The sequence below is a fragment of the Brachybacterium sp. B718/18 genome (assembly GCF_055454375.1).
Map to the genome: position 1 here is coordinate 1 of NZ_JBVDDO010000006.1, position 51,952 is coordinate 51,952.

Genomic DNA, 51,952 nt, shown 5'->3' on the forward strand with positions numbered 1-51,952 from the left:
CGGCCCCCGCTCATGCGAGTGCCGTCGCGGCGGCCTGCTCGGTGAAGAATCGGCGCTGCTCGTGCTCGCCGCGCTTGCCGATGTTGAAGGAGGAGACGGGACGGAAGTAGCCCATCACCCGCGTCCACACCTCGCACTCCTGCCCGCACCGCTCGCACCGCGGATGCTCCCCGGAGAGGTAGCCGTGGACGGGGCAGATCGAGAAGGTGGGGGTGACCGTCAGGTACGGGACGCGGAAGCGGGTCAGCGCCCGCCGCACCAGCTCCCGGCACGCCTCCGGTGAACTCATCGCCTCCTGCAGGTACAGGTGCAGCACGGTGCCCCCGGTGTACTTGCCCTGCAGCTCCTCCTGCAGCTCGAGCGCCTCGAAGGGGTCCTCGGTGGTGTCGACGGGGATCTGCGAGGAGTTCGTGTAATAGGGGTTCTGCGCCGTACCGGCGGTGAGGATGCCGGGGTAGCGGGCCCGGTCCTCCTTCGCGAAGCGGTAGGTGGCGCCCTCGGCCGGCGAGGCCTCGAGGTTGTAGAGGTTCCCGGTCTCCTCCTGGAACTGCACCATGCGTGCGCGCACGTGGTCCAGGATCCGCAGGCACATCTCCTGGCCCGCCGCGTCGCGGAGGTCATGCCGGTCCCCGGAGAAGTTCCGCACCATCTCGTTCATGCCGTTCACCCCGAGAGTCGAGAAGTGGTTCCCGAGGTGGCCCATGTACTGCCTCGTGTAGGGGTAGAGCCCGCCGTCCATCAGCTCCTGCACCGTGGCGCGGCGCCGCTCGAGGGTGTCCTTCCCGAGCTCCAGCAGTCGGTCGAGCTCCACGATCAGGGCTGCCTCGTCGCCGGCGAAGCGGTGTCCGAGCCGCGCCATGTTCACGGTGACCACGCCGATCGATCCGGTCAGCTCCGCGGAGCCGAACAGGCCGTTGCCGCGCTTGAGCAGCTCTCGCAGGTCCAGCTGGAGCCGGCAGCACATCGAGCGGATCATCCCCGGGTCGAGGTCCGAGTTCAGGAAGTTCTGGAAGTAGGGCAGGCCGTACTTCGCGGTCATCGCGAACAGCGCCTCGACGTTCTCGCCCTCCCAGTCGAAGTCGGGGGTGATGTTGTAGGTGGGGATCGGGAAGGTGAAGGCGCGGCCGTCGGCGTCGCCCCCGTTCATCACCTCGAGGAAGGCGCGGTTGATCAGGTCCATCTCGGCCTGCAGGTCGCCGTAGGCGAACTCCTGCTCCTCCCCGCCGATGACCGGATGCAGAGCCCGGAGATCCTCCGGGCAGGTCCAGTCGAAGGTGAGGTTCGTGAACGGGCACTGGGATCCCCAGCGGCTCGGGACGTTGAGGTCGTGGATCAGCTGCTGCATCTCCTGGCGCACCTGCTCGTAGGTGAGGGCGTCGCGCCGCACGAACGGCGCGAGGTACGTGTCGAAGGAGGAGAACGCCTGCGCGCCCGCCCACTCGTTCTGCAGCGTGCCGAGGAAGTTCACGATCTGCCCGCACGCGGAGGACAGGTGCCGCGGCGGGCGCGAGCCGATCGCGCCGCTCACGCCGGTGAAGCCCTCCTCGAGCAGGGCCCGGAGCGACCAGCCGGCGCAGTAGCCGGTGAACATGTCGAGATCGTGCATGTGCAGGTCGCCCTCGCGGTGCGCGCGACCCGCCGCGGGGCTGAACACCTCGTCCAGCCAGTGGTTCGCGATCATCTTCCCGGCGGCGTTGAGGATCAGGCCGCCGACGGAGTAGCCCTGGTTGGCGTTCGCGTTGACGCGCCAGTCGGCGCGCTCGACGTATTCGGTGATCGTCGCGACGGGGTCGACGAGGGTACGCGCGGGGACGGGATCCGCCGTGGACGGGGCGGCGGGCGGGGCGGACTGCGGGGTGGTGGGCATGGGATCACTCCTGGGACGACGGGGTCGGAGTGGAGAGAGACGCGGGAGGGGTCCCGGGCGGCCGCCCTCGCGGGGCGGTGGCCTCACCGTAGGCGGGCGACCACCACATGTAGTGGTCGCGGCACGCCGACACCACGACATGATGTGGCGTCGTCGGCTCCGCGGTCCGCGAGATCGGGACCTCCGTCCCGCCGGGCGCCCGCTCCGCACGGGCCCCGGCAGCCGACGTTACCCCTCTTGTCGTACTACGCGTGCCGTAGTACGTTGGGCGAAACACAGAGAGGGGAGGAGCCCATGATCGGAGCGGATGCGATCCGCGGTCACATCGACCTGATCCTGCTCGCGGTCCTCGAGGAGGATTCCTCCTACGCCTACGAGATCTCCCAGATCCTCACCGAGCGGTCCCGCGGCGAGTACGCCATCAAGCAGACCACCCTGTACACCGCCCTGAAGCGCCTCGAGGGCCAGAGCCTGCTCACCTCCCGGGAGGACCTCTCTCCCTCCGGGAAGCCCCGCACCTACTACTCCCTGACCCCCGCGGGCCGCGAGCAGCTCGCGGCCAAGCGCTCCGAATGGCGCAGCACCCGAGCGCTCGTCGACCGCTTCACGGAAGGACCGGCCCCGTCATGACCGTCATCGACTCCTACCTCGACACCCTGTTCGCCCCCTATCCCGACACTCCTCGGATGCGCGAGGCGCGCTCCGAGCTGCGGGCGCTCATGGAGGACCAGCAGCAGGCGCTGATGGACGCCGGCCGAACCGAGTCCCAGGCCGTCGGCGCGGTCATCGCCGAGTTCGGCAGCCTCGAGGAGGTCGCCGCCGAGCTCGGGATCGGCGCCGAGCTCAGCGGCGGCTCCGGCGGCGCGCAGCCGGCCGCGGACCCCGTCCTCGATCGCGAGCAGGCCGAGCGGTACGTCGAGGCGATGCGCCGGGGCCGCTGGGTCCCGGCCGTCGCGATCCCGATGTTCGTGCTCGCCGCGCTGCCGCTGCTGTTCCTCATCGCCGTCAGCGGAGAGTCGCCGACGGGCTGGGCGCTCGGCGTCGGACTGACCACGCTGCTGGTGCTCGTCGCCGGCGGCGTGCTGCTCCTGGTGCTCCACGGCAGTCGGATGGAGGAGCACGCGGAGGTGACCGAGGGCCGCTTCACCCTCACCCCGGTTGTGCGGGAGCTCGCCTCCTCGCTGCGCCGGGAGCACCGCCGCGAGCGCGCCCTCGCCCTCGGCGCGGCGATCCTGCTGTGGATCCTCGCCGCGGTGCCGGTGATCCTCGCCGGGGTGCTGTCCGCCCCGGACTCGACGGCTCCGCTCTACGGCGTGTGCGGGACGCTCGCGATGGTCGCTCTCGGCCTGTTCGTCCTGCTCCGCTCGGGCTGGTCCGAGACCGCCGCCGTGGCCCTGCTGCAGGAGGCCGACGAGGACGATCTCGCCGCGACCAGCAGCTCCCCCGCGATCCGCGCGATCGCCGCACTGTACTGGCCCGTCGCCGCTGCGATCTTCCTGGGCTGGAGCTTCCTCACCGGGGACTGGGGCATCACCTGGGTGGTCTGGCCGGTTGCGGGCGTGCTCTACGGGGGCCTGTGGTCGCTGAGCGCCGCGATCGGCTCGTCCGACGACGCGCAGCGGTCCCCGGCCCGCCGCGCCTGAGACCCGGAACGCCGACGGGCGGGCCTCCCCGTGGGGAGACCCGCCCGTCGGCGTGAGCATCGGCCGTCGGCCGGGAGCTCGGGTCAGAGCATGCAGCTGACGCAGCCCTCGACCTCGGTGCCCTCGATCGCCATCTGGCGCAGGCGGATGTAGTAGAGCGACTTGATGCCCTTCCGCCAGGCGTAGATCTGCGCCTTGTTGACGTCGCGCGTGGTCGCGGTGTCCGGGAAGAACAGCGTCAGCGACAGGCCCTGGTCCACGTGCTTGGTGGCCTCGGCGTAGGTGTCGATGATCTTCTCGTAGCCGATCTCGTACGCGTCCTCGTAGTACTCGAGGTTGTCGTTGGTCATGAACGGCGCGGGGTAGTAGACCCGGCCGATCTTCCCCTCCTTGCGGATCTCGATCTTGGAGACGATCGGGTGGATCGACGAGGTCGAGTGGTTGATGTAGGAGATGGAGCCGGTGGGCGGCACCGCCTGCAGGTAGGCGTTGTACATGCCGTGGGCGCGGACGTCCTCGCGCAGCTGCTTCCAGTCGTCCTGGGTGGGCAGGTGCACGGAGGAGTTCTCGAACAGGCCGCGGACCTTCTCGGTGCGGGGCTCCCACACCTGGTCGATGTACTTGTCGAAGTACGCGCCGGTGCCGTAGGTCGACTTCTCGAAGTCGTAGAAGGTCTCCCCGCGCTCCTTCGCGATCCGGTTCGACGCCTTGATGGCGTGGTACGTGACCGCGTAGAAGTACATGTTCGTGAAGTCCAGGCCCTCGTCGGAGCCGTAGTGGATGGCCTCGCGGGCGAGATAGCCGTGCAGGTTCATCTGGCCCAGGCCGATCGCGTGCGAGCGGCGGTTGCCCTCGGCGATGGTCGGCACCGACTCGATGTCCGAGTGGTCCGACACCGAGGTCAGGCCGCGGATCGCGGTCTCGATGGTGCGCGCGAAGTCCGCCGAGTCCATGGTCTTGGCGATGTTCAGCGAGCCCAGGTTGCAGGAGATGTCCCGGCCCAGCTCGTGGTAGCTGAGGTCCACGTTCATGGTCGAGGGCGTGGAGATCTGCAGGATCTCGGAGCACAGGTTCGAGTGGGTGACCTTGCCGGCGATGGGGTTCGCGCGGTTCACGGTGTCCTCGAACATGATGTACGGGTAGCCGGACTCGAACTGGATCTCGGCGAGGACCTGGAAGAAGTCGCGGGCCTTGATCTTCTTCTTCGCGATCCGCGGATTGTCGACCATCTCGTGGTAGACCTCGGAGACGTTGACGTCCGCGAAGGGCTTGCCGTACTCGCGCTCCACGTCGTACGGGGAGAACAGGTACATCGGCTCGTTGTTCTTGGCGAGCTCGAAGGTGATGTCGGGGATCACGACGCCGAGCGAGAGGGTCTTGATGCGGATCTTCTCGTCCGCGTTCTCGCGCTTGGTGTCCAGGAACCGCAGGATGTCCGGATGGTGCGCGTGCAGGTACACGGCGCCGGCGCCCTGGCGGGCCCCGAGCTGGTTCGCGTAGGAGAAGGAGTCCTCGAGCAGCTTCATCACGGGGATGACGCCGCTGGACTGGTTCTCGATGTGCTTGATCGGAGCGCCGTACTCGCGGATGTTCGAGAGCAGCAGCGCCACGCCGCCACCGCGCTTGGACAGCTGCAGCGCGGAGTTGATCGAGCGGCCGATCGACTCCATGTTGTCCTCGATCCGCAGCAGGAAGCACGAGACGAGCTCGCCGCGCTGGGCCTTGCCGGCGTTGAGGAAGGTGGGGGTCGCCGGCTGGAAGCGACCGTCGAGGATCTCGTCGACCAGGTCGCGGGCCAGCTGCTCATCGCCCTCGGCGAGGGTCAGCGCCACCATGACCACGCGGTCCTCGAAGCGCTCGAGGTACCGCTTGCCGTCGAAAGTCTTCAGCGTGTACGAGGTGTAGTACTTGAACGCGCCGAGGAAGGTCGGGAAGCGGAACTTCTTCTCATAGGCCTGCTCGGAGAGCGACTTGATGAAGTCGAAGCTGTAGCGCTCGAGGACCTCGGGCTCGTAGTACTTGTTCTCGACGAGGTAGTCGAGCTTCTCGCGCAGCGAGTGGAAGAACACGGTGTTGGGGTTCACGTGCTGCAGGAAGTACTCGCGGGCGGCGAGGCGATCCTTCTCGAACTGGATCTTGCCGTCCGCTCCGTAGAGGTTCAGCATCGCGTTGAGCGCGTGGTAGTCGAGCTGCTTGTTGTGCTCGAGGGGGGGCATCTCGGTCAGTGTCGCCAAAACTCTTCCAATCCGTCGTGGACCCGCTGGACGTCGCGCGGGGTTCCGAACAGCTCGAATCTGTACATGTGGGGGACGCTGCACTTGGCGGAGATGATGTCCCCCGCCAGGCAGTACGCCTCGCCGAAGTTGGTGTTGCCCCCGCTGATGACGCCCCGGATCAGGGACCGGTTGCGTTCGTCGTTGAGGAACTTGATGACCTGCTTGGGCACGGCGCCGTGGCCGTTGCCCCCGCCATAGGTCGGGACCACCAGGACGAACTCCTCGTCGGCGACGAGGGGTTCGTCCTGGGCGTAGAGCGGGATGCGCGAGGCCGGCATCCCGAGCTTCTCGACGAAGCGGTGGGTGTTTCCCGAGACCGAGGAGAAGTAGACGAGCCGGGTCACGCCGACACCTCCCGCGGCCGGATCAGATCGCGGTGGCGCGACGCTGCTCGGCGCCCGCGCCCGCGAGCGCCTTGATCTTGTCCGGGCGGAAGCCGGACCAGTGGTCCTGCCCGGTGATGACCACGGGGGCCTGCACGTAGCCCATGGACTTGATGCGCGCGAGGGCCTCGGCGTCCTCGGTGATGTCGACGACGTCGTAGGCGACGCCGGCCTTGTTGAGGGCGCGCTTGGTGGCATCGCACTGCACGCAGAGGGGCTTGGAGTACACGGTGATGTCCACGGGAAGGTGGCCTTTCTCGAGCGCCGCGCCGACGGCGCGTGGAAGGGGAGGTTCTGAGACGTGCAGGGAGTTGTGAGCGGCTCGCGAGGAACCTGGTCGCCGCGCTCCGGGAGTGCCCGCCCACCTCCGCATCGATGGTTCCCGATGCGGTGGCGGTTCCCCGGACGGACCCGGTGAGGATCGGAGAAGATCGGTGAAGATCGGACCGCCGCGACCTCTCCAACACTACACCTAGTGGTGGGTCGATGCAGCGACCACAAGATGTACTGAGTTACAACACTGTCATCCACAACGCGCTGTTGACGGGCTGTGGACGGATCGGGACCGATGGGGACGGACGACGCCCTCCCCGCACGAACGCCGAGGCACCGTGCACAAACCAGTGTGGACGAGGGGTCCGACAACCCTCCGGCCCGGTGGACGACGGACCGCGCAGAGTGCCGATCCGGGCCTCCGGGAGGGCCGGATATGACTCCGATCTCGGGTCGATCCGGCGTGTCCCCCGGCGTGTCCCACAACCGTCCCCGGCGTGTCCCCAGAGCGCCCGGGCGTGTCGCGGCGCGGCGCTCCCGGACGGTCGGGGGACGGCGCTCCCGGACGGTCCGGGGACAGCGCGGACGATCCGGGGGACGACGCCCGGAGACGACGCGACCCCCGCGGCCCGAGGGCGGCGGGGGTCGAGCGGCATGGCGGCCAGCGGTCGCCGGGCTGTGCGGTCAGCGCGGTCAGCGTGTGGGGTCGCGCGGCTCCTCGACGGACCACACGTCGACGATCTCGCCGGTGTGCTCGGGCGGGAGCGGAGCGGCGGCGGGAGCGGCGGCGGGAGCGGCGGGTTCGGCGGGTTCTTCTGTGTCAGCCGGGGACGGCTCCGACGGGGCGGGCTCATCCGACGCGGGCGCCGCCTCGGCCCGAGGCGCGGGGTCGGACTCGCGCGCGGGGTCGGAGTCGGAGTCGGGCGCGGGGTCGGAGTCGGAGTCGGGCGCGGGGTCGGAGTCGGCCACGACGACCGGCGCCACCGCCGGGCGCTCCGCCAGGGACTCCTCCGCCATCGGCTCCTCCGCCGGCGGCGCCTCCGCCGTCGCCTCTTCCGGATCCGCCTCGAGGCTGCGACCGTCGGCCTCCACCACCGCGGCGAGGACCTCACGCAGCAGCGTCACCTGGGTGCGCGCCGAGCGGGTGCCGGCGATCGGGGCCTCCCCCTTCTCCACGAAACGGTGGAAGGCCTCCCACATCGCCTCGGCCGAGCCGAGCCCGGCGACGGTCTCGAGCTCCTGCACCACGCCGGACTTCTTCTCGCGCAGCGAGAGCGTCGAGCGGCGATCGCCGTGGGACGGGGCGTGCAGCTCGACGAGCAGGCGACGGCGCGCGGAGAGCACCGAGAAGCGCTCCGCGTACTCGGGCGCGAAGGGGAGGTAGTGCCACACGAGCCGCACATGGGCCCCGCCCTCGAGCTCGCCGAGGATCTCGAGCGAGCCGGGGATGACGCCCTTGGGCCACTGGCGCACCGCGGTCAGGCGGGCGATCGGCCCGTAGACCGCCTCGAGCACCGCCATCTGGTGGGCGACCCCGGTCAGCAGGCCCTTGACGTAGAGGTCCCGGTCGCGCTGGGTGGCGGCCTCCCCCGAGCCGGCCTTCACCGCGGCCTGCAGCGCGTTGCGCCGCTCGGCCCGCACCTCCGAGGGCAGGTCGTAGGCGGAGGTGGTCACGTGCGCGCCACCGAACAGCGGCTGGCTGGCGGGCATGAGCACCTCGTGGTCGACCATCCGCACGTCCTTGACCGCGATCTGCTCGGCGATGCGCGCCACCGACTCGTCGTACTGCTGCGGGTACGCCATCATCACGAGGCTGCGGCCGGTCAGCCGCTCGAACTCGAGAACCCGGTCGATCTCCTCGGCGGAGTAGCCCAGCGGCGGCTCGACCAGGACCGGGATGCCGCGGCGCAGGAGCGCGAGCAGGTCCTCGACATGGAGGCCGTCGGTCGAGAGCACCGCGGCGTCGATCGTGACGGTGCGGGCGCGGATCGCGGCGATCAGCGCCGCGACGTCCTCGTACCGCTTCTCCTCGGGGAGGCCCCAGGACTCGGCCGACTCACGCCGACGGCGCTCGGAGTGGTCGACCAGCGCGGCGATGGAGAAGCGGTCCCAGCGCCGACGCAGCACGGGCAGGTGCACCGCCTGCGCCATGGTTCCGGCGCCGATCACGGCGATGTTGACGATCTTCGGCATCGAGGGCTCCTCGGGATCCAGGACCGGGGCGCTGCGGCGGACCGTCCGGTCCGGCGCGCGCACCGCCGTCGGCGCGCCACGGATCGGCGGCCGACGCATGCCTGTTCTACCACACGGGCCCGGGTCCTTCCCGCCCCCACCTGCGGTGCCACGTGGGCGTCCGGACGACCGGCGGAAAGCGGCGGCTATCGTGGGGCGCAGCCTCGCCCCACCCAGGAGAACGTCAGTGTCCAACGCCTTCTACTTCGGTGCCCGCGGTCTCGTGCGGCCCTTCGTCCGTCTGGTCTGGAATCCCCGGGTCACCGGCCTCGAGAACGTGCCGCGCACCGGCGGCTTCCTCATCGCGTCGAACCACCTGGCCAACGTCGACAGCTTCCTGGTCCCCGTGGTCATGCCGCGCAAGGTGCGCTTCGTGGCCAAGGAGTCGCTGTGGACGCAGAAGGGTCCCCTCGGGGCGATCCTGCGCTTCTTCTTCACGCAGGTCGAGGCCGTGCCGGTGGACCGCGAGGCGCTCGCCTCCGGCAAGGGCGCGATGCAGGCGGCGCTCTCGATCCTGCAGGACGGCAACGGCTTCGGCATCTACCCCGAGGGCACGCGCTCCAAGGACGGCCTGCTTCACCCCGGCAAGCAGGGCGCGGCCTGGCTCGCCCTCGAGTCCGGCTGCCCCGTGATCCCCGTCGGGGTGAAGGGCACCCAGGAGCTCTTCGGGCCCGGCCGGGCCCGCCGCGGCTCCGTCAGCATCCGCGTGGGTGCCCCGATCGACTTCTCCGACCTCGACCCGGCCGCTTCCAAGGGACTGCGCCGCCGACTCATGACGGCACGCATCATGGACGAGATCCAGGCGCTCTCGGGCCAGCGCCGCTCCGACGAGCCCTCCCCCGACTCCCCCACCGGGATCTGAGGGCCGGGACCGGCGCGGCCCCGGCGACGGTCGGGTGCCCGTAGGATTCGAGGGGTCGGGTCCCGGCCGGAAGGAGTGCACATGGCGGTCGTCGTCGGATTCATCCCCACCGAGGTGGGCTTCGCCGCGCTCGCGGCGGCCCGCACCGAGGCCGAGCTGCGCGGCGGCCCCCTCGTGGTCGTCAACGTCGTGCGGGACGGGGTCGAGGACGACCCCCGCCATGCCGACGAGCAGCAGCTCGAGATCGCCCGCGACCAGCTGCGCAAGGCCCGTGTCCGGGTCGAGATCCGTCAGGAGCGCACCGACGAGGACATCGCCGACGTGCTGCTCCGCGTCGTCTCCGAGGAGCGGGCCGAGGTGCTCGTGCTCGGCATCCGTCGGCAGAACGACCTGGCCCGGCACCTGCTGGGCCTGACCGTGCAGCGACTCCTGCTCTCCTCCCCGAGCGACGTGCTGGTGGTCTGAGCGACGGGCCGCTGTCGTTCAGCCGAGGGCTCGGATCACTCGTCGACCGGATCGGCGCCGGGGACCTGCTCCTCGCGGCCGGCCGTCACCGCCGCCTCGATCGCCGCCCCGACCTCCTGGTCGATGTTCTTCCAGTACTGGAAGGCGTTCGAGAGCACGGGCTCGGCGACGGTGGAGAGGGCGCCGGAGACGGTCTCGATCAGACGCTGGCGAGCCGCCTCGTCCATGACCTCGCGGATCAGGGTGTGGGCCTGGCCGAAGTCGTCGTCCTCGGCGTGGAGGGTGTAGGCCGAGCGGACCATGGTGCCGTCCGCCTCCCAGCCGTTGTCCACCGGGCCCTGCTCGTCCTGGTACGCGCGACCGAAGGAGTTCGGCGCGTACACCGGCGCGTCGCCGCTGTGGAGGAACTGCATCGCACCCTCCTTGTCGTACGAGTTGGTCGCGATCACCGGGCGGTTCACGGGCAGCTGGTTGAAGTTGGTGCCCAGGCGGTTGCGCTGCGCATCCGGGTAGGAGAAGACGCGGCCCAGCAACATCTTGTCCGGGGAGACGCCCGTGCCCGGCACGGTGTTCGAGGGGCTGAAGGCGGCCTGCTCGATCTGCGCGTAGTGGTTGGTCGGGTTCTGGTTCAGGGTGAACCGGCCGACGGGGATGCGCGGGTAGTCCTTCTTCGACCAGGTCTTGGTGAGGTCGAAGGGGTTGAAGCGGTAGGTCTTCGCCTCCTCGTAGGGCATGACCTGCACCTCGAGCGTCCAGGAGGGGAAGTCGCCGCCCTGGATGGCCTCGAAGAGGTCGCGGCGGTGGTAGTCCGCGTCCGAGCCCGCGAGCTCGCCGGCCTCCTCGTTGGAGAGGAACTCGAGGCCCTGCTCGGTGAGGAAGTGGTACTTGACCCAGAACTTCTCGCCGGCCTCGTTGACCCACAGGTAGGTGTGCGAGGAGTAGCCGTTCATGTGACGCCAGGTCTTGGGCAGGCCGCGGTCGCCCATGAGGTAGGTGACCTGGTGGGCGCTCTCCGGGGAGAGGGTCCAGAAGTCCCACTGCATGGTGTTGTCGCGCAGGCCGGAGTCGGGCAGGCGCTTCTGGGAGTGGATGAAGTCGGGGAACTTCATCGGGTCGCGCAGGAAGAAGATCGGGGTGTTGTTCCCGACGATGTCGAAGTTGCCCTCCTGGGTGTAGAACTTCAGCGCGAAGCCGCGCACGTCCCGCCAGGTGTCGGGCGAGCCCAGCTCACCGGCGACGGTCGAGAAGCGGGCCAGCATCGGGGTCTTCGTCCCCTTCTGGAACAGGCCGGCCTTGGTGTACTGCGAGACGTCCTCGGTGATCTCGAGCTCGCCGAAGGCGCCCGAGCCCTTCGCGTGGGGGCTGCGCTCCGGGATGCGCTCGCGGTCGAAGCGGGCGAGCTTCTCGACCAGGGCGACGTCGTGGAGCAGGAGCGGGCCGTCGGCGCCGACGCTCAGCGAGTGCGCGTCGGACTCACGGGGTGCTCCGGACTCGGTCGTGGACGGGAGGGACGGGTCGAGCTCGGTCATCATCTTCTCCTGGTGTCGGCGGAGTTCCTGACTGGTGTCACGAACATCGGACGGACGGGTGACTGGGGCCCTGCGGCACCGACGGGCGGCGGCTCAGGGGGACTGGGGGTCAGGCGGTCCCGGGAACGTTCTCGGCCCGGTGGATGGCGAGGCAGTCGGAGCAGAGGCCCCGATAGACGACGTCGGCGACCTCGATCGCGAAGCCGTGGTCCTCGTGCGGGAGCAGGCAGGGCGCGGCGCCGACGGCGCAGGGCACGTCCTCGAGGCGGCCGCACTCGCGGCACACCAGGTGGTGGTGGTTGTCGTGCCGGTGCAGCTCGTACTGCATGCTGCGGCCGCCGACGGACACCCGCCGCAGCAGCTCCGCATCGGAGAGCGCGTTGAGCACGTCGTAGACGGCCTGCCGCGAGACGGTGCCGAGCCGCTCGCGGACGGCCTGGGCGATCGTGTCGGCATCGGCGTGCGGATGCTCGGTGACGGCGTCGAGCGTCGCGAGCCGCGGAGCGGTCACGCGCAGACCGGCGCCCCGGAGGGCGGCGGTGTGGTCGATGCTCGGCATGCCGCCACCCTATCCCTATTCTCTGGACAAGATCAAGAAAACGGGCGGGGCCAGTTCGCCCGGTGATGAGGACCCTGTCCGTCGGACCCCGCGGCGCTAGCCTGTACCGGTGACCGACCCCCGCGCCGCGCCGCCGCCCCCGGGCGCTCGCGGCCGCGCCTGGTTCATGGTCCCCCGCCTCGGCGGCTGGGCGGTCAGCGCCGCGATCTCCGGCCTCATGCTCGTGGCCGTGCTGCCGCTGGCCTCCTGGGCCAGTACGCGCGCGGTGGTCGTCGGCGTCCTGCTGAGCCTCGCTGCCGGCCTCTCCCTCCACCGGCCGCTGCTGGCGTCGGCGGGCATCGCCCTCGTCCTCACCGCCGGGATCGGCCACACGCCCGCCCCCGCGAGCACGGGCCTGATCGCCAGCTTCGTCGCGATCGTCTCGTGCGCCGCCCACGGGCGCCTGCTGTGCTCGATCCTGCTCTCCGTGTGGCTGGTCAGCCCGCCCGTCATCGGCGCCGCGCTGCGCGGCTCCTCCCCGGAGTACATCGTCTCGGAGACCATGCTGCGGGTGGTCGTGCTGACCGCCGCGGTGCTCGCCGGCACCTGGGGCCGGACGATGCTCGACCGCGCCCTCGCCGAGCGGGAGCGCCGCATCGCGGATCTCGCCGAGCAGCGTCGGGCGATCGCGCGCGAGCTCCACGACACCGGCGTGCGGGCCATGACCCAGGTGGTGATGCTCGCCGAGAACGCGAGCCGGCGCGAGGGGGTCGCGGCACCCGACGCCGCCGACTTCGCCCGCATCGCCACCACTTCCCGGGATGCCGCCGAGGAGCTGCGCGGGCTGCTGGACAGCCTGCGCGAGGAGGACGAGCGGCCGCTTCCCGCCCGACGGGACGCGGAGCCCTCGGTCACCGCCCTGCTCGAGGAGTTCCGCACGCAGCTCGCCGAGGAGGGCTTCGCCGCCCGGCTCGCGATCGACTCCGAGCAGCTCGAGCTGGTGGACCGCACGGGCGTGCTGCGCCGCTGCCTCGGCGAGATCCGCGCGAACCTCGTCCGTCACGCGAGCCGCAGCACCCCGGTCACGGTGATGGTCGAGCAACGTCCCGGCCCGCCCCGGCCCGAGGTCGACCTGGCCGTGTGGAACGGTGTGGAGGCCTCGGACCGGCGGGGCCCGCGCGGTGGAGCCGGACTCGACGGCATGCGCGAGCGCCTCACCGCGATCGGCGGCACCCTCGCCGCCCGCCAGGAGGGACGCAGTTTCCTCACCCGCCTGACCGTCCCCGCCTCCGACGAGAGGACCCCCTCCCGATGACCACCGTGATGCTCTGCGACGACGACCCGATCGTCCGCTCCGCCCTCGCTGCCTACCTGTCCCGCGAGGACGACCTCGAGCTGGTGGCGTCCGTCGGCACCGCCGACGAGGCGCTGCAGGTCCTGGCCGCGGACCCGCCGGAGCTGGTGCTGATGGATCTCGCCCTGCCGGGGATGGACGGCATCGACGCGACCCGTCTCGTGCGCGAGCGGCACCCGGGGACGACGGTGGTCATGCTGACCACCTTCGCGACCGACGAGCAGCTGCGCCGCGCCCTCGGCGCGGGCGCGGCCGGGTTCCTGCTGAAGTCCTCCTCCCCCGCGGCGCTCGCGGCCGCGATCCGCGCCGCCCGCTCCGAGGCCGGCACCGTCATCACCCCCGAGCTCGCCGCGCGCCTCGCGGCGTCACCCGGCGCCTACCGGCCGCGCGGAGTGCGGACGGCACCGTCGGCGGAGGACCTCATCGCCGAGCTGTGCCTCACCGCGCGGGAGATGCAGGTGCTCACGTTGCTGTGCGGGGCGGAGTCCAATGCGGGGATCGCCCGCGTCCTGTCGCTCTCGGAGTCGACGGTGAAGTCGCACATCTCCTCGCTCATGGCGAAGCTCGACTGCGGCTCCCGCCTGCAGGTGGCGCTCACGGCCTTCGAGCGCGGACTCGTCGAGCCCCCGCAGCCGAGCGCCTGAGGCCCCACGGATGTTGAAGACCGAAGGATGTGGAAGGCCGGGGATGCGGACGGCCCGGTCTCCCCTGCGGGAGAACCGGGCCTGACCTGTGGAGCCGCCTGCGGGAATCGAACCCGCGACCTATTCATTACGAGTGAATCGCTCTGCCGACTGAGCTAAGGCGGCGTCGCCTGCACGCAGGCGGACCGGATCACTGTACGGGAGGCCGGGCGACGGGCGCAAAGCGTCCCGCCGCGATCCGCGTCACCCTGCCCGCCCCCGCCCCGTTCGGCGTGGGAAGGAGCGCGGGCCCGGTCAGCAGACCGTGCCCTCCTCGGGCACCGCCTCGTCGAGCAGGTAGCGGTCCACGTGCTGCTCGATGCAGCCGCCGGAGCGCCCGTAGGCCGTGTGCCCGTTCGCCTCGAAGGTCAGCAGCACCCCGCCCTCGAGCTGCCCGGCGAGGGACTCGGACCAGGCGTAGGGGGTCGCGGGATCGCCCGTCGTGCCCAGGACCAGGATCGGCCCGGTGCCCGCGGCGCTGATCGGGACGCTCTCCCGCAGCGGCGGGACGGGCCACACCGAGCAGGCCGTCCCGGAGTGGGCGAAGCCGGGCCCGAACACCGGATCGGCGGCGGCGAGCTCGGCGGCCCGCTCGTCCTGCCAGGCGGGATCGGCGACCGCGGGGCGGTCCAGGCAGCTGATCGCGGGCATGACCTCGTTCGAGTTCGTGCGGTAGCTGCCGTCCGAGCGGCGCTGGGCCGATTGGTCCGCGAAGGTCAGCAGCTGCGTGCCGTCGCCGTCGGTCGCGTCGGCGAGCGCGGAGCGGCCGAACTCCCACAGCGAGTCCGAGTACATCAGGCTCATCAGGGCCGAGCGGGCGAGGGCGCCGGTCAGCGGGCGGTCGGGGTCGGAGGTCGGCAGGGGCTCGGCGTCGATGTCGGCGAGCAGGTCCGCGAGCTGCTGGAGGGCGGTGTCGGCGTCCCCCTCGAAGGGGCATTCCGTGCCGGCGGCGAGGCACGAGGCGAGGAAGGCGTCGAGGGCGCGGCGGAAGCCGTCGGCCTGCCCCGCGGCGTACTCGTCCAGGGTGAGGGTCGGGTCGACCGCCCCGTCGAGCACCATGTGGCCCACGCGCCCGGGCTGCTGCTCGGCGTAGAGCGCGCCGAGGAAGGTGCCGTAGGAGTACCCGAAGTAGTCCAGCTTCTCCTGGCCGAGCGCCGCGCGGAGCACGTCCATGTCGCGAGCGACGGAGGCGGTGTCGAGGGCGGGCAGGAGCTCGGCGTCGTCGGCTTCGCAGCCGGCGGCGAGCCGCTCCGCCCCCTCGAGCACCCCGGCCCGGATCTCCGCCGGGTCGGTCGCGGTGAGGGTGTCGGCGCGGTACGCATCGGTCTCCGCATCGCTCAGGCAGTCCAGGCCTTCGGAGCCGTTCACGCCGCGCGGATCGAAGCCGACCTGGTCGTAGGTCTCCATCACCTGCGGGGAGACGAGCGTGGCCATGGTGTCGACGTAGTCGGTGCCGGACGCCCCGGGCCCGCCGGGATTCATGACCAGGGCCTTCCCGCCGTCGCCGGTCGCCGGGATGCGCGCCACCGCGATCTCGAGGTCGCCGGCCGACGGGTCGTCCCACAGCCGCGGGACGGTGAGGGTGCCGCACTCCTTGCGGGGGTCGTTGGCCTGCTCGCACGCGCCCCACTCGATCTCCTGCGCGTAGTACGCGGCGTAGGCGGGATCGGTCGCGGGATCCGTGGGGAGGTCCGCGGCGTGGGAGGCGCCGACCTCGGTCAGCTCGGGCCCGCCGGACGCGGTGGCGGTCTCGCCGCCGGTCTCCTGTCCGCCTCCGTCGGAGGCTCCGGGGTCCGCCCCGCGGGTGCACCCCCCGAGCACGAGCGCTCCGGCGGCGGCGACGGCGAGCAGGGACGCGAGCCGACGACGGCGAGCGGCGGGACGGGGCATGCGTGGGTCTCCTGGGGAGGGGTGCGCGGGGCGAGCGCCATCCTAGAGGCCGACCCCGGCCCGCGCCGGGTCAGGGGATCTCGCGGAGGCACCAGCGTCGGGCGCCGACGGCGAGCGGCGCGACCGCCAGGAGCAGCGCGGCCACGATCTCCGGGGCGCCAGCCGTGCCGGAGACCGCGGCGAGCGCGGCACCGGGCAGGTCCAGCGCCCGCACCAGCGTCTGCAGCATGTCGCTGCCGGTGAGGGCGGCGAGGGGGTCGGCGAGGGCGGTCAAGATCGGCAGCGCGATCGCGACGACGAGGGCGGCGGGCACGGATTGCAGCAGCACCCCCGCGGTGAGGCCGAGCAGCAGCTGCGCCGCGAGCACCGCGCCGAGGTCCCGCAGCATCTCGCCGACCTGGGCGAAGTCGGCGCCGTCACCGAGCAGGGTTCCGCCCGCCCAGGTCATGAGCAGGGAGAGCAGCAGCGCGAGGAGGCTCACCGCCGCGCCGAGGCCCACCCCCACCAGGAGCCGCCCGCCGAGCAGCCCGAGGCGACCGGGGCGGTGCAGGACGGTCTGCTGGATCGATCCGTCGGACCAGCCGCCCGCGAGGACGGTCACCGCGAGCACAGGGAGCACCAGGCCGAGCGCCGGCTGGGCGGCGACGAGGGTGAGCGCCGCCGCGGAGACGCGGGTCGGCGAGAGGAACGGCTGGGCGAGGCCCGCGGAGGTGGCCACCAGCGCGATCAGGGCGCAGGAGAGGGCGAGCACGAGGCCGCCCGAGCGGGTGTCGAGGTGGGCGCGGAGGTCGAGATCGGGTCTCACCGCAGCGTCCCCGTCGGCGCGGTGAGGGAGAGGAGACCGTCCTCGAGCCCTGCATGGTCGGGGTCGCCGAGAGCGGTGAGGACGAGCTGCTCGCGCAGAGCGAGCCGGCCCATGTCCTCCGCGGCGAGGGACACCTCGAGCTGCCCGTCGGCGCGCGGCTCCGAGGCGATGCCGTGGCGGTCGAGCGCCGCGCGGAGCGCCGCCATGTCGGTCGCGGCGACGCGGGTCCCGCGTTCGAGGCTGATCTCATCGAGGGTCCCCTCGCGCACGAGCCGCCCGCGGGAGATCACCACCAGGCGGTCGACGACGGCCTGCACCTCCCGGAGCCGATGGCTCGTGACCAGGACGGTGCCGCCGGCGTCGGCGAAGGAGCGCAGCAGGCGGCGCAACCAGCGGATCCCGTCGGGGTCCAGGCCGTTCGCGGGCTCGTCGAGCACGAGGGCGGCGGGGTCGCCGATCAGCGCGACCCCGATCCCGAGCCGCCGGCGCAGGCCGGGCGAGCAGGCGGAGACCCGTCGGGTCGCGGCCTCCTCGAGCCCGACCTGCTCCAGGACGACCTCCGCCCGCTCGGCGGGGACGCCGACGCTGCGGGCAGCGAGGCGGAGGGTCTCGATCACGGTGCGGCCGCCGTGCAGGGAGCGGGCATCGAGCATCACGCCGAGGGTCCGCCCGGGTCGCGGCAGGTCCCGGTAGCGGCGGCCGCCGACGAGGGCCTCGCCGCGGTCGGCGGCGGTAAGTCCCGTGAGGATCCGCAGGGTCGTGGTCTTGCCCGCGCCGTCCGCGCCGAGGAGCCCGGTGACGGTCCCGGGTCGGCAGTGGACGTCGAGCTCGTCGACGGCGACGCGGCCGGCGTAGCTCTTCACGAGGCCCCGCACCTCGAGGGGCACGGCGGTACTGGAGGTCATGGCTCCACGATCGGCCCCGGCGCCGGGCGCGCCCAGGGCCCGAGGGCCAGCGGAGGAGTCGACCATCGTCGGTCCCCGCTGCGCCGATCGGCGCAGGTGAGCGCCGCTAGGCTGACGGACGTGGACGAACTCGGGGCGCCGGAGCGCAGACGCTGGCAGGAGGTGCTCCTGCTCGTCGCCGTGCTCGCCGAGACGGTGATCTCCGCGCTGCTCGCCGGCTCGTGGGTCGGGCTGCTGCAGTCCGCGGCGATCGGCGTGGGCGGGGTGGCCCTGCTGTGGCGGCACCGGCACTGGCAGTGGCTGCTCCCGCTCCTGCTGGTGCTCAACGCCTTTGCGTGGTCCTTCGTGCTGCTGGTGATCGTCACCTACGCCTACGCGACCCGCTCACCGCGCCGCCTGACCACCTTCCTCGTGGCCGTGCTCGCGGCCCTCTCCGGGCTCGCCCCGCTCTCCTGGACCGAGCTCGGCGACGACCGGCTCGTCGGCGCCACGGGGGCCGCGCTCACCGTGCTGATCGTCGCCGCCTCGGCCGCGACCGGCATGTACACCGCGACGCGGCGCATGCTCCTGGCCCAGCTGCGCCAGCGCGCAGAGCAGGCCGAGTCGGGGCAGGCCGTCGCCCAGGACCAGGCCCGCCGGGCCGAGCGCACGCGCATCGCCCGCGAGATGCACGACATCGTCGCGCACAAGATCTCCCTGGTCGCCCTGCAGGCGGGGGCGCTCGAGGTGAACCCCTCGCTCGACCGCGAGCAGGTCCAGCAGTCCGCAGCGCTCATCCGGGAGACGGCCACGACCGCCCTCTCCGAGCTGCGGGAGGTGCTGGGGGTGCTCCGCGGCGACGGCGAGGAGGCGCCGCTCGCCCCGCAGCCCACCTGGGAGGACGTGCGGCGCCTGGTCGTCACCTCGCAGGAGGCCGGGATCTCGGTGGACCTCTTCGACTTCATCGACGACCCGGTCCCCGATCCGCTCGCCCGCACGGTCTACCGGGTGGTGCAGGAGGGGCTGACCAACATCCATAAGCACGCCCTGCACACCCGGGCGCGGGTGGCGCTGATCGGCGAGCCCGGCACCGACCTGGTCGTCGAGATCAGTAATGTGCTCCCCAAGGGGTTCACCACGGATCTGCCGGGGGCGCGGATGGGGCTGTCGGGCATCGAGACCAGGGTGACCCATGCGGGCGGGACGTTCACGTCCGGCCCCACCGATGACGGACGATTCGAAGTGAAGGCGGTGATCCCATGGCCGACGGCACCGTGACCCGGGTGGGACTGATCGATGACGACTCCCTGGTGAGAGCGGGCCTCGCCATGATCCTCGGGGCCGATCCCGGCATCGAGGTGGTCGGGCAGGGGTCCGACGGCGCCGAGGCCGTGGAGCTCGTGCACAAGCACCGCCCCGACGTGCTGCTGATGGACGTGCGCATGCCCAAGCTCGACGGCATCGCCGCGACCCGGGCGGTGAGCGCCCTGACGAACCCACCGAAGATCATCATGCTGACCACCTTCGACATGGACGAGTACGTCTTCCAGGCGCTCGAGGCGGGGGCCAGCGGCTTCCTCCTCAAGGACACCCCGCCGCAGGACCTCGCCCGTGCCGTGCACGTGGTCGCCGGCGGGGACGCGATGCTCTCCCCCGCCGTGACGCGGCGGATGCTCACCCACTTCTCCGAGGCGAACCCCGGCAGCCGCCAGGATCGTCATCCCGGGCTGGAGCTGCTCACCGAGCGGGAGACCGAGGTGCTCGGCGCGGTCGGCGCAGGCCTGTCGAATGCGCAGATCGGCATGCGGCTGTTCATGAGCGAGGCGACCGTGAAGGCGCACGTCTCGAAGATCTTCGCGAAGCTCGATGCGACCAACCGGGTGCAGATCGCGATCATCGCCCACGAGGCCGGCCTCAGCGACCTCGACGCCGCCCCGGAGTGACCCGCAGGGGCGGGGGGCTGCCCCCGGGGCCTCCCGCGCCCGGGCCGCCCTCCATCCCCACCCCACCCGACATCACCTCGCGTTACCCGCCGGTCATGTGCGCCTGTGTTCCCTCCACGGAACACAGCTGCACATGACTCACCGGTAACGGCCGCGGGGGCTGCGCGGGGACGGCGCTCCCGCGCCCGGGAATGCGAGAAGCCCCGGAACGATGTTCCGGGGCTTCCTCTGGGGGCGACCCTGACCGGGCTTGAACCGGCGACCTCCGCCGTGACAGGGCGGCACTCTAACCAACTGAGCTACAGGGCCAATCTCGTCGATCTGCCTCTCGGCCTTTCGACTCGGATAACTCTACCGGAGCTTCCTGGCGGTCACGACCACTTTGGCTGTGAGCCGCCTCGCATCTCCGCAGAGCAGTACCCCCAACGGGATTCGAACCCGTGACAGTTTGGGGGTCTTTTCGTGGCCTGACCTGGGGCAACACTCGTTTTCGGGGTGATGTGGGGTTGCTGGTTGATGATGCGCTGACCTGCATCAACGCGGTTGATGGTGTTGCCTGGTCAACACGGTCAGTACGTGAGGCCGCGGCGACGGAACGCATCGGCGGCCGCCACCTGGTTCGCCCGCTCGATCGCCCCGCCGATCAGGAACCAGTCCACGATCCACCACAAGCCCGCTCCCCCACACGTGAGGAGCTTCGCGACGCCCAGACCCGGCTGACCGGCGTAGAACCGGTCAACGCCCAGGTAGCCGACGAAAACGCCCAGCAGCACGGCGGCGGTCACGGACTTCGCCCGAGCCTGAGCCTCGGACTGCGCCGAAGCGATCCGCACCGCCTCCGACGCCGGGGCGCTGAGTGCTGGAGGGGCGGGGATCAGGTCGACATGCCGGCGGCAGTACCCGTTCGTGACGGCGGTGTTCCAGCAGTCAGGTGCGGCGCACTTCTGGTCCATGGTCTAGCGGTCTCCTGGTAGGCGTGGATGATGTCGACCGTGACGCCGAGGTGGAGGGCGATCGCGCCCGGGGAGGGGTGGTGGGCCTCTGCGTCGGCGTACTCATCATCGGGGATGAGGAGGCGGGCCGCCCACCGCCACGCCCTCCGATTGGCGGAGGGCGTGCAGAGGGTGTCGCCGTAGTGCATGTGGGCCAGCTCGTGCCCGAGCGTGGACACGGTGCGCCGCTCGGTCATGCCGTGACGGATGACGATCACTCCGAGGTGGGGGTAGGTGCGGCCCCGTTCGGGGAGGTCGAGCGCCCAGACGACGCGGGCGCCCATGTCCTCGGCGTGGAGGATCAGGTCAGTCGTCGTCCTCGCCGGGGTCATCTCCTGGGTGCTCCTCGTCTGCTGCCCATGCGAGCCCGTGGAGGTCGGGCACGTCATCGGAGACGAGTTTCAGACGGGCGTCTGACAGGCGAGTTGTTGAGCCATCTCGCTGAGGGCGATCCGCCAGCGCGTCGTTCTGCTCGAGCATGACGCGGACGACGTGGCGGATCGCTTCACGCTGAGGGCCGGTGAGGCGGCCGGACTCGGGGCCGAGGTCGAGGGGCTCTCCCACCCCCGGCATTCCCGCTGCCCGGCGGAGCGTGTTGACGTCGACGCCGAAGACTGCGGCGAATGCCTCGAGCACGCGGGCCGTGGGCGCGGCGTGTCGGCCGGCCAGGTAGTTGCTGACGGTGGAGTTGTGGAGCTTGTGCCCATGGCGCTCGGCGATCCTCTCGATGTCTCGGTTGGACCACCCTTCGGTGTTGAGCCGGTTCAGCTCGTCGGACAGTCCTGTCATGGGCACACTTTCGACGTCTGGGCAGGGATGACGCAATCCTAGACGTGACCCGCGGGGTCACAAATAACATCGGTGTTATTCCAGGTCAGCACGTCAACGGTAACTTTCTCGCCCGCCGGGCTTGACCGGAGCGGTCACAGTGCTTATCTTTGAGTCAGCACTCAGCACCACAGGAAGGAGGGACACATGGACACCAGCACCACCCGCCGGGACGTCATCCGATGCAACGCCCGCACTCTGGACATCCTCATGAAGCACGGACGCTGGACGAACGCCGACCTCGCGCGGATCGCCCGGGTCGCGAAGGGCACGGTCGGGAACCTCCGATCGGGAGCCCGGAAGACGTGCAACATCGACACCGCAGTGGCGATCGAGAACGCGCTCCGCATCGAGCCAGGCGACGTCTTCGTGCGCGACGTGCTGATCGCTGATTCGGCAGCCTGACCCATCCCCCGCAGTACCCCGCGCGTTGGTTCGCCGACGCCGTTTCCCCCAGGAGGACTCATGTCCACGACCGGGTTTGAGAAGCGCATCGCCGCTGCCGCCCCGTCCCTCTCTCGCGGGCAGGTCAAGAAGATCGCCCGCACCCTCGCTCACCGCGCCGAGCGGATGCAGACCGAGCACGACTTCTACGCCGCGCTCCGCGTCCTCGGCATCTCATCCGATCCGACAGCAGTCACCGCTGTCAGAAACATCGAGTCCGCCGCATGATCCCCGACCCGCAGCCGTGGTTGCACGAGAACGGCAACCGCTACGCCCACCGCCACTACGCCCCGCCCGGCGTCCTGTTCTGGGCACCGCGCCCGGGGTACGCCGACCACCAGTCCTGACCCACCGCCGAGGAGGCGATCACATGCCCGCCGACATCAACGCATGGCAGCGAGTTTCGACCGCTGTCGATGAGTTCTTCCCCCGTGCTCGAATCGTCGGCAAGGAAGCGGCTGTGACGCGCCTCCGCGCCGAGCTGGACGAGAACTTCCCCACCCAGTCGACCGAGCAGCGCTTGGACGCAGCCCTTCTCGCCTTCCTGGCCGCGGAGAACCTCGCTGTCATCCCGGGGATCACTCGGGAGCGCGCCGAGGAGTACGCGCGCCAGGAGATGGAGCAGGGGGCCGAGCGAATCCGCGAGGCTCTCCGCGCCGCTCTTCTCGCCGCACTCTGACCGACTCCACCCTCTCGAGCCCTCGCCATCCCGGCGGGGGCTCTTCTCTTGCCCAGGAGGCACCCCATGACCACCACCCAGCCCCCGACTCTCCCGCCCTGGCTCGTCGCGATGCAGGCCCACGTCGACCAGGTCGAGTCCGACACCGCGGAGCGTCTCGCATCCGACATCTACGTCCATGAGGAGGAGCAGTGACCACCACCCCGATCTTCGATCAGATGCAAGCCGGGCTCGCCCGCACCCAAGATCCGCACACCTCGCACGCCGCGACAGCAGCAGCACACCGGTCGACCGCGAAGGAGGACGTACTCCTGATCCTCGAAGCGCACGGCCCCCTCCACGATCGCGGGATCGAGGCGATCCATGACGAGTACGTGCGCCGCGGCTACATGGCCCCGAAGTCAGGGCAGCGGCTCCGGACGGCGCGCGCGGAGCTGGTCCAGGCCGCGAAGGTCCGTCGGCACGTCGAGCGGGGCACGGCCCTGTTCGTGGAGATGCCGTCGGGGTACGCGTCGACGGTGTGGGAGGTGACCCCGCATGTCTGATCTGACGACTCATGAGGCGGCGGCCGAGCTCAAGCTGACTCCGGGGACGGTCGCGATCTACGCGAAGTGCGCCCGGTTCCCGGGGGCGTACAAGATCGGCCGTTCGTGGCGGATCCCGGTCGAGTCGCTGGACGCGGTGAAGGGTGACCACACGTCTCTTCTCGCCCCGCGGAATGCCCGGTCGACCGCCCAGCAGCGACGGGGGCGGGCCGCATGAGCGTCTTCATCGCCACTCTCGACGCGCTTTCCAACCTGGCCGGCCTGGTCGTCCTGGTCGGTGCGGTCGGGTTCTGTGCCCTGATCCTCCCCTCCGCGTGGGGGCGGCGATGAGCGATCCCGTACTCGCCGCGCTGTGGGACGCGATCGAGCGCCGCTCCACCGAGGACGTGGAGGAACTGGCCCGCGCCCGCCGTATCCGGGAGGACCGCGCCCACGCAGACCACTACCGGTTCGGGGACCCGTCACGGTTCATCCCCGGCCAGATCGACAACCAACGCAAGAGGAGGAAGAAGCCATGAGCTACATGGAGAAGGTCGCGGCCGCGCAGAGGTTCCTGACCGCCCGCCGCATCGACCCCGAGGACGTGCTCTCCCTGGACGTCGCCGGACTGGTGAGGATCCAGCTCTACGGTCGCCCGCTGTCTGGGGTGTCGTGGGAGTCGCACCTGGCCGAGTCGGGTTCCGTCCATCATCACGCGAGTGTGGTGCAGGACGGTGTCGAGCTGCTGCTCGTCGTCGTCACGGCCGGGGCGGTGGCGGCATGACCGCCACGATCGACCGGGCCCTCCCGACGGCGGGGCTGCACCCCGACATCGCCGAGGCCGACTACCACCGGGACGCCGGGTCGCTGTCCAGCACAGGCGCGAAGACCCTCCTGCACGAGGGGCCGCGCGCCTACCGCTGGGCGATGGACCACCCCGTGCACAAGGACGCCTACGACATGGGATCCGTCGTGCACGCCCTCACCCTCGGCGTCGGCGACTACGACGTGCTCGAGCACGACTCGTACCGGACGAAGGCCGCGCAGGCGGAGCGGGACGAGTCCCGTGCCGCGGGCCGCACCCCGATCCTTCGGAAGGACATCGAGGCGGCGGAGGCGATGCGGGACGCGATCTTCGCGAACCCTCTCGCGGCGTCGGTCCTGTCGCAGGGCGAGCCCGAGGTGTCCGTCTATGCAACGGACCCGATCAGCGGCGTGCTCATGCGCGGGAGGATCGACTGGATCAGGTCGCAGTCCTTCGTCGACCTCAAGACCGCCGCCGGCGGGATCTACCGCGCCGACTTCGAGAAGATCGTCTGGAACCGCCACTACGGCTTCCAGTCCGCGTACTACCAGCGGATCCTGCGTCTGAACGGGATTGACATCCCGCCGGTGTGGGTCGTCGTCTCGAAGAACGAGCCCCACGAGGTTCTCGTCTACGAGCCCGACGACGAACTGCTCGAGTACAGCCACCAGGAAGTGGACCGCGCCCTCGCCCTGTACGCACGGTGCGTCGAGGCGGACGACTGGCCCGGGCTGATGGACGAGACCCAGGTCCACAAGGTCGGCCTGCCGAGGTGGGCGAGATGACCGGCCAGCGGCGACTCCCCGGGACCGACGAGGTCCGGTGGAGGGGCAGGAAGTACCGGCGATTCCCCGACCACGAGTCGTGGCATCGCCGGTCCTACTACATGGCGACCACCGCACCGCGCACATACCTGCACCGTGACATCTACGAGTACGCGCACGGGCCGATTCCGGGCGGTATGCACGTCCACCACATCGACCACGACCCGCTGAACAACAGCATCACGAACCTGACGCTGCTGTCGGCGGCAGAGCACGCGACCCTCCACGGAGCCGAACTCACCTCCGATGAGTTCGTCTGTGAGGAGTGCGGGGGCAGGTTCCATTCTCCGCGCCCCTGGGCGCGCTGGTGCTCCCCCGCGTGCAAGGAGCGTCGGCGACGCCGGGAAGGCGTCGCCTACGTGCCCCCAAGGAAGGGGCAGTGGAGCGAAGAACGGTCCTGCGATGAGTGCGGGGCCTCGTACACCGCCCACAGGCCGTGGGCGCGGTTCTGCTCGAGCGTGTGCAAGCAGCGCGCCGGGCGAAGGGCGAAGAAGATGGGAGGAGCGACGGCATGACACTCACGGCCGCACAGATCGACCAGCTGCTCAAGCCGGTCAACGGCACCCGCGTCCGCAAGCGGGAAGGGAACTCCTACATGGAGGCCCACGACATCAAGGCGCACCTGACCCGCGTGTTCGGGTTCGGGAACTACGACTCCGAAGTGTTCCAGCTCGACCTGATGTACGAGCGGCCCGGGAAGTCTCGGTCCGGTGCTGAGGCGGTGTCGGTCGGATACCGGGCCGGTGTCCGCCTCACTGTCCGCACCCCGGAAGGTGCGACGCTCGCGACGTACACGGAGTACGCCGCCGCCGGCGCGACGAACTACCCGGTGAACAAGCTCGCCGACGCGCACGACATGGCGATGAAGTCCGCCGCGTCCTACGCGCTCAAGCGGTGCGCGATCCACCTCGGGGACCAGTTCGGGCTGTCGCTGTACAACAACGGGTCGACTGGCGCGTTCGTCGGCGGAACTCTGGTCGGGGCGGAGAAGCCTGCCGCGCCGGATGATGTCGCGGTCACGGATGAGACCGAGCCGACGCCGAACCCGGTGCGGCCCGAGCAGGGGGTGTCGGCGGAGTCGTTCGCTCCCCCGCGGTTCTCCGATGACGACCAGCGGGCGTGGCTCGACTCGGTCGGCGCGCAGAACGACCTGGACGCGTTGCAGGCCCTGTGGCGGGACGCGCAGCAGCGCGGCGCTGTCGTGGGCGTGCGCGGGTTTCAGGACGCGGTGAAGGCCCGGAAGGCGGCGCTGATCGCGAGTAGCGGTGAGGCCGCGTGAGCACGACGGACATCGTCCTCGGCCAGCCCGTCACGATCACCGACTACCTGGTCCGCGGGGAGCTCTCCGCGAAGCAGGTGCTCGCCCTGTCGGAGGAGTGGGCGTACCTGCCGACCATCATCACCGACAAGGCGCGGCTGGCGGTCCACCGCAACTCCGGCGCGTACTCGCATCGGTTCCGGCTGTGGCTACCGGCCTCGATCCAGCACGACTCCTACCGCTGGGGCACCGGCTGGATCAGCACCCGGCACCGCCACCACCCGGCCCCGCACTTCACCGAGATGACCTTCCCCTTGTCGGGGATCGTCACGCAGAAGGTGCAGGTGCAGGACGGCGAGGTCGTCTACGACTACGAGGAGGGCGCCACGTTCGTCTCGTGGAGCTTCGGGCCCGGCTATCGGGTGGCCTACCACCTGTCGCGCCGCTCCCTGCTGGTCATCCCATCCATGATCGAGGAGCTGGCGTGAGCACGACGGACATCGTCCTCGAGCTCTCCCGGATCGGCCGCGAGCTCGACGCCCTCTCGACCGAGATCGCCCGCCTAGACCAGGCGTGCGTGATCGCGTGGTCGGAGCACCGGAAGGCGTACGCCCGCGCGTACATCGGCGGGCAGGGCTCGATCGAGGACCGGAAGCAGCACGCGGTCCTCGAGGTGGAGGATTTGCGGGTCGCGGCGGAGGCCGCGGACCAGGTCCACCGTGCCGCGCGCGAGCGGATCCGTGTGCTCCGGGACCGGCTCGAGATCGGACGGTCAATCTCCGCGGCGCGGCGGGCTGAGTTCGCCGCGGAACCGGTCGGGCAGGCGACGTGAAGACGAAGTCGGCCGGCTACTACCAACGGCAGCGGCTCCGAGCCTGGGAACGGGATCGGGGACGCTGTGTCGTCTGCGGGCGGACCGCGGAGTCCGTCCACCACCGGCAGGGCAGGGGCGGCCCGGACCCGCACCGGCTCGCGAACCTCCTCACCGTGTGCGGTGACGGGGTCCGGGGCTGTCATGGCCTGATCCACGGCCACCCCTCCGCCGCGTACGCGCAGGGCCGCATGGTTCCGCGCCTCGGAGTCCTCACCCCAGAGGACACCCCTGTGCTCACCCAATCCGGGTGGGTGCTGCTCGACAACCACGGCGGGATCACCGCCACCACCCCCATGAAGGAGATCGGATGACCACCAACCCGCACGGCGTCAAGGCCGGCCAGGTGTGGAGGGACAACGACAAGCGGTCCGGTCACCGCACTGGCCGAGTCATCGACGTGAACGACACCCACGCGCGCGTGGACTGGGGCACCGTCCAGACGAGCGTCAAGCTCACCCGTTTCAAGCCTACGAGCACGGGCTACCGGCTCATCGAGGAGACCAACTGACCATGGCAAACGACACCACCATCACCGTGATCGGCAACCTGACCGCCGACCCGGAGCTCCGCTTCACCCAGTCGGGGCACGCGGTCGCTAGCTTCACCATCGCGTCGACGCCTCGCACGTTCGACAAGCAGCGGAACGAGTGGGTGGACGGCGAGGCGCTGTTCCTCCGCTCGTCGATCTGGCGAGACGCCGCGGAGAACGTGGCCGAGTCGCTCGAGAAGGGATCCCGCGTCATCGCGCAGGGCCGCCTTGTCCAGCGCTCCTACACGGACAAGGACGGGAACCAGAGGACCAGCGTCGAGCTCCAGGTCGACGAGATCGGGCCGTCCCTCCGGTACGCGGTCGCGAAGCCGTCGAAGGTCGACCGTCGCCAGGGTGGGGGGCGTGCCCCGCAGGGTGCCCCGCAGTCTCAGTCGGCCCCCTACCAGGAGCCCGCGGGCGATCCGTGGGCCGGTGGCGGGAACCAGGGCGGGTTCGACCAGGATCCGCCGTTCTGACCCGCCAGTAACAACCGCATGACGCAGAGGCCCCTGCCACCACGGCGGGGGCCTCTCCTCATGCCCGGTGATGCCGACCCCTGATCGGCTCACGGCCTAGACCCGCACCGGGCAACTCCCCCACCGAAAGGAACCACCCCCATGGCATTCCAGACCTTCGTCCGACCCGCGGCGAACGCCGCCGGACGCACCAGCCAGCCCACGATCGGCGTCGACCGGAAGGGATTCATCACGATCTCCAAGGCTGCGCACGCGATGATCGGTTACCCCGTCGCCGTGATCATCGAATGGGACCCCGACCAGTACCTGATCCGACTCACCGCGGCGTCACCGGACGATCCGAACGCGTTCCGGACCGGCGGCAAGAACCCTTCCAAGCGGTTCTTGGCCACCCGGTTCCTCGACTATGCCGGACTCGGCATCCCCGCCTCTGGCATGACATTCAAGGCGAGGAAGCAAGGCACCCGGGCGCTGGTCGCGGACCTCTCCGACATGCCTCCGAGGCTCGCGGCATGATCCACGGCACCGCCCCGATGATCAGCCGCGGCTGCGTCTGCAATCTCTGCACCCTCGTGCAGGAGGCGAAGAAGCCCTCGAGCCCGGAGCCCCTGTCCGTCCCGACGACGGCGGCGCGCGAGCATCTGGACGCGCTCGTCGCGGACGGGTGGCAGATCAAGGACCTGGCAGTCGCGCTCGGCTACCACCGCAACACCCTGTACGGGATCCGCAGTGGGAAGTGGCTCTTCACGTCCCGCTATATCGCTGAGGACATCCTCTCCGTCCCGGTGAGGGCCGCCGCATGACCGCCGAGCATGGGACCCGGCCCCGATACCAGCGGGGATGCCGATGCGATGAGTGCCGGGCCGCGAACACTGCCTACGACCGTGCACTGCGCGCAAGGGCGGGGCTCCCGCAGGCGCGGCCTGCCCCGGTCGATGACCCGACCCGCCCGCCAGCGAAAGGGAAGGTCGCGGACCGAATCGAAGACCTCGAGTTCCTGCTGTCCGCTGGTGAGTACCCGGAGCGGGCTGCGGAGCGCGTCGGATGGTCGGTCGCGACGGCGGAACGGACGCTCGTGAAGTACGGGCGGAACACGCTCGCGGCTCGGCTCCGGGTGGTGGCCTGAATGGCGATCGTCGACCGTGAGCGTCTGCGTGACGCGACGGGCGCAGTGCACCTGTACACACCCGTCCCGGACACCGAGGACCGGACCACGGGGCATCGGGAACCGCCCGCGCACCCGCACCCGGACGCAGTCCTCCGCTCCCGCTTCTCCGGGTACGGGATCCCGCCGGACGAGACCCGATCCCTGGTGCCTGTCCTCGCGTACTACGCGGAGCACCCCGAGTCCGAGGGACACCCCGTCTCCGGCGACGAGACGGTGCGGTTCCGACGCTGGCGCTCCCCCGAACACTACTGGCCCCGGTTCCGGGATATCGCGCACGTCCTCTACCCGGGCGGGCAGGTGCCTGTCCGCCCCGTGGAGCCCCTGCCCCCTGAGAACGACCCCCGACAGACCGATCTGTTCGACCTCCTGGAAGGAGACCAGCAATGAGCTACGACCCGTCCGATGATTACCCCGATGCTCCCGTGTACCCGTCTGCGCCTGGCCATGAGGTCGAGGCGTCGGGCGGATCCGCTCAGACCCTTGAGCAGCCCGGCGAGTCCTGGGTCCGCTGCACCTGCGGTGAGGAGATGGACTCTCAGGCATCCGCCGGCGGTCCCGAGCGGTCCATCGGGGAGATGTTCCAGGCGCACCTGGAGGACGTCGACGACTCCGGGGACGACTCCGAGGATGACCCGGAGACCACGGATCCCGCCCCGTGGCTGCATGAGTCCGGGACTCGTCACGCGCACCCGCGGACGGCGGGGCCGGGGGTCGTGCACTGGATGCCGCGGGACGACGAAGGCCCGGACTGCGGCGATTCGGGGGAGGCGGCATGAGCGGCTGCACCGGTCACGTCCCCGCGATCACGGGGGAGTTCACCGCGACGCATCGTGGCCTCACCCTCCCGCCCGACCTGGAAGACCTCACCACCGAAGGAGCCCCCGAATGACCAAGCACAGCCCTGATCGAACGATCGCGTACTGGGCCGAACGCGCGGAGAAGGCCGAGAGGGCCGTCGAGGACATGCGCGCCGAGATGCGGGCGTGCGACATCCACAACGGGGTCATCCTCCCCGAGCCCCGCCCCCTCACCGCCGAGGACATCACCGACGAGATGTTGACGCGAGCACAGGCGGCATACCCGGGCTCGGACCGCCCCAGCCTGTACCGCGCACTCATCGCCGCGCTGACCGAGCCCCCGAAGCGCCCCGAAGGAGCCGAGGAACTGGCCCGCCTCATCGCGGCCGCCGACGTGGGCGAGTGGGACTGCGGCGACCTCGCAGACGCGCTCCTCGCGACGGGCCGGGTCCGTGTCGTCCCCGAGGACGGTGCGCGATGACCGCCGACCCCTTCACCGAGGCCGCACGCGCAGAAGGACAGGCACGCATCGCCGCCATGCTCGAAGTCGCTGGCGCTTCTGCCGACATCCGTGCGTGGTTCCCCGCAGGCTTCGAGAAAGGTGCCGAGTGGGCGCGAACCCACCTCGCCGCGCAGGAACCGACCGACGGCGAGCGGGCCGTCCGCGAGCTGCACACGCCCCGCGAGGAGCAGGTCGTCACCGGGGACTGCTCCATTGAGGAGTGCGACCACGAGGACGAGTGCCCCACAGTGCCGTTCCTCGTGTGCACCGAGTGCTGGCGCTTGGCCGACGAGGCAGACACCTACTTCTCGGAGCGCGGGGTCGGGCACGTCGCCCATCCCTGCCCCACGATCAAGGCGCTCGACTCCGCCCGTGCCGCCCGACGAGACGAGGAGAAGCGATGAGGTGCGACACCTGCGGGCGCTTCACCAGTCGCCTGAACGATGTGCTGGACTTCCGGGTCGGTGGGATCGAGCGCGAGGTCTGCGACAACTGCTACGGCGGCAACCGACGAGACGAGGAGAAGCGATGACCGAAGACGAGATGGATCGCGCCTGTGAGTGGGCCGACTACCGCAAGGCGTACGGAGTGGCCTCCGAGCACATGACCGCCGCGCACCAGGCGTTCATCGCCGGGTGGGATGCGGCGCGAGGCCGCTCACATGAGGAAGGGCCGACCCGATGACCACCACCGACACTGACGCGCTGACCGAGCGCATCGCACGCGACCTGTGGGACCACGACAACCTGCATATGTCCGCCGCCTGGCGCGACATGGCGTGGGACGACATGGGCGGCTCAGAGCCGACGGACGAGCGCATCGCGTACATGCTCCGCGCCGCCGCTGTCCTCCCCACCGTGCGGGCCGCTCAGCACGCCGCCTGGGTCCAGGGAGCGGCACTGCTGGACGAGACCGGCTACTACTCCCTGGCGCAGCTCGAATCGTTCAGCCCCTACCGAGAGGAGACACCCGATGAGCAGTGACCAGTACACGCCGAGCGAAGAGCATGTCCGCGACCGATACGTCTCCTACGAAACGCTCGACTTTCCCGGGCCAGAGCCGGACGCCGAGTTCGATCGTTTCCTCACCCGTGTCCGCCGAGACGCCGAGAGGAGCGCGCTGAAGGGTCTGGCCACCCACCTCGACGACCCGGGACGAAAGTGGGGCGTGATCGGCCCGTCCGGGGTCCGTCTCTACATCGCCGAGCACCACCCCGAGGAGGCCACGTGACCGTGCAGCCCACCCGAGACCAGCTACGAGCACTGCTCCACGGCAACCCCGAGGTCTGGACCCACAGCATCCGCCGCGCACTGGACAACTGACCCCCGCACCCCTCACAGCCCCGTCACCCCTTGTGGTGGCGGGGCTTCTCGTTTCCCGAGACATGACCTCCACCAAAGGAGAACACGTGCCCCGCACCAACAAGTCCGCCCGCGCAGCCGGCGCCCGCTTCGAGAGACAGATCGCCGACTGGCTCGCCCAACACCTCGACGACCGCATCGACCGCCGCGTGAAGACCGGCGCGAAAGACCGAGGCGACATCGGCGGTGTCCGCCACCGGGGTGAGCGCGTCGTCCTCGAGCTCAAGGACACCGCCCGCACCGATCTCGCCGGCTGGATCCGTGAGGCCCACCTCGAGGCGATGAACGACGACGCCCGCATCGGTGTGGTCGTGGCGAAGCGCCGCGGCACCACAAACCCCGCCGACCAATGGGTCCATATGACCCTCGCCGACCTCGCATGGCTCCTCGGAGCCGACCACCCCACCTACGACGAATAGGAGGCGCTGTGCGCATCCGCAGCACCAAGCCGGAGTTCTGGCGATCCGAGCGCATCTCGCGACTCACCTGGGATGCACGACTCGTCCTCAAGGGCCTCGAGTCCTACGTCGACGACAACGGCGTAGGGAAGGACGACATCGCCCTCATCCTCGGCGACGTGTTCTCTCGCGACATGCTCGCGAACCCTCGCGACACTCTCGCGAGGGTGTCCGAAGCGATCTCCGAGCTCTCCCAGCACGGATTCGTCCACCGATACGAGGCCGACGGCACCCGACTCCTCTACCTGTCGTGGTGGGACTCGAACCAGCGCATCGACAAGCCCGGCAAGGGGCGTCACCCCAGGCCAGACGGCACTATGGACTACAAGGACTCCGAGATTCGCGACAGTGTCGCGAGCCCTCCCGAAACCCTCGCGCCTGGAACAGGGGAACAGGGGAACAGAGGAACAGAGGATCAGGGGAGCAGGGAGGCCGCTCCGCCGCCTCCGCCCCGCGAAGACGTCGAGCAGATCTGCACCATGTTCGCCGACCTCTGCCAGTCCACCGCCACCAACGGCAAGCGCCCCACCGTCACCCAGGCATGGCGCGACGCCGCGCGGCGGCTCATCGACATCGACGGCCGCTCCGTCGACGACATCCAGCGCATCGCCCGCTGGGCACAGGCCGACGACTTCTGGGTCAGCAACGTCCGATCCCTCCCGAAGCTGCGAGAGAAGTTCGAGACCCTCACCCAGCAGGCGCAGCGGCCTACCCGTCAACAACAACCCCGACCGAACCGCGACATCACCTCGGGCATGTCCCTCGTCGCATCCCATCAACGCCTGTACGGAGGAGAAGCATGACCGACCTCGAACGCTCCGTCTCCATCCGCGAGCAGCTCGATGCCTCGCGCCTCGAGGCCCCGTCGGAAGTCGTCGTCGCTGCGGACGGTAGCCAGCACGTCATCCAGTGGGAAGGCACCCCCGCACCCCGCCAGTGGCTGACCACGTTCCTCGACGGCCTCGTAACCGCCCGCCTCATCGAGCCGTTCCCCGAGATCCCCGCGAACCTCCCCGAGAAGGAACGCGCGATCGCGGAGAAGCGCCTCGACGACCGCCTCGCCGAATGGCACAAGCCCCTCGCCGGCCTCCCCATGGAAACCCTCACCGCCGCCGGGGAGCACTTCCGTCGTCACGGTGTCCCCGACGGGCGCTGGGGCTATCTCCGGCCCTCGGACCTGTCCCGGTGGATCCGTCCCCGGCTGCGTCGCCGTATCCCGATCGGGAAGGAGTGCAAGGCCCATCCCAGCGAGTGGGCGCACTCGTGCACCCAGTGCCAGTACGAGGGGCCTGTCGACCCGGCGCGTGCTCGTGCGTACATCGCGCAGATCCGCGCCACCCTCGCCCAGCGAAAGGACACCCCGTGAAGCTCTATCGCCCTGTTCTGATCGAGTCCGCCGAGCAGGCCGAAGCACTGCCCATCGGCACGATCGCGATCGTTGGCGAGCCGCCTGTCGAGTCCTCCGTGAAGTGGGACGACCGGCTCTGGTACTCCGGCCGCGACTTCGACGACGGGGCACCCTCGCGTCGCATGGTCGGGGCTCTGGCTCTCGTGCCCATCGAAGCCGAGGAGGAGCGCGAAGAGGCGCTGAGCATCTCGGTCCTGCACGGCGGCACGCACACGTATCCCGCCCGCACCCGCCTCGTCACCCCCTGGGAGGAAGCATGACCTCGTTCGAACTCATCGGCACCATGCGAGACCGCCTCGAGAACATCCGACAATGGCGCGGCCAGCTCACCGACGTCATGCTCACCATCTCCGGCTACTCCATGGACCTCACCGGCATCCGCGGCACAACCGACCGGATCCCCGGCGGTGACGCCCTCGCGATGCGCGGCCCATGGTCCCCCGACGCCGACCACGGCGACGACCTCCCCCACCCCGACCAGATCATCCGCGAGTGGTCCCACACCATCCACGACCACCGCGGCACCGTCCCCCCGGCAAGGGCGACCTGGGCCGAGCACTGGCGGTACCTGTGGGACGAAACCCAACGGATCCTCGAGTCCCCCTGGGCGGACGCATGGTGCGAGGACATCACCGCCCTGTGGTGGCGGCTCGCCCGCCTCACCGGCAACGCCCCCAAGGACGACACCCCCACCATGGCCGACGCCGAGGAGATCCAACGCCACGCCCAAGCCGTCCCCGACCACACGATGCTCACCCTCCGCGAAGCGGACAGGTTCGCGCCCGGCATCGAGAACCGGGTCAAGCGGGACCGCAACGCTGAACGGGACCGGGCACGCCGGGAACACCGCGACCCCGACTACCGGTGCGACCCCGAGGGCAAGCACTGGTGCGTCCAGGACCTCCGCCGACACTACGGATTCCCGGTGCTGGCATCCGTCGCTGTCATCGTGTAACCTTCCAACTGAGGCACCAGTGTCTCTACTCCCACCCTCGAGGCTCAGCCCCGAGGGTCTTTTCATGCCCCTACGGGGGCACCACTCCGGCCCCGCCACTCACCGAAGCGCACTGCGGCCGAAGATCAAAGACCGGGACCAGACGACGACGCGACAGCCCGTGTCCCCCGGCATGCTGAGACGTACCCGAAGCGGCCACAACGGGGTCAACCGCGCAGACATACGCCGACGCGGCCAACGCCCAGGAGAGCTGGGCACGGGGGTTCGAATCCCTCCGTCACAGCACCCGACCCCCGCTCGAGCCCCCGGCTCGCGGGCGCGCCACCCTGCACCGCGTAACCCCCGGGCCACAGATGCCCCCCACGCGAGCAGCACGGCGCACGCCCCGGCACCCCAGGGAGAGACAACCCTGACGGTGCCGGGGCCACACACCACGGGCACAGCCCACCCCCACCCGCCCCTGCCCGGATGATCCGCCGGGCAGGCAGGCGGGCACCAACCCATGACTACCCCGCTCAGGAGGTGACCCATGGCTACTCCCCGATGCTCCGCACACCGCTCCAACGGCGAACCCTGCAAGGCGTACGCGGTCCGGGGAGCGACCGTGTGCGTCACCCACGGCGGTGCGGCTCCGCGGGTCCGTGAGGCTGCTGCGCGTCGTGTCGCGGAGGAGAAGGCGGCTGCGAAGATGCGCCTGTTCGCTGCGCCGGTCGACATCGACCCCGCGCAGGCCCTCCTCGAGCTCGTGCAGTGGACGGCCGGGGAGGTCCGGTACTGGCGGGCCGAGGTCGCCCGCATCGCCGAGGACGAGTCCGAGAAGCTGACATGGGGGCAGACGAAGACCGAGGAGGGCGTGGGGATCGGCGAGGACGGCGGCTATATGTCGAAGACCGTCGAGGAAGCCGTCCCCCCGGTCGCGTACAGGATGCTCGAGTCCGCGCAGGACCGGCTCGCGAAGTACGCCGCCGCCGCGCTCCGTGCCGGCGTCGAAGAGCGGCGTGTGAAGCTCGCTGAGGACCAGGGCGCTGCCGTCGCCGGCGTCATCCGTAAGATCCTCGAACGTCTCGACCTGCTCGAGTGGCAGGCCGAGCTCGTCCCCACCATCGTCCCCGAGGAGCTTCGGGCCCTGACAGCGGGAGCGTGACGTGACGGCCCTCGACTGGGCCGAGGCTGCGGCCCGCATGTTCGAACCCCCCGCCGACGCCCACTACCGGGCTGACCCGAAGGCGTGGGCGACCGACAAGCTCGGCGTCCACCTATGGTCGAAGCAGCGCGCGATCTTCGAGTCCGTCACCCACAACCGGCGCACCGCGGTGAAGTCCTGTCACGGTGCCGGGAAGTCGTTCTCCGCTGGTGCGCTCGCGGCATGGTGGATCGACACCCACCCGCCCGGCGAGGCGATCGTCGTATCCACTGCCCCGACCTACAAGCAGGTCCACGCCGTCCTGTGGGAGGAGATCCGTAAGCAGCACCGGAAGGGCGGGCTCTCCGGCACCGTCACCCTCGACGACGAGTGGAAGATCGGCGACATTCTCGTCGGCATGGGACGCAAGCCCGCCGACCACGACGCGCACGGCTTCCAGGGCATCCACCGCCGCTACGTCCTCGTCCTCCTCGACGAAGCCTGCGGCATCCCCGCCCCGCTGTGGGATGCGGTCGAGGCGATCACCACGAACGATGATGCGCGGATCCTCGCGATCGGGAACCCGGACGACCCGAACACACAGTTCGGCACCGTCTGCGGGCCCGGGTCGGGATGGAACGTCCTGCAGATCAGCAGCTTCGACACCCCCAACCTCAGTGGGGAGTGGGTGCCGGAGTACATGCGGCCCCTCCTCCCCTCCGCCGAGTGGGTCGACGACGCGCGGACCCGGTGGGGTGAGGACTCCCCCGTCTACAAGGCGAAGGTGCTCGGCGAGTTCCCCGACGCGTCCGAGAACACGCTCATCTGGCCCGACTGGATCCTCGCCGCCCAGCAGCGCACGCTGCCCGCGATCGGGGAACGGACCCTCGGGGTGGACGTCGCCCGGTACGGCACTGACCAGACCGTCATCATCGCCCGTGCCGGCGACCATGCCCGCGTTCTCAACACCTGGCAGGGCCAGGCCACCACCGCCACGACCGGACAGGTGATCCACGCCCAGCAGACCCACATCGCCGACGCGATCAACGTCGACGGTGTCGGCGTCGGTGGTGGTGTCGTGGACATGCTCACCGAGCAGGGCTACCCGGTGCAGGACATGCAGGCCGGGTCCGGCGCTAGGGACACGGGGAAGTTCGTCAACGCGCGCGCTGAGTGGTTCTGGGGGCTGCGGGAACGGTTCGAGCAGGGCGACATCGACATCGACCCTGACGATGACGAGCTCGCGACCCAGCTCGGCCAGATCCGGTTCGAGTACACGTCCCGTGGCCAGATCAAGATCGAATCGAAGGACGACATGCTCAAGCGTGGCGTCACCTCCCCCGACCGTGCGGACGCGCTCGCGCTCGCGTACGCGATCCCGAAGAACTACCGGGCCCCGTCCCGCATCCACTGACAGGAGGACCGCATGCCGATCGCTGATGTCCTCGAGGCAGTGCAGGACCACATCGACCGCGCCCCCGGGTACGACCTGTACCGGGACTACGAGGAAGGCCGGCACGCGTACCCGTACGCGTCGACCGCGTTCGCGAACTCGTTCGCGTGGATCCTCAAGTCCGCGCGAGCGAACGCCTGCTACACCGTCCGCTCCAACTTCACCGACCTCGTGCAGATCGAGGCGTGGACCGGCGCGGGCGCCAAGAAGGCGCAGACCCTTGCGGACACCACCGACCTCGACATGGTCATCGACCTCACGATCGCGGAGTCCTGGCGGTGTGGGGACGCTTACATCCTCGCGTGGCCGGGGAAGGACGGGGCCCCTCGCCCCTGGTATCACCGCGCCGACCAGGCCGGGTACCGGGTCGACCCGGAGGACCCGTCGACGATCGATGTGGCGTGGAAGATCTGGATCGCGTCCGACGGCCGCGGTCGAGTGAACCTTTACTACGCGGACCGTGTGGAGCGGTGGGTGACGCTCGGCATGATCCGCGCCGACAAGAAGCAGGCGGTCACCTGGGATGGGGCGAAGCAGGACACCGCGTGGGGGCCCTACGGGGACGACGGCGAGCCGGACACCCAGACGCACGACTTCGGTCAGGTGCCGTGGGTACACATCCCCTTCGACGCGCAGACCCAGGGCGGTCACGGCCGGTCAATCCTCCGGGACGTGGTCCCGCTGCAGGACGGCCTGAACCATGCCGTGCACGCGGTCGTCGTGAACACGGAACAGTACGCGGCCCCGCTCCGCGCCCTCCTCGGCTACACGGCCGCGAAGGAGCTCGACCCGGTCACGGGCCGGCAGCGCGAGGTCGAGTTCAAGATCGACCCGACCCGGAAGTCCATCTACGCATTCGAGGGCGAGGGCAGCGAGCTGATCCAGCTCGACCCTCCCGCGTCGCAGAACATCCTCGACGTGAAGCGGGACTGGCACTCCGACATCGCGAACACCGTCGGTGTACCCGTCTCGGACGTCGTCCCGGATCTGGGGAACATCCCGTCTGGTGCGGCGCTGCGTGTCCTCGCGGCGCGACGCACGGCGACGGTCCGGTCGTTCACCCGCTCGGTCCGCGGCCGGATCGGGACGCTGATGGGCATGCTCGGCGTCCCGGACGTGCTGCCGGAGTTCATCGACCCGGCACCGACCGATGACACGGAGCAGTGGGAGCTCGCGGAGGCTCGGGACCGTCTCGGGTTCCCCCTCGGTGAGAACCTGCGCGCGATGGGCTGGGACCAGGACGACATCGACCGGGTCCTCGAAGCGCAGGCGGGGGAGGAGGCGACCATCGGTCGTGTCGCCCGGCAGGCGTACGAGCAGGGTCAGACCAGCACTCCCGCGTCGGATGCCGGGGATGTGAAGTCCCGTGCCGATGCGATGGGTGTCCTGATCCGGTCCGGCGTCGACCCGGAGGACGCGGCCGCGAAGGTCGGCCTCGACGTCGATTTCACCGGCGCGGTCCCGACGTCTCTCCGCCTCCCCGAGGCTGAGGCTGGGAGGCTCGAGGCGACGTGACCGCCAACCGGGAGACCCTGCGGATCGACGAGGAGCTGGACCGGCTCCTCGCGACGAACCTCGACGAGCACGAGGCGCTCCTCATCGCGGCGTTCGCTGACGTCCTCCGTGTCACCCGGCAGGAGGCCGGGGAGATCGCTTCGGCGATGATCCAGGCCGCGGAGGAGGGCCGGTCCGTGGCCGGCCTAGCACTGCGGAACGAGCGGGTCCTGCGGGGTCTGCGCGCGATCCGGGAAGCGATCGAGCAGGCCGTCACGACGTCCCTCGCGGGCGTTCCCGTGACGGTGTCCAGGGAGGCGCAGGCCGCGTCCGATGGAGCGCGGGACATGATCGCCGCGCAGCTGACTGGTGCCCGCCGTGCTGAGCTGCAGGCAGCGGTCGTCGCGGCGTCTCCCGGTCAGGTGGCCGCGATCGTGGAGCGGACGACGCAGCGGATCGTCTCCCAGTCGATGCCGCTCGGCGCGGACGCGGAACGGATCATGCGCCGCGAGATCCGGCGCGGCATCGCCGTCGGGGAGAACCCACGCGCCGTGGCTCGCCGGATGGTGCGTGCCCTCGAGGACGCGTCCGATCTGCAGCTGTCCCGGGCGATGACCATCGCGCGCACGGAGCAGATCGACGCTCACCGTGCCGCGGCGAAGGCAGCGGAGGAAGCGAACACGGATGTGCTCGCTGGGTGGGAGTGGCAGGCGCACGCTGATGAGAGGCTCTGCCCCGCATGCCTGTCGATGCACGGCACCCGCTACGACACCGAGACCCCGGGGCCGCTCGGGCACCCGAACTGCCGATGCTCCCGGGTCCCCGTCACGAAGACGTGGGAGGAGCTGGGTTTCCCTGGCATGCGGGACCGGAAGCCGGTCGGGGAGACGCGCGAGCAGATCCTCGACGGCATGTCCGAGGAGGACATGCGCCGCATGCTCGGCGCCCGCGGCTACACGGCGTGGAAGGCCGGGAAGTACCCGCCGGAGAAGTGGGCGGTGCGCCGCTCAGCCGACGGATGGCGCGACTCTTACCAGGTGCGTAGGCCGCCCGGCTCGTCCTGATCCGGCGTCGCCGTGAGCAGCCCCCCGCACAGGCGACACCGGTAGTCGCGCCACATCCCCCACCCGTCGAGGTGGGCGCTGATCATCGCCCAGTCGTGGCCCGGGCACTCACCGGGGCCATCGTTCGCGTCGTCGTCTGTCCCACCCATTGCGGGCCTTCCTCGCACATGGGATCACCCTATGCCCGCGTGAGGCGGGCACCAACCGAAGGAGGAGGCCGTGGTGGCTGACACCGACCCGCAGGACCCGCAGGACCCCCAGGGCGGCGAGAGCACCGACCCGCAGGCCCAGACCCTCACCGACCCCGCGGGAGACCCGCAGGGAGGCGAGGAGAACCCCGACGCCGCCGGTTCGAAGGCGAAGGTCCTCGACGACCTCGCGAAGGAGCGCAAGGACCGCCAGGCCGCGCAGACCCTCGCCGAGGAGAACAAGACCAAGCTCGACGCCGTCCTGCAGGCCCTCGGCCTCGCCGACAAGGGCACTGAGGTCGACCCCGACCAGCTCGGGAAGGACCTCGCTGCACAGCGGGCCGAGAACGCTGTCCTCCGCGCCGGCAACGGCATCGCGGACGTCGACGCGCTCCTCGACTCGCGAGCGTTCACCCAGACGCTCGACTCCATCGACTCCTCGGACCGTGACGCCGTGAAGGCCCACATCACCGAGTACGTCACCGCGAACCCCAGGTTCGCCGTGACACCCCAGAAGGCCCAGGGCGTGCGTGATGCCGCCGCGGGTGCCGACCGCCAGCCCGCCGACCCCGGCGACTGGATCCGCAACGCAGCACGCAAGAACTGAACCGAAAGGACCACATCGTGGCCGGTTACAACAACGTCATCACCCGCAACGACGTCGGCGAGGCCCTGATCCCCGTCGACGTCTCCAACCAGATCATCCAGGAAGCGCCCGGCCAGTCCGTGGTCCTGCAGCGCGCCCGCAACGTGCGCATGTCCACCAAGCAGATGAAGCAGCCCGTGCTGTCGACCCTGCCGGAGGCGTACTGGGTCAACGGCGACACCGGTCTCAAGCAGACCACCAAGTCCTCCTGGGACAACGTCGTCATGACCGCAGAGGAGCTCGCGGCGCTCGTCGTGATCCCCGACGCCCTCATCGACGACGCGAACGTGCCCCTGTGGAACGAGGTGCGCCCCCTGCTGATCGAGTCGATCGGTAAGAAGGTCGACCAGGCCGCACTGTTCGGCATCGACAAGCCCGCGTCGTGGCCCACCGCCGTGGTGCCCGGCGCGATCGCTGCCGGCAACACCGTCGCCGACGGCACCGGACGTGACTTCGCGTCCGACGTCGCCGCGCTCGGTGGCCTCGTCGCGCAGGACGGGTTCGCGATCTCCGGATTCGCGTCCGCGCCCGGCCTGAACTGGCGCCTCGTCGGCCTCCGGGACGACAACGGCCAGCCGATCTACACCCCGTCCCTCACCGGCGGCACCCCGTCCTCGCTGTACGGGTACCCGCTGAACGAGGTGACGAACGGGGCGTGGGATGCGGAGGCCGCGACCCTGATCGGTGCGGACTGGTCGAAGCTCGTCGTCGGCGTCCGTCAGGACATCACGTTCAAGATGCTCGACCAGGCCGTGATCACCGACGCGGACGGCAAGGTCATCTTCAACGCGCCGCAGCAGGACTCGCAGATCATGCGCGTCGTGTTCCGTGTCGGCTTCCAGGTCGCGAACCCGCTGACCCGCGTGAACGGCGACGCGGCGACCCGCTACCCGGCCGGCGTCATCACGCCCGACGTGACCCCGTGAGCGTGGTCGTGACGGACGGGCGCGTGGACCTCGAGGTCCATGCCCCGTCCCCGTCGGGGCTGGCCGCTCTCGAGCGGCTGGGGTGGTCCGTGAAGGCGGACGAGACCCCGAAGCCGTCTCGGCGTCGAACGTCGAAGTCGAAGGAGCCCGTCGAGGGCTGAACCAGGGAGGTGATCGGGCGTGGTGTTCACGAGCGAGCAGGAACTCCGGGCGTGGCTCGGTGCGACAGTCGGCGTGGACACCGCGCCCACCCTCACGGACGACCAGGTGAACGTCGCGGTGAACGCGTCGCGGGTCGTCGACGCGGAGGGCAGGTTCCTCCCGGATCCCGGGTACGTGCCGACGTGGAACGGCTGGTACGCGGCGGCGCTGCTGATGGACATGAAGGCCGCGCAGGCCGTCGTGACCAAGGTGTCGCGGGTGTCATCGTTCTCCTCGGAAGGGTCCAGCGTGACCCGCTCTGAGGGGTCCACCGCCGCGGACTTCGAGGCTCTCGCCGCGAAGTATCGGGGGCTCGCGTTCCCGTCCGGTCCGGTGCAGGTGATCGACCTCGGCCCTGCGCTCGGGCCCGTGCCCCGGTCCGCGTTCGAGGGGGTGACACCGGATGTTGACCCCTGGCGAACTGGATGAGATGCGAGCCGACCAGGTCTCCCTGATGTGGGAGTCGGTCGAGGTCGACCGCCCGGGCGAACGAGTCTGGGATGAGGACGCGCAGCAGTACGTGGAGTCGTGGTCCCCGGTCTACCGCGCTCCCGATGGTGGCCCGGGCCCGGCCCGTGTCGCGGTGCCTCACGGCACCCCGATCGTCACCGCGTCGGGTGAGCTGGTCGTCCCCCGCACTGCCATGGTCACGATCCCGCACGGGTTCGAGATCGTGGAGGGCGACCGGGTCACGATCACGGATCCGCCGGCGGGCGTGCCGGGCACGGTGTGGGTGCAGGCCGTGGAAGCGGCTGGGATCCCCACGGCGTGCCGGATGGCGTGTGGTGCCCTGTGAGTGGGGACGCGATGCGCCGACACGCAGCGGACCTGCGGGGGCAGGCTGACACTCTCCCCGAGCGCGCCGCCGAGGTCGTCGTGAAGGTCACGTCCGAAACCGAGGCGGACGCGAAGCGGAACATCACCGCGATGAAGGCGGTCGACACCGGCAACCTGTGGAACAGCGTCACCAGTGCCTACTCGAACGGGCGTCTGCGGGGCGCTGTCGTCGCCACCGCGTCCTACGCGCAGTTCGTCCACGACGGCACCTCGAAGATGCCGCCGAGACCGTTCCTTGGACAGGCCACCGATCGCCACAAGGAACGGTTCTACGAGGCGATGGCACGTCTCGGGGAGGGGTGACATGGCGTCTCTGACCGCATGGCACTCCGAGGTCCAGCGCACCTTGAACGCGGCTCTGCCCACGTTCTTCGGCCCTGCCGACACCCTCCCCACGAGCGGGGGTCGGGTCGTCCAGTGCTGCGTCCTGTGGCCCACCGCCGGCACCGAGCAGTCCCGCAACGGTGCCCCCGTGCACCAGCGCACCGACTCCGTGACCGCCGTGTTCGTGGGGGCGACGGTGCTGGACGCTCTTGCCGCCGTCGGGAAGGGCCGGAAGGCCCTCGAAGGTGCACGCCTCACCGCATCCGGTCCCGGGGGCGGGCGGGTTCGCGAGGGCGGTTTCACGGGCACTCAGCCCACCCCGGAGCCGGGCACGGACCCCGTTCGTGTCTCGCTCTCCATCCAGTTCGACGCGATCACGAAGGACCCCACATGAGCACCCCCCAGAAGTTCCGCAAGAAACCCGTCGAGATCGAGGCGATGCAGTGGGACGGCACCGCCGCAGGAGCCACAGCCGTCATCGACTGGGTACTGGGCAACGGCGGCACAGCGACCTACGCCTGCACGAGTGACCCGTGCAGCGGTGGAGAGGGCGGCCACACCATCGCCGTCGACACCCTCGAAGGCCGCAACCTCGACGCTGGCCCCGGATGGTGGGTCATCCGTGGCGTGGAGGGCGAGTTCTACCCGTGTAAGCCGTCCGTGTTCGCCGCAACCTACGAGGAGCCCCGGTGAACCCGCACCGCCCCGTCCGTGCCCGCAACCACGACACGGGCGACCTCTACACCACCACCCGACACCTCGCCGCCCGACGCGGCGACGAGATCCTCGAGGACCGTCCCGCCGTCGACCAGTACGGCGCATGGCTGCCCCCGACCCCCAAGAAGAATCTCCAGCCCGCCCGTGACTCGCACGGACGGTTCACCCCCAGTCAGCCCGCCACGGGCGAGGAGGAAGCATGAGCATCACCGCTATCGACGGCGTCCAGGCTGCTGGCCGTCAGCCCGTCTGGGCGATCGACGCCGCAGACCTGCCCAACATCACCGACGACACCACCAGCATCCCGCTCGCCGCCGTCACCGCCGGTCAGAAGATGGACTGCTACTACGACTTCGGCGGTCTCGCCCTGGACCGTACCGCGACCACCCGGTCCCGGCAGCGGGCCTGCGAGAAGGTCGCCCGGGAGATCAAGATCGGGGAGACGATCTCCGGCACGCTCACCGCGGTCTACGACCAGCAGGCCGCGGACACGGAGACGATCAACCTGGCCTACGGTGCGCTGCCGGAAGGTGGTGACGTGTTCCTGTTCATCGCGAACGGCTGGGACCAGGACCAGGCTCCGACCTCCTCAACGAAGGGCGACCTGTGGCGGGTGACCGTGTCGCAGAAGGCTCACCTTCTCGCCGCGTCCGCGGAGGAGGACCTGATGTTCCGCGCCGATCTGGCCGGGTCGCTGTTCGTCCCGAACGTGTCCCTCACCGGGGCCTGAGACCGTCCGGTCCGCTGATTCGGGGGAGTCAGCGGACCGGACACCATCCCCCACCATCCCCCTTAAGGAGACACCATGGTCACCCGCGCCACTGCGACGGTCACCATCACGATCGACGCTCACTCCGACGCGGTTGCTGCACTGGACGCGGCACGCCGCGAAGAAAAGCGGCTCAGCCTCGAACTCGCCCGCACCACCAAGGGGAAGACCGCCCCCGTCACGCGGAAGCTCAACGCCGCCCGCGCCGACGCTGACAAGCACCAGGCAGCCATCGACACGGGGAAGCTGCACGTCCGGGTCCGCACACTCGCCGCCGGCGCGTACCGAAACCTGCTCAAGAACCACCCCCCGAAGGACGGCGACGAGCTCGACGCGAAGGTCGGATACAACGCGGATACGTTCGGTGCCGCGCTGATCCGTGCCACGACCGTCAACGCTGTCGATCACACTGGCCAGCTGGTCGACCTCGACCTCGACGCCCTCCTCGACGATGACGACGGCGTCTCCCCGTACGACTTCGAGCAGTGGTTCCGCACCGCGCTCGCACTCCAGACCCAGGGCGAGTCGCGGGTCCCTCTGCTGCGCGTCTCCTGACCGACTCCCCCGACCTCCTGATGGAGGCGAGGACGGCGCGCGACTACGGGATGCCCATGTCCGCCTGGGATGAGGCGGACGACAACGACCGGGACTGGGCCCTCGCCCTCGCGGCGAAGGACGCCAAGAAGTGCCCGGTCTGTGGCGGCGACGACCCGGAACGGCTCTGCCAGAACCCCGCCTACCAGCACGCATGGGTCGTGACCACGACTCGCTGTTTCCGGTCGCGGGCCTTGCAGATGGCGATGGAGCGGTTCAAGAACGACCCGTACGTCTCCACGGTCGTCCCGCACATCACCCTCGACCTGTCGAGGGCGAAGAACACGTAGGAGGTACCGGGTGGCTGACCAGACTGTCCGCACGATCTATGAGGCTGTCGTCACCCGTGCTCAGCGGTCGATGGTCGACCTGGCGAGGGACACGGACAAGGCCGCCGACGCGGCGGACAAGCTCGACGCCTCCCTCGACAAGACCGGTAAGCGGGACGTCAAGCCGAAGATCGACGTCGACATCGCCGACGCCGAGGCGTGGGTGCGGGAGATGAAGGCCGAGCTAGACGCCCTCGAGAAACTCGACCCCGAAGTGCGGGTCGAAGCGGACGTCGATTCGGCACTCTCTGAGCTCGCCAAGGCGGAGGCGACCCTCCGAGAGTTCCAGGGCATGAAGGCGGAGGCGGTCGTCACCGTCGACGCGGACTCCACCGCTGACGCCTTCGACGGGATGGGGGACGCTGCCGAGGAGGCTGGCGACTCCGCTGGGGCTCGAGCTGGTGAGGCGCTGCTCGATGGCCTGAACTCGACGCCCGTCCTCGGTGCTGTGGCGGGTCTCGTCGCCGCTGTCGGAGGGTACGTCGCATCCGGCGTGATCGGAGCGGTCCTCGAGTCGCTGCGCGCCGAGGACGTGTTCGGGGTCCGCTCCGGGCTCGACGAGGGCACCGCCCGGAAGTTTGGTGTCGCCGCTGGTGCCGCGTACGCCAACGCGTGGGGCGACAGCCTCGACGAGAACATGGGCCGCGCCCAGAAGGCGCTGGAGAACGGGCTGATCGACGAGGACGCGACGGGCCGCGAGATCCAGGCCGTGATCGAGCAGATGGCGGCTCTCGAGGAGATCGTCGGCGTCGACGTGACCGAAGCGGCGGAGGCCGCAGGCAACATGATCAAGAACGGCCTCGCCGCGAACGCGGAGGAGGCGTTCGACGTCATCATCCGCGGCCAGCAGGAGGGGCTGAACCGGTCCGAGGACTGGCTCGACACCCTCCGCGAGTACTCCTCGATGTTCCAGTCTCTCGGGCTGTCCGGTGCCGAGGCTGGCGGACTGATCGAGCAGGCGATGGACGCTGGTGCCCGTAACAGTGACGTGGCAGCGGACGCGCTCAAGGAATTCTCGATCCGGGCCCGCGACGACTCGAAGGCCACGCGGGGCGCGTTTGAGGCGCTCAAGCTTGACGCCGATGACATGGGCAAGAAGTTCCGAGCCGGTGGTGACGAGGCGAAGGAAGGTCTCGACCTAGTCCTCGATGGGATCCGGGCGCTCGACGAAGACGCCCGCGATGCTGTGGGCGTCGCGCTGTTCGGCACCATGTGGGAGGACATGGGCAACGGCGCGAACCTGCTCGCGATGGACCTCGACGGCCTGGCCGACTCGTGGGTGAACGTCGGCGACACGACCGAAGACGCGATGAACCGCATGTCCGACAACGCGGCGTCGTCGCTCGAGTCCGCGACCCGGACCGTCACGACCGCAGCAACGAACCTCCTCGGCGGCCTCGCATCCACATTCGAGGAACCACTACAGGACGTGGCCGGGTGGGTGTCGACCCACTCCGCGGAGATCACCCAGTTCCTCGTCAACATGGGCCTCGGCTTCTTCGGTCTGGCCCGTGCTGCGGTGGAGTTCGCGGCGACCACCGTCGAAGTGATGGGCAACGTGTCGGGTGCTCTCGACGGGGTCGTCCGCAACATCGGCCGCGCAGTCGAGGGCTTCGGCGTGATGACCGGCGACTTCGAACTCGCGTCCCTCGGCCAGGACATCCAGAACGCCGCGGACGACATGCAGACCTTCGCCGACAACTCGGACGAGGCCGCGGACCTGGTGCGGGACACGGTCCTGCCCGCGATCGACGACGCCGAGGCGAAGTTCCGTGACTTCACGGGCGGCGCGGTGATGCAGGCCGAGATCAACGACGCCGTGAACGGCATGGTCGCGGACCTCGACGACTTCGTCGCCTACGTGGACGGGCTCCCCGACGGGACGATCACCATCAACGGTGACACGACCGGTGGCGAGGAGGCGATGAACGCCCTCATCGCCGAGGTCTCCGCGTCGAACGGCACCGTCAACATCAACGGCGAGACCGTCGACGCGGAGGACGCCCTCGACCGGGTCATCGACCTCGCGGGCGAGGGCGTGGAGATCGTGGTCACCGCGAACACGGGCCCCGCGGACGCGGAGATCCTCGCGTTCACCCAGCGTGCCGTCGATGAGGCTGTCGTGTCCATCGGCGCGGACACCAGCCCCGCTGAGGACGAAGTGGTGGAGTTCAAGGGCACCGTCATGAACGGCACCGCCCCGATCAACATCGACGCGAACACGTACTTCGCGGAGGAAGAGCTCCGCCGCCTGTACACGACGATCACCGACCAGGGTGGGACGGTCGAGATCAACGGCGACACGGTCAACGCCGAGGAAGCGCTCGAACTCCTCGAGGCGGAGATCAACTCCTCCGACGGTGAAGTGACCATCAACGGGATCACGATGCCAGCGGAGGAGTCGCTGTATTGGCTGATCGCGGCGATCAACGGCGAGACCGGCACTGTCACGGTCGACGGCAACAACGCTCCGGCGAAGGCTTCGGCGGATGGCGCGAAGTCGTATGCCGACTCGAAGACGGGCACTGTGAAGGTGGACGCGTCGACGAGGGCCGCGGAGTCCGCTATCGACGTCCTCACCCGTACCCGCTACATGTCGGTCATCGCGACCGTGCAGGGAGGGATCAGCGCCGCTTTCGGGCGGGCTGATGGGGGGCGGCTCCCGGGGCTCGCCAGCGGCGGGAGCGTGGGAGCGGGCTACGGCATGGTCCCTGCACCGTATCCGGGGCCGGGGGTCGACAACGTCCTGTGGCCCCTCGCCGCCGGCGGGCAGACACTCTCCCAGCCTCTCGCGGGCGGGGAGTGGGTCATCAACCCTGTCTCCTCGGCGCAGCACGACCGGACGCTCGCGGCGATCAACGCTGGGGCGTCCCGCGCTGAGCTGGCCGCGTCCCTCGGGGCCCGGGCGGGCGCTGGTGGCGTGAACGTGTCCCAGCAGATCAACGGTCTGAACGCGTACGAGGTCGCTCGCGAGTCGCGGGCGCAGATGCAGCACGTCCTGTCGGGCGCAGCGATCACCATGTGAGAGGAGGGGGCATGACCTGTGGCTGGTCGCATGAGGAACCGTGCATGACCGTCCAGATCGGGGACGTGGAGGCGATCTCGAACGGACCCGCGATCGGGTACGGGCTAGTATCGCTCGACGGCTGGGAGGGCGGTGCCCCCGCCACCGGAGGGCCGGTCTCCTACGAGGCACGGGACGGGGCTGTCCGTGGCGACGTCTACTACTCGCCCAGGTCGCTGATCCTCGAGGGCGACATCGTCGCCCAGGACCACGAGGACCTCGCGGACCGGGTCATGGCCCTGTCTGCCCTCGGCCGGTACGAGACCCTCACCGTGGACGAGACCGTCCACACGGGACTCGTCCGTCAGGTCGAGGTGGCCAGGATGCGGCCCGTGCAGATCACCACCGACGGACCGACGTTCGCCCGGTGGACGATGCAGCTCGAGACCGTCGACTGGCGGCGCGTCTCGGTGGACCAGCAATCGCTGGCGGTCACGTCGGGTGGGGTGGCGGCTCGGAATCTGGGTGATGCCCCGGCAGCGCTCACGCTCTCTCTGAAAGGCCCGCTCACGAATCCGGGGATCTCATGGTCCGGTGGGGCGTGGCAGTACAGCGGCACTGTCGCGTCGGGGCAGGAGATCCGCGTGGACATGGAACGGCGAACGGTCCGCGATCCAGCGACGACCGCGCACTCTCGCCGTCTAGCGTCAGGGACATGGCTCAGCCTGCCCCCGGGGTCGACGACTCTGTCTCGCACCGGTAGCGGTACCGGGTCGGTCACTGCATCGTGGAGGTCGTCGTGGATGTGACCTGGTTCCTCGCGGACTTCATGACGGGCGACTTCATCGACACGGTCCCCCTGGAGGACGTGCAGCTGACCTCGTCACTCAAGCCGGGGCGGGCCTCGGCATCGATGGATCTGCGGAAGCTCGGCGGGTCAATGACCCAGGCGCGAGCCACCGTGGACCTGATCCGCGGTGGTCGGTGCACGCTCGTCCCGATCATGGAGGGCGTGTCCACTGGTGTCGGGAACCCTCCGACGTCGCGGGAGCTGGGCGAGTGGTGGATCAGTGACGTGGAAGGCACCTACGCCTCGCCCATGGTCACGCTGTCCGGCCCGGAGTTCGCGGGCTACGCCTCCCACGTGCTGCTGGTGGAGAACTTCCTGACGGCGAAGGGTGAGCCGGTCACCCGCGACCCCGTCGTCACGATGCGGGAGATGCTCGGGTTGCTGTTCTCCCGGTCGCAGACCGTGGCCGTGGATCTCCAGTCCTGGGTGTCGCACACGGGTGCGACTGTCCCCGTTGACGGGCGGAAGCTCCGCCGTACCTACGCGGACCACATCGCTGATCTGATGGAGGCTGAGGGTGGCCCGTTCGAGTGGGTGATCCGGTCGGGTCTCGTGCTCGACGGGTGGGTGCCGCTCCGTGTGACTCGCACGCTGGAGGTCGGGCAGCCGGTCCTCTCCATGGTGCGGGACGACATCACGCTCGAGATCGCGGGGCCTGGTGCTCCTCCCGCGTCTCTGCTGGATGCGTCGTGGTCGTGGTCTGAGTCGTCGTCGGCATCCACGGTGTACGGCTGGGGATCAGGCTCCGGGGCGAAGCAGATCGGTGAGGCTTTCGCGTCCCGTGATCGCCTGTCGGGTGAGCCGGTGAAGACGCGCCTGATCACCGACCCTAGCGCGGGGACGATGGCTCAACTCCGCCGCTCCACTAGGCGCGCGCTCTCCCGGTTCAGCCCTGAGTCGCGGGCTTTCACAGCGACTCTCCCCGCTGACCGGTACACGCCCCGCACGGGCGAGCGGTATCAGTGGCGGTCGGACGCGACATGGACTCGTGCCGCGGAGTCGGGGACGGTCCGCTGCGTCGGCTGGTCCTGGCGGTCGTCGGATCCGACGAACTACACACTCGATCTAGTGAGGTGATGCCGGTGTTTCCGCAGGACATCGAGGACAACCTCCGGGAGCTGGCCCGCCGTATCGACGCGATCAACACTGCTCGCCCGGGCCCTACATCATGGGGTCCGGGTGATGGTGAGGCGTCGGCGCTCGCGGACGACGGACGGACGCTGTTCTCCTTCGGGTCGACGGGTGCGTCGGTGGAGTCTCGCGGCACGCTCACTGGCCTGACTCCGCTCCTCGACAGCATCCGGGCGAAGGATGACGCCCAGGATGGCCGGCTGGATGGGCATGACGGGGACGTGTCCCGGATCGACGCGAAGAACGCGGCGCAGGACGGGACGCTGGCGTCGCACAACACCCGGATCACGACGGCACAGTCTCGCGCGGACAAGGGCGTCGCGGACGCGGCCACGGCGCAGGGCCGGGCGGATGATGCGTGGTCGCGTGCTGGGACGGCCCTGTCGAATGCGGCGACGGCACAGTCTCGCGCAGACTCCGCGTACTCGCGTGCGGGGACTGGTATCTCGGATGCCGCGACCGCTCAGTCTCGCGCCGACGCCGCCTACCAGCGGGCGGGTGACGCACAGACCGTCGCAAATGAGGCGCGGGACAAGGCGGACCAGATCATCGCCTGGATCAACCGGAACCTGTACCGGTCGGGCGGCGGCCCGTTCCCGAACGACTTCCCCGCCTGACCCCCCGATCTTCTCGCCCCCACGCGTCGCGTGCTGGGGCTTCTAGCCATGCCCAGGAGGCACCCATGGAAATCACGACTGCCCAGGTCCGCGCCGCCTACGCCCTGCTCGCCCTCGACCCTGACCTGACTGTGAGCGTGTCCCTGTCTCCGACGTGGGCGCATGTCGTCACTGTCCAGGTCGATGAGGACGGGCATCCGGTCGTGTCCGGTGGGGTGCTTCAGACCGTGGATCACGGGATCCAGCTGACTGAGGAGGCCGAATGACCAGCGTGATTGTTCCCCCGGTGGATCTCGCACCGGGGATGCCGTCTCGTGTCGTGACGATCTCCGCGACCGACATCACCGAGGGCGGCAAGTCGCTCGCGGGCGAGAGGGTGCGGTTCGCGCTCTCGGACTCGCTGGACGTCACGTCTGGGGGTGACGTGATCGCGAAGACGTCCGCCGAGGTGGTCCTCGACTCTCAGGGGAACGGGTCGATCCGCCTCCCGGTCTACTCGGCGGACGTGAAGACTTGGTGCGGCAAAGAGTGGGCGATCCTCGTCTCGACCTCGTGGGGGTCGCAGAAGGCGATCCGCGTCCCCGCAGGCTCGACGTCCATCGCCCTGTCGGCCCTCCCGAACATCCGCCCTCTCCGCGGTCGGGAACTCCAGTGGGCTGTCACCGGCGTGGCACTGAATGTCACCACAGGGTCCCCCGCGTCCGGCAGCGCGTCGCTCTCTAGCGGGATCCTGACTCTCGATCTGCGTATCCCGCAGGCCGACGCGAACGGCCCCATCGCTGTCCTCGAAAACGTCGACCTGAACACGATGATGCAGTCTGGGCAGTGGCGGACCGGACCCACTAGGGGGATCACCAACTACCCGTCGGGCGTCGGGGACAATCTCGCGGTGTTCCGGTCGTACTACCTCAACGGCTCCGCCGTGATTCAGGAGTACGACGACCCTTACGGCGTGCTGAACCGCCGCCGCTTCAACGGCACGACCTGGCATCCCTGGCTCCCCGCCAACCCGTTCGACGCAATCCTGCTGGACGCTGGCACGGACCTGAACCTGCTCACCAGCTATCGCACCTACCGCGTGACCGCGAGCCGACCCGTGGTCAACGGACCGGATGAGTGGCTGGGCACGTCTTACGCGCTGGAGTTCCTGCGCCTGGGCACTAGCTGGAATCTCCA

The 51,952-nt window shown here is 70.0% G+C and carries 75 protein-coding genes and 2 tRNA genes (1 of these 77 cut by a window edge); 62 read left to right on the forward strand and 15 right to left on the reverse strand.

Features of this window, described 5'->3' with window-relative positions; genetic code table 11:
- Positions 1-10: 10 nt before the first annotated feature.
- The gene (locus tag ACZCAH_RS10285; protein ID WP_464340985.1) at positions 11-1,867 is read right to left on the reverse strand and encodes a ribonucleoside triphosphate reductase; all 1,857 of its coding nucleotides are present in this window, start codon (positions 1,865-1,867) and stop codon (positions 11-13) included.
- Between the two features lie 294 nt (positions 1,868-2,161).
- Here ACZCAH_RS10285 and ACZCAH_RS10290 point away from each other — a divergent pair, with 294 nt between their 5' ends.
- The gene (locus tag ACZCAH_RS10290) at positions 2,162-2,497 is read left to right on the forward strand and encodes a PadR family transcriptional regulator (protein ID WP_464340986.1); all 336 of its coding nucleotides are present in this window, start codon (positions 2,162-2,164) and stop codon (positions 2,495-2,497) included.
- Positions 2,494-3,510 carry a permease prefix domain 1-containing protein gene (locus ACZCAH_RS10295; protein ID WP_464340987.1) on the forward strand — a complete coding sequence of 339 codons (1,017 nt, stop codon included), beginning with the start codon at positions 2,494-2,496 and terminating at the stop codon, positions 3,508-3,510. The genes ACZCAH_RS10290 and ACZCAH_RS10295 overlap by 4 nt, the downstream gene beginning before the upstream one ends.
- A gap of 83 nt (positions 3,511-3,593) precedes the next feature.
- On the opposite strand, the gene nrdE is transcribed toward ACZCAH_RS10295, so the two are convergent.
- The 4 genes from nrdE to ACZCAH_RS10315 form a co-directional block, all read right to left on the reverse strand.
- Positions 3,594-5,726, reverse strand: a complete 2,133-nt coding sequence (gene nrdE, locus ACZCAH_RS10300; protein WP_464340988.1) for a class 1b ribonucleoside-diphosphate reductase subunit alpha — start codon at positions 5,724-5,726, stop codon at positions 3,594-3,596.
- Positions 5,727-5,731: 5 nt separating this feature from the next.
- Positions 5,732-6,130: a class Ib ribonucleoside-diphosphate reductase assembly flavoprotein NrdI gene (gene nrdI, locus ACZCAH_RS10305; RefSeq protein WP_464340989.1), complete on the reverse strand. Its 399-nt coding sequence runs from the start codon at positions 6,128-6,130 to the stop codon at positions 5,732-5,734.
- A 22-nt stretch (positions 6,131-6,152) separates the two neighbouring features.
- The gene (nrdH, locus tag ACZCAH_RS10310; protein WP_329747358.1) at positions 6,153-6,410 is read right to left on the reverse strand and encodes a glutaredoxin-like protein NrdH; all 258 of its coding nucleotides are present in this window, start codon (positions 6,408-6,410) and stop codon (positions 6,153-6,155) included.
- Positions 6,411-7,135: 725 nt separating this feature from the next.
- Positions 7,136-8,635 carry a Gfo/Idh/MocA family protein gene (locus ACZCAH_RS10315; protein ID WP_464340990.1) on the reverse strand — a complete coding sequence of 500 codons (1,500 nt, stop codon included), beginning with the start codon at positions 8,633-8,635 and terminating at the stop codon, positions 7,136-7,138.
- A 226-nt stretch (positions 8,636-8,861) separates the two neighbouring features.
- Between ACZCAH_RS10315 and ACZCAH_RS10320 the strand changes: the two genes are divergently transcribed.
- Both ACZCAH_RS10320 and ACZCAH_RS10325 read left to right on the forward strand, forming a co-directional pair.
- Positions 8,862-9,536, forward strand: a complete 675-nt coding sequence (locus ACZCAH_RS10320) for a lysophospholipid acyltransferase family protein (protein ID WP_329747356.1) — start codon at positions 8,862-8,864, stop codon at positions 9,534-9,536.
- Positions 9,537-9,617: 81 nt separating this feature from the next.
- The gene (locus tag ACZCAH_RS10325; protein ID WP_464340991.1) at positions 9,618-10,001 is read left to right on the forward strand and encodes a universal stress protein; all 384 of its coding nucleotides are present in this window, start codon (positions 9,618-9,620) and stop codon (positions 9,999-10,001) included.
- Positions 10,002-10,036: 35 nt separating this feature from the next.
- Here ACZCAH_RS10325 and ACZCAH_RS10330 read toward each other — a convergent pair whose 3' ends face one another.
- Together ACZCAH_RS10330 and ACZCAH_RS10335 are read right to left on the reverse strand one after the other, a co-directional pair.
- Positions 10,037-11,530, reverse strand: coding sequence for a catalase (locus ACZCAH_RS10330; RefSeq protein ID WP_464340992.1), 1,494 nt, complete (start codon positions 11,528-11,530; stop codon positions 10,037-10,039).
- A 109-nt stretch (positions 11,531-11,639) separates the two neighbouring features.
- Positions 11,640-12,089: a Fur family transcriptional regulator gene (locus ACZCAH_RS10335; RefSeq protein WP_464340993.1), complete on the reverse strand. Its 450-nt coding sequence runs from the start codon at positions 12,087-12,089 to the stop codon at positions 11,640-11,642.
- A gap of 109 nt (positions 12,090-12,198) precedes the next feature.
- On the opposite strand from ACZCAH_RS10335, the gene ACZCAH_RS10340 reads away from it, so the two are divergent.
- On the forward strand, positions 12,199-13,383 hold the full coding sequence (locus ACZCAH_RS10340; RefSeq protein ID WP_464340994.1) for a sensor histidine kinase: 1,185 nt from the start codon (positions 12,199-12,201) through the stop codon (positions 13,381-13,383).
- Positions 13,380-14,066 (forward strand): response regulator, encoded by a 687-nt coding sequence (locus ACZCAH_RS10345; protein WP_464340995.1) that lies wholly within the window; start codon positions 13,380-13,382, stop codon positions 14,064-14,066. The genes ACZCAH_RS10340 and ACZCAH_RS10345 overlap by 4 nt, the downstream gene beginning before the upstream one ends.
- Before the next feature lie 89 nt (positions 14,067-14,155).
- Here the strand turns inward: ACZCAH_RS10345 and ACZCAH_RS10350 are convergent.
- The 4 genes from ACZCAH_RS10350 to ACZCAH_RS10365 form a co-directional block, all read right to left on the reverse strand.
- Positions 14,156-14,231: transfer RNA gene (locus ACZCAH_RS10350), tRNA-Thr, on the reverse strand.
- A 129-nt stretch (positions 14,232-14,360) separates the two neighbouring features.
- Positions 14,361-15,995, reverse strand: coding sequence for an alpha/beta hydrolase (locus tag ACZCAH_RS10355; RefSeq protein ID WP_464340996.1), 1,635 nt, complete (start codon positions 15,993-15,995; stop codon positions 14,361-14,363).
- A 70-nt stretch (positions 15,996-16,065) separates the two neighbouring features.
- The gene (locus ACZCAH_RS10360; RefSeq protein ID WP_464340997.1) at positions 16,066-16,800 is read right to left on the reverse strand and encodes an ABC transporter permease; all 735 of its coding nucleotides are present in this window, start codon (positions 16,798-16,800) and stop codon (positions 16,066-16,068) included.
- Positions 16,797-17,705, reverse strand: coding sequence for an ABC transporter ATP-binding protein (locus tag ACZCAH_RS10365; RefSeq protein ID WP_464340998.1), 909 nt, complete (start codon positions 17,703-17,705; stop codon positions 16,797-16,799). Before ACZCAH_RS10365 ends, ACZCAH_RS10360 begins: the two co-directional genes overlap by 4 nt.
- A 120-nt stretch (positions 17,706-17,825) precedes the next feature.
- On the opposite strand from ACZCAH_RS10365, the gene ACZCAH_RS10370 reads away from it, so the two are divergent.
- Positions 17,826-18,962, forward strand: coding sequence for a sensor histidine kinase (locus ACZCAH_RS10370; RefSeq protein WP_464340999.1), 1,137 nt, complete (start codon positions 17,826-17,828; stop codon positions 18,960-18,962).
- The gene (locus tag ACZCAH_RS10375) at positions 18,944-19,627 is read left to right on the forward strand and encodes a response regulator transcription factor (RefSeq protein WP_329748908.1); all 684 of its coding nucleotides are present in this window, start codon (positions 18,944-18,946) and stop codon (positions 19,625-19,627) included. Before ACZCAH_RS10370 ends, ACZCAH_RS10375 begins: the two co-directional genes overlap by 19 nt.
- A 235-nt stretch (positions 19,628-19,862) precedes the next feature.
- On the opposite strand, the gene ACZCAH_RS10380 is transcribed toward ACZCAH_RS10375, so the two are convergent.
- From ACZCAH_RS10380 to ACZCAH_RS10395, 4 genes are all read right to left on the reverse strand, one after another.
- Positions 19,863-19,936, reverse strand: a tRNA-Asp gene (locus tag ACZCAH_RS10380).
- Positions 19,937-20,196: 260 nt separating this feature from the next.
- A complete protein-coding gene (locus tag ACZCAH_RS10385) occupies positions 20,197-20,460 on the reverse strand; it encodes a TM2 domain-containing protein (protein ID WP_464341000.1) in 264 nt (87 codons plus the stop codon).
- 41 nt (positions 20,461-20,501) lie between these two features.
- A complete protein-coding gene (locus tag ACZCAH_RS10390) occupies positions 20,502-20,951 on the reverse strand; it encodes an ImmA/IrrE family metallo-endopeptidase (RefSeq protein ID WP_464341001.1) in 450 nt (149 codons plus the stop codon).
- Positions 20,926-21,408 carry a hypothetical protein gene (locus ACZCAH_RS10395; protein ID WP_464341002.1) on the reverse strand — a complete coding sequence of 161 codons (483 nt, stop codon included), beginning with the start codon at positions 21,406-21,408 and terminating at the stop codon, positions 20,926-20,928. The genes ACZCAH_RS10390 and ACZCAH_RS10395 overlap by 26 nt, the downstream gene beginning before the upstream one ends.
- Positions 21,409-21,594: 186 nt before the next feature.
- On the opposite strand from ACZCAH_RS10395, the gene ACZCAH_RS10400 reads away from it, so the two are divergent.
- The 54 genes from ACZCAH_RS10400 to ACZCAH_RS10665 form a co-directional block, all read left to right on the forward strand.
- Positions 21,595-21,852 carry a helix-turn-helix domain-containing protein gene (locus ACZCAH_RS10400; RefSeq protein ID WP_464341003.1) on the forward strand — a complete coding sequence of 86 codons (258 nt, stop codon included), beginning with the start codon at positions 21,595-21,597 and terminating at the stop codon, positions 21,850-21,852.
- Between the two features lie 60 nt (positions 21,853-21,912).
- Positions 21,913-22,119, forward strand: coding sequence for a hypothetical protein (locus ACZCAH_RS10405; protein WP_464341004.1), 207 nt, complete (start codon positions 21,913-21,915; stop codon positions 22,117-22,119).
- A complete protein-coding gene (locus ACZCAH_RS10410) occupies positions 22,116-22,238 on the forward strand; it encodes a hypothetical protein (RefSeq protein WP_464341005.1) in 123 nt (40 codons plus the stop codon). Before ACZCAH_RS10405 ends, ACZCAH_RS10410 begins: the two co-directional genes overlap by 4 nt.
- Positions 22,239-22,261: 23 nt before the next feature.
- Positions 22,262-22,570, forward strand: coding sequence for a hypothetical protein (locus tag ACZCAH_RS10415; protein WP_464341006.1), 309 nt, complete (start codon positions 22,262-22,264; stop codon positions 22,568-22,570).
- Positions 22,571-22,636: 66 nt separating this feature from the next.
- The gene (locus ACZCAH_RS10420; RefSeq protein ID WP_464341007.1) at positions 22,637-22,765 is read left to right on the forward strand and encodes a hypothetical protein; all 129 of its coding nucleotides are present in this window, start codon (positions 22,637-22,639) and stop codon (positions 22,763-22,765) included.
- Complete coding sequence (locus tag ACZCAH_RS10425) at positions 22,762-23,115, forward strand: hypothetical protein (protein ID WP_464341008.1); 354 nt, start codon at positions 22,762-22,764, stop codon at positions 23,113-23,115. Before ACZCAH_RS10420 ends, ACZCAH_RS10425 begins: the two co-directional genes overlap by 4 nt.
- Entirely contained in the window at positions 23,108-23,332 is a 225-nt protein-coding gene (locus tag ACZCAH_RS10430; RefSeq protein ID WP_464341009.1) for a helix-turn-helix domain-containing protein, read from the forward strand. Before ACZCAH_RS10425 ends, ACZCAH_RS10430 begins: the two co-directional genes overlap by 8 nt.
- A gap of 109 nt (positions 23,333-23,441) precedes the next feature.
- The gene (locus tag ACZCAH_RS10435) at positions 23,442-23,633 is read left to right on the forward strand and encodes a hypothetical protein (protein WP_464341010.1); all 192 of its coding nucleotides are present in this window, start codon (positions 23,442-23,444) and stop codon (positions 23,631-23,633) included.
- Positions 23,630-23,878: a hypothetical protein gene (locus tag ACZCAH_RS10440; protein ID WP_464341011.1), complete on the forward strand. Its 249-nt coding sequence runs from the start codon at positions 23,630-23,632 to the stop codon at positions 23,876-23,878. The genes ACZCAH_RS10435 and ACZCAH_RS10440 overlap by 4 nt, the downstream gene beginning before the upstream one ends.
- Complete coding sequence (locus ACZCAH_RS10445) at positions 23,875-24,684, forward strand: PD-(D/E)XK nuclease-like domain-containing protein (protein WP_464341012.1); 810 nt, start codon at positions 23,875-23,877, stop codon at positions 24,682-24,684. Before ACZCAH_RS10440 ends, ACZCAH_RS10445 begins: the two co-directional genes overlap by 4 nt.
- A complete protein-coding gene (locus tag ACZCAH_RS10450; protein WP_464341013.1) occupies positions 24,681-25,238 on the forward strand; it encodes an HNH endonuclease signature motif containing protein in 558 nt (185 codons plus the stop codon). Before ACZCAH_RS10445 ends, ACZCAH_RS10450 begins: the two co-directional genes overlap by 4 nt.
- Positions 25,184-26,002 (forward strand): Rad52/Rad22 family DNA repair protein, encoded by an 819-nt coding sequence (locus ACZCAH_RS10455; RefSeq protein WP_464341014.1) that lies wholly within the window; start codon positions 25,184-25,186, stop codon positions 26,000-26,002. The genes ACZCAH_RS10450 and ACZCAH_RS10455 overlap by 55 nt, the downstream gene beginning before the upstream one ends.
- Positions 25,999-26,469, forward strand: coding sequence for a hypothetical protein (locus ACZCAH_RS10460; RefSeq protein WP_464341015.1), 471 nt, complete (start codon positions 25,999-26,001; stop codon positions 26,467-26,469). Before ACZCAH_RS10455 ends, ACZCAH_RS10460 begins: the two co-directional genes overlap by 4 nt.
- Positions 26,466-26,813 carry a hypothetical protein gene (locus ACZCAH_RS10465; RefSeq protein WP_464341016.1) on the forward strand — a complete coding sequence of 116 codons (348 nt, stop codon included), beginning with the start codon at positions 26,466-26,468 and terminating at the stop codon, positions 26,811-26,813. The genes ACZCAH_RS10460 and ACZCAH_RS10465 overlap by 4 nt, the downstream gene beginning before the upstream one ends.
- Positions 26,810-27,166, forward strand: coding sequence for an HNH endonuclease (locus ACZCAH_RS10470; protein ID WP_464341017.1), 357 nt, complete (start codon positions 26,810-26,812; stop codon positions 27,164-27,166). Before ACZCAH_RS10465 ends, ACZCAH_RS10470 begins: the two co-directional genes overlap by 4 nt.
- Positions 27,163-27,363, forward strand: a complete 201-nt coding sequence (locus ACZCAH_RS10475) for a hypothetical protein (protein WP_464341018.1) — start codon at positions 27,163-27,165, stop codon at positions 27,361-27,363. The genes ACZCAH_RS10470 and ACZCAH_RS10475 overlap by 4 nt, the downstream gene beginning before the upstream one ends.
- A gap of 2 nt (positions 27,364-27,365) precedes the next feature.
- On the forward strand, positions 27,366-27,860 hold the full coding sequence (locus ACZCAH_RS10480; protein WP_464341019.1) for a single-stranded DNA-binding protein: 495 nt from the start codon (positions 27,366-27,368) through the stop codon (positions 27,858-27,860).
- Positions 27,861-28,001: 141 nt separating this feature from the next.
- Positions 28,002-28,376, forward strand: coding sequence for a hypothetical protein (locus ACZCAH_RS10485; protein ID WP_464341020.1), 375 nt, complete (start codon positions 28,002-28,004; stop codon positions 28,374-28,376).
- Positions 28,373-28,663, forward strand: a complete 291-nt coding sequence (locus tag ACZCAH_RS10490) for a hypothetical protein (protein ID WP_464341021.1) — start codon at positions 28,373-28,375, stop codon at positions 28,661-28,663. Before ACZCAH_RS10485 ends, ACZCAH_RS10490 begins: the two co-directional genes overlap by 4 nt.
- A 323-nt stretch (positions 28,664-28,986) precedes the next feature.
- Positions 28,987-29,415, forward strand: a complete 429-nt coding sequence (locus tag ACZCAH_RS10495; RefSeq protein ID WP_464341022.1) for a hypothetical protein — start codon at positions 28,987-28,989, stop codon at positions 29,413-29,415.
- On the forward strand, positions 29,412-29,804 hold the full coding sequence (locus ACZCAH_RS10500) for a hypothetical protein (RefSeq protein ID WP_464341023.1): 393 nt from the start codon (positions 29,412-29,414) through the stop codon (positions 29,802-29,804). Before ACZCAH_RS10495 ends, ACZCAH_RS10500 begins: the two co-directional genes overlap by 4 nt.
- Positions 29,805-29,913: 109 nt before the next feature.
- Positions 29,914-30,306 carry a hypothetical protein gene (locus ACZCAH_RS10505; protein WP_464341024.1) on the forward strand — a complete coding sequence of 131 codons (393 nt, stop codon included), beginning with the start codon at positions 29,914-29,916 and terminating at the stop codon, positions 30,304-30,306.
- The gene (locus tag ACZCAH_RS10510) at positions 30,303-30,731 is read left to right on the forward strand and encodes a hypothetical protein (protein WP_464341025.1); all 429 of its coding nucleotides are present in this window, start codon (positions 30,303-30,305) and stop codon (positions 30,729-30,731) included. The genes ACZCAH_RS10505 and ACZCAH_RS10510 overlap by 4 nt, the downstream gene beginning before the upstream one ends.
- Positions 30,728-30,859: a hypothetical protein gene (locus tag ACZCAH_RS10515; RefSeq protein WP_464341026.1), complete on the forward strand. Its 132-nt coding sequence runs from the start codon at positions 30,728-30,730 to the stop codon at positions 30,857-30,859. The genes ACZCAH_RS10510 and ACZCAH_RS10515 overlap by 4 nt, the downstream gene beginning before the upstream one ends.
- Positions 30,856-31,011 (forward strand): hypothetical protein, encoded by a 156-nt coding sequence (locus tag ACZCAH_RS10520; RefSeq protein ID WP_464341027.1) that lies wholly within the window; start codon positions 30,856-30,858, stop codon positions 31,009-31,011. Before ACZCAH_RS10515 ends, ACZCAH_RS10520 begins: the two co-directional genes overlap by 4 nt.
- A complete protein-coding gene (locus ACZCAH_RS10525; protein WP_464341028.1) occupies positions 31,008-31,310 on the forward strand; it encodes a hypothetical protein in 303 nt (100 codons plus the stop codon). The genes ACZCAH_RS10520 and ACZCAH_RS10525 overlap by 4 nt, the downstream gene beginning before the upstream one ends.
- Positions 31,300-31,557, forward strand: a complete 258-nt coding sequence (locus ACZCAH_RS10530) for a hypothetical protein (protein ID WP_464341029.1) — start codon at positions 31,300-31,302, stop codon at positions 31,555-31,557. The genes ACZCAH_RS10525 and ACZCAH_RS10530 overlap by 11 nt, the downstream gene beginning before the upstream one ends.
- A 178-nt stretch (positions 31,558-31,735) precedes the next feature.
- Positions 31,736-32,107, forward strand: a complete 372-nt coding sequence (locus ACZCAH_RS10535; RefSeq protein WP_464341030.1) for a hypothetical protein — start codon at positions 31,736-31,738, stop codon at positions 32,105-32,107.
- 8 nt (positions 32,108-32,115) lie between these two features.
- A complete protein-coding gene (locus ACZCAH_RS10540) occupies positions 32,116-32,949 on the forward strand; it encodes a hypothetical protein (protein WP_464341031.1) in 834 nt (277 codons plus the stop codon).
- Positions 32,946-33,512: a hypothetical protein gene (locus ACZCAH_RS10545; RefSeq protein WP_464341032.1), complete on the forward strand. Its 567-nt coding sequence runs from the start codon at positions 32,946-32,948 to the stop codon at positions 33,510-33,512. Before ACZCAH_RS10540 ends, ACZCAH_RS10545 begins: the two co-directional genes overlap by 4 nt.
- A complete protein-coding gene (locus tag ACZCAH_RS10550; RefSeq protein WP_464341033.1) occupies positions 33,509-33,814 on the forward strand; it encodes a hypothetical protein in 306 nt (101 codons plus the stop codon). The genes ACZCAH_RS10545 and ACZCAH_RS10550 overlap by 4 nt, the downstream gene beginning before the upstream one ends.
- Entirely contained in the window at positions 33,811-34,509 is a 699-nt protein-coding gene (locus ACZCAH_RS10555) for a hypothetical protein (protein WP_464341034.1), read from the forward strand. The genes ACZCAH_RS10550 and ACZCAH_RS10555 overlap by 4 nt, the downstream gene beginning before the upstream one ends.
- 529 nt (positions 34,510-35,038) lie before the next feature.
- Positions 35,039-35,653 (forward strand): hypothetical protein, encoded by a 615-nt coding sequence (locus ACZCAH_RS10560; RefSeq protein ID WP_464341035.1) that lies wholly within the window; start codon positions 35,039-35,041, stop codon positions 35,651-35,653.
- Between the two features lie 37 nt (positions 35,654-35,690).
- Positions 35,691-37,046, forward strand: a complete 1,356-nt coding sequence (locus ACZCAH_RS10565) for a hypothetical protein (RefSeq protein WP_464341036.1) — start codon at positions 35,691-35,693, stop codon at positions 37,044-37,046.
- A 12-nt stretch (positions 37,047-37,058) separates the two neighbouring features.
- Positions 37,059-38,600, forward strand: a complete 1,542-nt coding sequence (locus tag ACZCAH_RS10570; protein WP_464341037.1) for a phage portal protein — start codon at positions 37,059-37,061, stop codon at positions 38,598-38,600.
- Positions 38,597-39,643, forward strand: coding sequence for a phage minor head protein (locus ACZCAH_RS10575; protein WP_464341038.1), 1,047 nt, complete (start codon positions 38,597-38,599; stop codon positions 39,641-39,643). The genes ACZCAH_RS10570 and ACZCAH_RS10575 overlap by 4 nt, the downstream gene beginning before the upstream one ends.
- Before the next feature lie 222 nt (positions 39,644-39,865).
- A complete protein-coding gene (locus ACZCAH_RS10580) occupies positions 39,866-40,438 on the forward strand; it encodes a hypothetical protein (RefSeq protein WP_464341039.1) in 573 nt (190 codons plus the stop codon).
- 17 nt (positions 40,439-40,455) lie between these two features.
- Entirely contained in the window at positions 40,456-41,403 is a 948-nt protein-coding gene (locus ACZCAH_RS10585) for a phage major capsid protein (RefSeq protein WP_464341040.1), read from the forward strand.
- On the forward strand, positions 41,400-41,564 hold the full coding sequence (locus ACZCAH_RS10590) for a hypothetical protein (protein WP_464341041.1): 165 nt from the start codon (positions 41,400-41,402) through the stop codon (positions 41,562-41,564). Before ACZCAH_RS10585 ends, ACZCAH_RS10590 begins: the two co-directional genes overlap by 4 nt.
- Before the next feature lie 19 nt (positions 41,565-41,583).
- Entirely contained in the window at positions 41,584-42,033 is a 450-nt protein-coding gene (locus ACZCAH_RS10595; RefSeq protein WP_464341042.1) for a hypothetical protein, read from the forward strand.
- Between the two features lies 1 nt (position 42,034).
- Positions 42,035-42,400, forward strand: coding sequence for a DUF6093 family protein (locus ACZCAH_RS10600; RefSeq protein WP_464341043.1), 366 nt, complete (start codon positions 42,035-42,037; stop codon positions 42,398-42,400).
- Between the two features lie 11 nt (positions 42,401-42,411).
- Entirely contained in the window at positions 42,412-42,744 is a 333-nt protein-coding gene (locus tag ACZCAH_RS10605) for an HK97-gp10 family putative phage morphogenesis protein (RefSeq protein ID WP_464341044.1), read from the forward strand.
- Position 42,745: 1 nt separating this feature from the next.
- Positions 42,746-43,159, forward strand: coding sequence for a hypothetical protein (locus ACZCAH_RS10610; RefSeq protein WP_464341045.1), 414 nt, complete (start codon positions 42,746-42,748; stop codon positions 43,157-43,159).
- The gene (locus ACZCAH_RS10615) at positions 43,156-43,458 is read left to right on the forward strand and encodes a hypothetical protein (protein ID WP_464341046.1); all 303 of its coding nucleotides are present in this window, start codon (positions 43,156-43,158) and stop codon (positions 43,456-43,458) included. Before ACZCAH_RS10610 ends, ACZCAH_RS10615 begins: the two co-directional genes overlap by 4 nt.
- Positions 43,455-43,685: a hypothetical protein gene (locus tag ACZCAH_RS10620; RefSeq protein ID WP_464341047.1), complete on the forward strand. Its 231-nt coding sequence runs from the start codon at positions 43,455-43,457 to the stop codon at positions 43,683-43,685. The genes ACZCAH_RS10615 and ACZCAH_RS10620 overlap by 4 nt, the downstream gene beginning before the upstream one ends.
- Positions 43,682-44,212, forward strand: coding sequence for a phage tail tube protein (locus ACZCAH_RS10625; RefSeq protein WP_464341048.1), 531 nt, complete (start codon positions 43,682-43,684; stop codon positions 44,210-44,212). The genes ACZCAH_RS10620 and ACZCAH_RS10625 overlap by 4 nt, the downstream gene beginning before the upstream one ends.
- Before the next feature lie 75 nt (positions 44,213-44,287).
- Positions 44,288-44,806: a hypothetical protein gene (locus ACZCAH_RS10630; protein ID WP_464341049.1), complete on the forward strand. Its 519-nt coding sequence runs from the start codon at positions 44,288-44,290 to the stop codon at positions 44,804-44,806.
- Between the two features lie 56 nt (positions 44,807-44,862).
- Positions 44,863-45,135 carry a hypothetical protein gene (locus tag ACZCAH_RS10635; protein WP_464341050.1) on the forward strand — a complete coding sequence of 91 codons (273 nt, stop codon included), beginning with the start codon at positions 44,863-44,865 and terminating at the stop codon, positions 45,133-45,135.
- A gap of 10 nt (positions 45,136-45,145) precedes the next feature.
- Positions 45,146-48,199 (forward strand): phage tail tape measure protein, encoded by a 3,054-nt coding sequence (locus tag ACZCAH_RS10640; RefSeq protein ID WP_464341051.1) that lies wholly within the window; start codon positions 45,146-45,148, stop codon positions 48,197-48,199.
- A 65-nt stretch (positions 48,200-48,264) separates the two neighbouring features.
- Entirely contained in the window at positions 48,265-48,987 is a 723-nt protein-coding gene (locus ACZCAH_RS10645; protein WP_464341052.1) for a phage tail family protein, read from the forward strand.
- A complete protein-coding gene (locus tag ACZCAH_RS10650; RefSeq protein WP_464341053.1) occupies positions 48,978-50,105 on the forward strand; it encodes a hypothetical protein in 1,128 nt (375 codons plus the stop codon). The genes ACZCAH_RS10645 and ACZCAH_RS10650 overlap by 10 nt, the downstream gene beginning before the upstream one ends.
- The gene (locus tag ACZCAH_RS10655; protein ID WP_464341054.1) at positions 50,105-50,776 is read left to right on the forward strand and encodes a hypothetical protein; all 672 of its coding nucleotides are present in this window, start codon (positions 50,105-50,107) and stop codon (positions 50,774-50,776) included. Before ACZCAH_RS10650 ends, ACZCAH_RS10655 begins: the two co-directional genes overlap by 1 nt.
- Positions 50,777-50,841: 65 nt before the next feature.
- Positions 50,842-51,042, forward strand: coding sequence for a hypothetical protein (locus ACZCAH_RS10660; RefSeq protein WP_464341055.1), 201 nt, complete (start codon positions 50,842-50,844; stop codon positions 51,040-51,042).
- A protein-coding gene (locus tag ACZCAH_RS10665) for a M14 family zinc carboxypeptidase (protein ID WP_464341056.1) crosses the window boundary here: on the forward strand, positions 51,039-51,952 show its start. The gene runs 958 nt beyond the window's last position; only the first 914 of its 1,872 coding nucleotides appear in the window; the start codon lies at positions 51,039-51,041; its stop codon lies beyond the right edge, outside the window. Before ACZCAH_RS10660 ends, ACZCAH_RS10665 begins: the two co-directional genes overlap by 4 nt.

Excerpts from the sequence above, each read along its gene's own strand:
- ACZCAH_RS10285 (WP_464340985.1), bottom strand. The coding sequence starts at position 1,867 with ATGCCCACCACCCCGCAGTCCGCCCCGCCCGCCGCCCCGTCCACGGCG.
- ACZCAH_RS10290 (WP_464340986.1), top strand. The coding sequence starts at position 2,162 with ATGATCGGAGCGGATGCGATCCGCGGTCACATCGACCTGATCCTGCTC.
- ACZCAH_RS10295 (WP_464340987.1), top strand. The coding sequence starts at position 2,494 with ATGACCGTCATCGACTCCTACCTCGACACCCTGTTCGCCCCCTATCCC.
- nrdE (WP_464340988.1), bottom strand. The coding sequence starts at position 5,726 with ATGCCCCCCCTCGAGCACAACAAGCAGCTCGACTACCACGCGCTCAAC.
- ACZCAH_RS10315 (WP_464340990.1), bottom strand. The coding sequence starts at position 8,635 with ATGCCGAAGATCGTCAACATCGCCGTGATCGGCGCCGGAACCATGGCG.
- ACZCAH_RS10325 (WP_464340991.1), top strand. The coding sequence starts at position 9,618 with ATGGCGGTCGTCGTCGGATTCATCCCCACCGAGGTGGGCTTCGCCGCG.
- ACZCAH_RS10330 (WP_464340992.1), bottom strand. The coding sequence starts at position 11,530 with ATGACCGAGCTCGACCCGTCCCTCCCGTCCACGACCGAGTCCGGAGCA.
- ACZCAH_RS10335 (WP_464340993.1), bottom strand. The coding sequence starts at position 12,089 with ATGCCGAGCATCGACCACACCGCCGCCCTCCGGGGCGCCGGTCTGCGC.
- ACZCAH_RS10345 (WP_464340995.1), top strand. The coding sequence starts at position 13,380 with ATGACCACCGTGATGCTCTGCGACGACGACCCGATCGTCCGCTCCGCC.
- ACZCAH_RS10355 (WP_464340996.1), bottom strand. The coding sequence starts at position 15,995 with ATGCCCCGTCCCGCCGCTCGCCGTCGTCGGCTCGCGTCCCTGCTCGCC.
- ACZCAH_RS10365 (WP_464340998.1), bottom strand. The coding sequence starts at position 17,705 with ATGACCTCCAGTACCGCCGTGCCCCTCGAGGTGCGGGGCCTCGTGAAG.
- ACZCAH_RS10375 (WP_329748908.1), top strand. The coding sequence starts at position 18,944 with ATGGCCGACGGCACCGTGACCCGGGTGGGACTGATCGATGACGACTCC.
- ACZCAH_RS10390 (WP_464341001.1), bottom strand. The coding sequence starts at position 20,951 with ATGACCCCGGCGAGGACGACGACTGACCTGATCCTCCACGCCGAGGAC.
- ACZCAH_RS10395 (WP_464341002.1), bottom strand. The coding sequence starts at position 21,408 with ATGACAGGACTGTCCGACGAGCTGAACCGGCTCAACACCGAAGGGTGG.
- ACZCAH_RS10400 (WP_464341003.1), top strand. The coding sequence starts at position 21,595 with ATGGACACCAGCACCACCCGCCGGGACGTCATCCGATGCAACGCCCGC.
- ACZCAH_RS10405 (WP_464341004.1), top strand. The coding sequence starts at position 21,913 with ATGTCCACGACCGGGTTTGAGAAGCGCATCGCCGCTGCCGCCCCGTCC.
- ACZCAH_RS10410 (WP_464341005.1), top strand. The coding sequence starts at position 22,116 with ATGATCCCCGACCCGCAGCCGTGGTTGCACGAGAACGGCAACCGCTAC.
- ACZCAH_RS10415 (WP_464341006.1), top strand. The coding sequence starts at position 22,262 with ATGCCCGCCGACATCAACGCATGGCAGCGAGTTTCGACCGCTGTCGAT.
- ACZCAH_RS10420 (WP_464341007.1), top strand. The coding sequence starts at position 22,637 with ATGACCACCACCCAGCCCCCGACTCTCCCGCCCTGGCTCGTCGCGATG.
- ACZCAH_RS10430 (WP_464341009.1), top strand. The coding sequence starts at position 23,108 with ATGTCTGATCTGACGACTCATGAGGCGGCGGCCGAGCTCAAGCTGACT.
- ACZCAH_RS10435 (WP_464341010.1), top strand. The coding sequence starts at position 23,442 with ATGAGCGATCCCGTACTCGCCGCGCTGTGGGACGCGATCGAGCGCCGC.
- ACZCAH_RS10440 (WP_464341011.1), top strand. The coding sequence starts at position 23,630 with ATGAGCTACATGGAGAAGGTCGCGGCCGCGCAGAGGTTCCTGACCGCC.
- ACZCAH_RS10445 (WP_464341012.1), top strand. The coding sequence starts at position 23,875 with ATGACCGCCACGATCGACCGGGCCCTCCCGACGGCGGGGCTGCACCCC.
- ACZCAH_RS10450 (WP_464341013.1), top strand. The coding sequence starts at position 24,681 with ATGACCGGCCAGCGGCGACTCCCCGGGACCGACGAGGTCCGGTGGAGG.
- ACZCAH_RS10475 (WP_464341018.1), top strand. The coding sequence starts at position 27,163 with ATGACCACCAACCCGCACGGCGTCAAGGCCGGCCAGGTGTGGAGGGAC.
- ACZCAH_RS10480 (WP_464341019.1), top strand. The coding sequence starts at position 27,366 with ATGGCAAACGACACCACCATCACCGTGATCGGCAACCTGACCGCCGAC.
- ACZCAH_RS10485 (WP_464341020.1), top strand. The coding sequence starts at position 28,002 with ATGGCATTCCAGACCTTCGTCCGACCCGCGGCGAACGCCGCCGGACGC.
- ACZCAH_RS10490 (WP_464341021.1), top strand. The coding sequence starts at position 28,373 with ATGATCCACGGCACCGCCCCGATGATCAGCCGCGGCTGCGTCTGCAAT.
- ACZCAH_RS10495 (WP_464341022.1), top strand. The coding sequence starts at position 28,987 with ATGGCGATCGTCGACCGTGAGCGTCTGCGTGACGCGACGGGCGCAGTG.
- ACZCAH_RS10500 (WP_464341023.1), top strand. The coding sequence starts at position 29,412 with ATGAGCTACGACCCGTCCGATGATTACCCCGATGCTCCCGTGTACCCG.
- ACZCAH_RS10505 (WP_464341024.1), top strand. The coding sequence starts at position 29,914 with ATGACCAAGCACAGCCCTGATCGAACGATCGCGTACTGGGCCGAACGC.
- ACZCAH_RS10510 (WP_464341025.1), top strand. The coding sequence starts at position 30,303 with ATGACCGCCGACCCCTTCACCGAGGCCGCACGCGCAGAAGGACAGGCA.
- ACZCAH_RS10515 (WP_464341026.1), top strand. The coding sequence starts at position 30,728 with ATGAGGTGCGACACCTGCGGGCGCTTCACCAGTCGCCTGAACGATGTG.
- ACZCAH_RS10520 (WP_464341027.1), top strand. The coding sequence starts at position 30,856 with ATGACCGAAGACGAGATGGATCGCGCCTGTGAGTGGGCCGACTACCGC.
- ACZCAH_RS10525 (WP_464341028.1), top strand. The coding sequence starts at position 31,008 with ATGACCACCACCGACACTGACGCGCTGACCGAGCGCATCGCACGCGAC.
- ACZCAH_RS10530 (WP_464341029.1), top strand. The coding sequence starts at position 31,300 with ATGAGCAGTGACCAGTACACGCCGAGCGAAGAGCATGTCCGCGACCGA.
- ACZCAH_RS10545 (WP_464341032.1), top strand. The coding sequence starts at position 32,946 with ATGACCGACCTCGAACGCTCCGTCTCCATCCGCGAGCAGCTCGATGCC.
- ACZCAH_RS10555 (WP_464341034.1), top strand. The coding sequence starts at position 33,811 with ATGACCTCGTTCGAACTCATCGGCACCATGCGAGACCGCCTCGAGAAC.
- ACZCAH_RS10560 (WP_464341035.1), top strand. The coding sequence starts at position 35,039 with ATGGCTACTCCCCGATGCTCCGCACACCGCTCCAACGGCGAACCCTGC.
- ACZCAH_RS10565 (WP_464341036.1), top strand. The coding sequence starts at position 35,691 with ATGTTCGAACCCCCCGCCGACGCCCACTACCGGGCTGACCCGAAGGCG.
- ACZCAH_RS10570 (WP_464341037.1), top strand. The coding sequence starts at position 37,059 with ATGCCGATCGCTGATGTCCTCGAGGCAGTGCAGGACCACATCGACCGC.
- ACZCAH_RS10600 (WP_464341043.1), top strand. The coding sequence starts at position 42,035 with ATGCGAGCCGACCAGGTCTCCCTGATGTGGGAGTCGGTCGAGGTCGAC.
- ACZCAH_RS10605 (WP_464341044.1), top strand. The coding sequence starts at position 42,412 with ATGCGCCGACACGCAGCGGACCTGCGGGGGCAGGCTGACACTCTCCCC.
- ACZCAH_RS10610 (WP_464341045.1), top strand. The coding sequence starts at position 42,746 with ATGGCGTCTCTGACCGCATGGCACTCCGAGGTCCAGCGCACCTTGAAC.
- ACZCAH_RS10615 (WP_464341046.1), top strand. The coding sequence starts at position 43,156 with ATGAGCACCCCCCAGAAGTTCCGCAAGAAACCCGTCGAGATCGAGGCG.
- ACZCAH_RS10625 (WP_464341048.1), top strand. The coding sequence starts at position 43,682 with ATGAGCATCACCGCTATCGACGGCGTCCAGGCTGCTGGCCGTCAGCCC.
- ACZCAH_RS10630 (WP_464341049.1), top strand. The coding sequence starts at position 44,288 with ATGGTCACCCGCGCCACTGCGACGGTCACCATCACGATCGACGCTCAC.
- ACZCAH_RS10635 (WP_464341050.1), top strand. The coding sequence starts at position 44,863 with ATGTCCGCCTGGGATGAGGCGGACGACAACGACCGGGACTGGGCCCTC.
- ACZCAH_RS10655 (WP_464341054.1), top strand. The coding sequence starts at position 50,105 with ATGCCGGTGTTTCCGCAGGACATCGAGGACAACCTCCGGGAGCTGGCC.
- ACZCAH_RS10660 (WP_464341055.1), top strand. The coding sequence starts at position 50,842 with ATGGAAATCACGACTGCCCAGGTCCGCGCCGCCTACGCCCTGCTCGCC.